Genomic DNA, 45,428 nt, shown 5'->3' with positions numbered 1-45,428 from the left:
AGGCATGGGACACCCCGCTTGTGATAGATGCCCATAGTCTAAGGACCCTAGCGGCTCACTATGTGAGCCTGTACTGAACTTCGTCGCTAATCAGGTAAAACTTTTCCCGACTTGGAATTATTGCCGGGCAAATTCGAGAATGGATTGAGCCTGGCCGTAGGGCGTAACAATCACGCCGGCATCTTTCAGTTCGTCTACCACCTCGCGCTTGGCTCGGCCCCGAGGAGTGAAATCATCAGGACCATGAACCGCGAAAAGAACCTTACCGGGTAACAACTGGCGCTTTCTTAGCGCATTGATGCGTACGACCCATTGGCCGCCGTGATCAATGATGCGCGCGGCGTCGGTATAGCCCAGATTGAGAGGTTTGATTATCTTCTCCGGCTTATCATCCGGCCCGGCGACAAAGGGAAATTGCGCGTGGTATTCGTCGTTACCCACACGGGCGGGGTGAAACCGATCCAGCAGCTTTGCATCGCGCAGCCAGCCGCGCACACCTTTTTCCAAAATGTGTTCCTGATATTCGCGGGTCACGAAATTGCGTTCTACGTAATACGCGTAAAGCTCTTTCAGCTTGGCCTGGGGATCGTCAGCCAAAACAACACGCGAGTCGCTAAAGCGCAGCATGGTTTCCCGTGGTTTAACGATTTCGGTCCACAATGTCAGAGCACCCATTCGATCCAGGTTTTTCATGCGGCGATCCGTACCCATCTGCTTGAGCATGCCGTCGATGCGCTCCAATTCCTCCCGAAGAGTCCGAATTGCCGCTTTATAGACCTTGGGCTCCATCTGCTCGAAAAAATTGGTCACCCGCGCATGGCGGTTGACCAGCAGCTTGAAACCAAAGAAACGCGCATTGGGTGCGAACATGACCACGCCGACGTTGGCAAACTCCCCCGTTTCGATGAAAGGCATGAAGCGGGCAATCGCGTAGTGACAAGCGGTTTTCATGGCGGCAACGACCAAAACGTTTCAGACAAGGCTCGGTTCAATAATTCCTTGATCTGGGCGAACGGAAATTCAACGGGGTCGTCTGTTCGGGATCAATGAACATCCAGGATTCCGGGAGATTATGGCAGGCTTCCTCCCAAATGCCGAGGGCATTTGCGAACCGTGCGGTGTAGACATCGCGGAGCAAGAAATCGCTGAACATTAAGGAAATATCATCGGAGAACACATGGAGTTCGACGAAATCCGCGGCCGAGAATTCTGGGTCAAAGGCCAGGTTATGGTCGATCACCACCAGCGAGCCACCATCCGCCGGGTTCCAAAGCAGGTTGGAATTGCCGCTTAAGGCTGTGAGATTCCGGTCGCCGTTATGCACCCACCAGTCAAAGGCAATGACATCCCGGCGTTGTGCCTCCGGCACTAGACTGCGATGTGCCTCGGTCAACTCCACCGCATTGACTCGACGTGAAGCAAAAACATTCCCCGCCCCCAGGTCACGCAACCATCCGGTCAGGTCCGCCTCGATCAACTCTTCCGGCACATGGGCAATGGCATAGGGCGCGATGGGCAAGCCGAATGCCTCTCCCAGGCGGGCGCACAGCCATTCGGCGATCAGCCCCCGCCGTGTCGCGGAGCGGCCTTTCACGAAATACACCTCGCCATCGTCGCCACGGCAAACGTAAGGCTCCGTCCGGCCCTGCACGGAACGTTCGAGCACCTCGACGATGGTCAGGCTCATGCGGCGACGGTGGCTTGAGCCGGGGCCGACGCGTCACGCAGAACGGCCGCGAACAGACGGCGGCTGTCGACTTCGGTGGCTAAGGCCGAAGAAGTGTTATTGCTCTCCGTTACTACACGAACACAATCAGATGCCGGATTTATGTCCTGTCGAGCCTGCCTGCGTTTCAACTGCCCGCCTCTCCGGCCGATTTAACTTGCTGGTAGACGGCCCGCATCAAGTAGCTCGCGGCAACATTTCGGAAGGCTTCGTCGTTCATCAGCCGGACGAAGATTTCTTCGTTGCCGTCCATCCGCTCGATAAAGAGGTTTTCGAGCTGCTTGTTGAAGACGGGCTCGAAGTTTTCGATGGTGTTGGCCATCACCGCCTGCCGCAGCTTTTCGTTGGCAACGGCGGTTTCACGGACCTGGTCGAAGAAAAGTTGATCGGCCGGCGTGAACTCGGTACCGAAACGTTCATTGAGCTGGTCCACCAAGGTCGAGAGTTGCACATCCTCATCCGCTTGACCGGTGCCCACCTCTGTAGGGCCATAGAGTGCCTCGGGCTCGCCCGCCTTCAGGTCGATGGCCCCTTCGCTGATTTTCTGGAGGCGGTAATACTTCAACTCCACTTCGTCGTCGACTTGAACCGTCCGGTTGTCGGTGGTGCGCGGCAGCTTGTTCAGCAGGAAACGGGCGTAGGTGTAAAGCTTCTCGTGATCGGAATCCTGGTAGGGAATGATTTGCGAAACGAAGCTGTACAGATTGCGGAAACTGACCAACTGGCTCTTGAACAGGTTTTGGTCTTCCTCCCCAAGCTCCTTGAAACGCTCAATTGCCAAATCGAGCAGGCCATTCAATTTCTTGTGCTCAGCGCCGGTAGGATTGAGCCGGTTACGGAACCAAATTTCACACCAGGCACTGACCTCGGCCTCGGTATAGATTTTCCAGCCCGCCAGCGTATGGGAGAGGGTGTTGAGTTGCTGCGGGTCGGTATCTTCGCCCTTGGGGGTGAACTCGTAATAGGGCTTGAAGGCGGCATAGATGTCTTCGGGTTCGTTGACGAAATCCAGAACGAAGGTATCCGTCTTACCGCGCGTGATTCGATTGAGGCGCGATAGTGTCTGCACCGCCTGGATGCCGGACAAGCGCTTGTCGACGTACATGCTGTGTAGCAGGGGCTGGTCAAAGCCCGTCTGGTATTTCTCCGCCACCAGCAGGACTTGGTATTCCTCCGTGTTGAACTTTTCCGGCAGCTCCGATTCCTTGATGCCGCCATTCATGCCCACCTCGGTGAACTTTTTGTCGCCGAATTCCTTAAGCGTAATTTCGCCCGAGAAGGCCACCAGAGATTTAACGTCGGTGTAACCCTTCTCCTTGATGTACTTGTCGAACCCCAGCTTGTAGCGCACCGCGTGTTCACGCGAATTGGTCACCACCATCGCCTTGGCGCGGCCGCCGATCTTGTGGCGGGTGTGCGTGCGGAAGTGCTCGACGATCACCTCCACCTTCTGAGCGATCTCGTAATCGTGAAACTCCACGAAACGCGCCAAGGCACGCGCCGCCTTCCGGCGCGGTACCTCCGGATCGGTCTCGGCCTTCTGGATCAGCCTGTAGTAACGCTTGTAGCAGGTGTAATGCGCCAACACATCGTGGATAAATCCTTCCTCGATGGCCTGCCGCATGCTGTAGTGATGGAACGGCGCCTTCCCGTCCGGCCCCGGCTCGTTGAACACGCACAGCGTCTTGAACTTGGGCGTCGCGGTAAAGGCGAAGAAACTCAAGTTGGACTGCCTGGCGCGCTTGAGCTGTTCGCGCAGCAGCTCCCTCTTGGCCTCCTCGCTCAAACCCTCGTCGTCCATGTCCAGCAGTTGCTCGGCAATGGCCGCTTCGATGCCGTCCTTGTTCAGAATCTTGCGCAGCTCCATCGCGGTTTCGCCGCTTTGCGAGCTGTGAGCCTCGTCCACGATCACGGCAAAGCGCTTGCCGGCCGTCGAGATGGCTACCGATTTGCCGTTGGCCTCCATCGTGCGGATGGCCTGGCTGATGAACGGAAACTTTTGGATAGTCGAGATGATGATGGGCACACCGTCGGCCAATGCCTTGGCGAGCTGCTGGGTGTCTTCGTCGATCTTCTGCACCACGCCGAGTTTGTGCTCGAACTGGAAAATCGTGTCCTGCAACTGCTGGTCCAGCACCCGCCGGTCGGTGATGACCACCACCGAATGGAAAATTTTCTCGTTATGGGCGTCGTGCAGGCAGGACAGGCGGTGGGCCAGCCACGCAATCGAGTTCGACTTCCCCGACCCCGCCGAATGCTGAATCAGATAGTTGTGGCCCGAGCCGTGCGCTCGCGCATGGTCCGTCAGGACGCGCACCGCGTCCAACTGGTGATAGCGCGGAAAAATCATGGTCTCCTTGCGATGCCGCTTGATACCTTTATCGGTAACCACGGTATTTTCCTTCACGTGCAGGTGGAGGAAACGCGCCAGGATGTCCATCAGGCTGTCGCGGGTGAGCACCTTGTTCCATAAGTAGGCGGTGCGCACATCGCCTTCCGCGGGCGGATTGCCCGCGCCGTGGTTGTAGCCGAGGTTGAACGGCAGGAAGAACGTATCCTTGCCTTCCAGCTTGGTGGTCATGAACGCCAGTTCGGTATCGACGGCGAAATGCACCAGGCAACGCTGCTTGAAGGCGAACAAGAGTTCCTTCGGATCGCGCTCGAAGCGGTACTGGTATTTGGCGTTCTCCGCGTTCCAGCGCGTGGCCGACATCGGGTTTTTCAGCTCCAATGTGGCGATCGGCAGGCCGTTCACCGCCAGCACCACGTCGGGGATAGTCCCGCTCCGGGTCTTGATCTGCCGCGCGATGGTCAAGCGGTTATCGCCGTAACGCTCGGTGGCCGAAGGGTCCAGCCCGGTATTGGGCGCGAAGTAGGCCAGGCGCACCGTTTTCCCGACGCATTTGAAGCCCCCCCGCAACACCGCCAGCGCCCCCTTGGCGGCCAGTTCCTTGACCAGGCTGTCCAACAACATCGCCGGCGCCTTGCCCGCATCCAGTCGGGTCAGGCGCGCCCAGATTTTGGGTTGGGTTTTCTGTACAAAGGCTATCGTTTCGCCGGGGAACAGCGCGGCTTCCGGGTCGTACGTGCTCGGGTCGACCTTTTCGTAACCGCCGATTTCGATCAGGGCGTGTTCGATGGCGTTTTCGAAGTCGATTTCTTTGTGCATCGTTTCCCCCGGAATGCTGGATGCTCACAGCCGAGATTTGCCGGCAAACTTACCTTGCATCCTTTCTTATGTAAATAAAACCCGCTTTCCTTACCTTATGAAAAGTTCAAGGTAAGGTTCAAACACATATAAACGGTTGCGGGCCGCGCCGGTCACCTCGCGCAGCACGCCCAGGCGTATAAAATCGCGCAGCAGAGCATTGACGGTGGGGTGCGACAGCCTAAGCTCTTGTTCAAGATAGGCCGCCGTCACCATCGGCTTGCGATACAACACATTCAAGGCTTGCCGGGCGTTGGGGGTTCGTTTCCCGAGCTGCAAGAGTTGCTGCTCAACTTGGTTACGCAGCGCCAGTATTTGCTGAAAGGTGTCCCTACCCTTGGTGGCGGTTTGGGCAACTCCGCTGAGAAAAAAACGCACCCAGTGTATTAGGTCGTTGGATGATCGCACACGCATCAAGGCATCGTAATAACTGGCTCGGTTGCGTTCAAAAAAGTCCGACAAATACAGCGAAGGCTTGCTCAGCAAGCCGTGGCTGATCAGATACAGCGGAATCAGCAAGCGGCCAATACGCCCATTGCCATCCAGGAACGGATGCACCGTCTCAAACTGATAATGGCTGATCGCCGCGCGTATGAGGTGCGGCACGACGATGTATTCGTTGTGCCAGAATTTTTCCAAATCGCTCATCAACTCCGGCACGCTCTCATGATGTGGCGGAACGAAAGTGGCATCGGCCAGGCTGGAACCACCGATCCAGTTCTGGCTGGTGCGGAACTCGCCGGGTTGCCTGTGTTCGCCGCGCACGCCGCGCATCAAGATGGCATGAGTCTGCTTGAGCAGCCGATTCGACAGCGGCAAGCTGTTTAATTCGGCTACGGCGGTGTTCACGGCGTCGATGTAATTTCGCACCTCCCGCCAGTCGTCGCGCTTTTCGGGCCTGATCTGCTCTTCGGGCATCAAGGCTTCGTCAATGCCGGTTTGCGTGCCTTCGATTTTGCTGGAAGTCTGCGCTTCCTTGACCACATGCATTTCGATGAATAGATCAATATCCGGCACGATGAGCGAAAAGGCGTTCAACTCGCCCAGGGCGCGGGTGGCTTGCTCCAGCAAGGCATTGATGCCGGGGTCTTCCCAGCGCCACTCATGATTGACCGGCACCGGCTCGAAACTCTTGTACTGGTAACGCGCCTGCCAGCGGCCGGCTTTGAAACTTTCGAATTTCATGCGGCTTCCTGATTCGGTTGCCAAGCCCGCACGTCGATTTTGCCGGTGACGGCGTTGGTGATTAGGGCGGCGTGGTATTCTTGAAGACGCGAGATGGCCTGTTCGATCTTTGTAGCGAGGGCGTCGATCTCGGCGGTTTCGCGGTCCAAGAAGGTAGTTATTGCAGTTTGCTCCTTGATGGAAGGGCAACTAATTATTAGATTTCCAGCGGTCGTAATATTGAAATGCTGCTGAATTGCCCCACCGGAACCAGACTCGAACTGTGCTTTTGCAGGCTTTGAATTTAAAAAGAAATCGAGAAATTCTGATGTAGCTACCGTTGGTTTTCGAATAATAATCAGATCAATGCAATTTGCGCCATGAAATCGTTTATCAACAATCGCTGTGGTTCCTGGCTGTCCAGATCGGACGGCTACTAAATCGCCCTCGAATATTTTTGACTTCGCATGTAGATCATTCGATTCTGGAGATATAAAAACTAAATCGTCAGTAATTAGTTGATGTTGCTTTACATTAAGGGAGCGTAAAGCTGGAATGCCAGACTCAACATAATATTTAGAAGGCTCCACTACAATCCCAACCGTAATAAACGGTGAAACGAATTTAAGCCGTTTTACTTCCCAATGCGCCGGAATCTCCCCCAACCAAGCTACCCCCGAATCCTTCATCGGCACCAAAGGATCAAGCCCCTTGGTGACGGCATGGCTGATCAGCGCCGTGCGCTTTTCGGCCAGCTTGTCGAGTAAGGCTTGCTTCTTGGCGATCAGGGCATCGATCTGGGCGGTTTTGAAATCGAGGAAGCGGGCAATGGCTTGTTGTTCTTCGAGTTCAGGAAGTAAAAGCGGCAGATTCCCGATAAAATCCCAGTTAGCTCGGGGCATTTTGCTACCGTATGTCGACGAATCTACGATATTGATGAAATCGCGAGAAAGCATGTAATACTTCAGAAATGCGGAGTGAACTTCGGCTTTGCTGCGAATAACAAGCGCTTCACTGGAAATCAACCCTTCCTGTTCAGCCAAATGAACTTTAGCCAGATATGGACGCAGCTTTCCGAAAAGCAGGTCACCAGTCGAAAAAGCCGATGCTAAACCCTCGCTATTGGCAATCTCTCCGAAAATTCTTCGTCCAGTCCAGGATTCGATATGCTCAAGGCCAAGATATGGCAGAGATGATTCTTCAACGCTTACCTTGTCGTTAACTAACTCGGTAGAGAACTTTAGTCTCTTGATTCTCCAGTGGCTGGGAATGTCCTGCAGCCACTTAATGCCAGAGTTTTTTAAATCCCGATATTCCGCATACGTCATCACACCACCTCCCCTAACATCCCCACAATCTCCTTCTCAAGCTGGCTGATTTCCGCCGCGATCACTTCCAGCGGGCGCGGCGGCTGGTATACATAACCGGAGTATCTCGGGTATTTCATGGCACCGCCTCCCGCCAGATCGGCAAGCTTGCCCAGTCGTCCGGAAAATCCATCGCCGCCACCGGCACCGCGTGCGCTTCCAGCAAACCCTTGAGCCGCGCCCGCCAGTGATGCGCCGGGGCAATTAGGTCCATCACGTACAGGAGAATAACCAGCGTGTTGTAAAGCTTGCGCGAGCCGGGTTGACACTGGGCCAGCAGCCCGGCCGGCTTGCTGCGCGGCAGTTCCGGCGTGATGGTGAATTCGCGGTTCCACAGCCGACTGTGATGGGCGCAGGTGTTGCGTACCAGGCAAAGATGATGCAACCAGGATTCCAAAACCCTTTGATCGATGCGGTACACATCGGCAATGGCGCGGCGGGTCGGCATGGGTTTCAAGTTGTTGTAAAGACGTGAGAGTAGGCCAAGCGAAATGACTTCGCACACGGCCCAGACCGGCGGCAGGTCTTCGGCATAGGTGCTTAGCAGATGCCGGATGAAAGTTTCGTCCGAGCGTTTGACCTCATCCCCCAGCTTGTCGAGATTCTGGCGCCAGCGGTCGGCACGTTGGGCCAGGGTCGGATCGAGATGCGCGTGGGGTCCGTGCCGGTGGGCCAATTGATAGGCCCACTGGGCGCGCACCGAGACCTCGACGCGCTCGATGGCGTCCAGAGTCAGAAGCCGCAATTCGCGATCGAAGATGTACAGGTTGAGCACGTCGACAAATCGCGTGCCGGGCAGGAATCGATGACTCCGGTGATCGGCCTCGAACGGCAGCCAGTAGGCGCCGAGCCGGTAGTAGTTGAGATGCTGAAGGTAGAACGCGGCTTGGGCGGGGTCGTCGATTTCCAAGCCTCGGCGTCGCAGCAGCGCGACTTGATCGGCGTAGGTGGTGGCCGGTTTGGCGAAGGGGCGCTTCATCAGGCATCCCCCGGAAAAAAGTAACCCGCCGGTTTGAGGGTACGCTCTCGCGCATAGCCTTGGCGGGTTTTGTTGGAGCGTAATCTACACAAACTGTGAACCGTTTTCAACGTAAACGCGCAATCCAGCAAACGCGTGTTCACGCCGTTACCTCCCTCAACATCCCCACAATCTCCTTCTCAAGCTGGCTGATTTCCGCCGCAATCACCTCCAGCGGGCGCGGCGGCTGATACACGTAGAAATGCCGGGTCAGAGGGATTTCATAGCCGACCTTGGTTTTATCGTGATCTATCCACGCATCCGGAACATGCGGCAGGACTTCGGCCTTGAGGTAGTCCTCGCAGTGGTCGCGCACCAGTTCCAGCAGTTTGTCGTGGCCGGTTTCGTTGTCGTAGCCCAGCGGCAAGGGCAAGGTAATGTCATCGGGCAGGGGTACGATTTCCGTATCGCGCAGTTCGGGATCGGGTTCCGGATTGCCCTTGGCGTCCCGGCAAATGTCGGCCTCCGGGTCGCGTTCCGACAGCGCCGCGAGGATGGCTTTCCTGACCGGCGCGCCAATTTTGATACCCGCCTTTTTCAGTGCGGCATCAAGCACGGCCTCGAACTCGAAGCGGTTGCGGTAGAGCGTTTCGCCATTCATCCGTTCCAGGGCGGCTTTGATGGCCGCCTGGGTTTTCTCGCCCGCGGCGATTTCGGCGCGATAGACGGCGTCATCCTTGCGCTTCTTGCTGCTGGCGAGATTCGCAAAGGCGCTCTGCGCGGAAAGCCGTTCGATGCGTTCGGCGCTGGCCCGGAAGTTGAGCCGCAATGGCCGTTCCACGGTGATCTTGAGAAAGCCGAACTCGCGATTATCGAACACTTTGCTACACACGCGGCGTTCCGGTTTACCGTCGATCAATACTTCGCTTTCGGCGTCATGCTCGTGTTCGGCGTAGAGCCGCACCAGTTCCTTGATGTGGCCGTCGGAGAGTTCGTTGCGCTTGTTGCCCAGGCTCTTGTCCATCTTCTTGAAGTGCCGGGTGCCGTCGATCAGTTGCACCTTGCCTTGGCGATGCTTGGGCTTCTTGTTGGTGACGATCCAGATGTAGGTGTAGATGCCGGTGTTGTAGAACATCTGATCCGGCAGGGCGACGACCGCGTCGAGCAGGTCGTTCTCGATGATCCAGCGGCGGATATTGCTTTCGCCGCTGCCCGCATCGCCTGTGAACAAGGGCGAGCCGTTGAAGACGATGGCGATCTTGGAGCCGTCGCCTCCCACGTTCTTACCATCGACCCAGCGGGGCGGCTGGTGCATCTTGGAGATCATGTGCTGCAAGAAGAGCAGCGAGCCATCATTGATGCGCGGCAATCCGGCCCCGAAGCGGCCAGAAAAGCCCTGGTCTTTGTATTCGTCGCGCACGAAGTCTTCTTCCGGCTTCCACTCCACGCCGAAAGGCGGGTTGGCCAGCATGTAGTGGAATTTCTTGTCCGGGTGGCCGTCATGCGGCACGAAGCCGTTGGTTTTGTTCTTGGCGTCCTTGATCCCCAAGGTGTCGCCGTAGATCAGGTTATCGATCGGCTCGTCCTTGATCAGCAAATCCGAACAGCAGATGGCGTAGGCCTCGGGGTTGTATTCCTGGCCGAATAACTCGATGTGGGCATCGGGATTCTTCTCGGCCATGTATTTTTCGGACTCGGAAAGCATTCCGCCCGTGCCGGCCGTTGGGTCGTAGACGCTACGATAAACACCGGGCTTGAATACGTCCTTTTCGCCGGTGAAGAGCAATTGCACCATCAGGCGAATGACTTCGCGCGGGGTGAAGTGGTCCCCGGCCTCTTCGTTCGCTTGCTCGTTGAACTTGCGCACCAGTTCTTCGAACAGGTAGCCCATCTGCAGATTACTGATGGCCTTGGGCGACAGGTTGATTTCCGCCGAACAGAATTCCTTGATGATCAGGAACAGGCGGTTGGCTTCGTCGAGCTTGGCGATTTCCGTCTCGAACTCGAACTTGTCGAAGATGTCCCGCGCGCGCGGCGAGAAGCCGTGAATATAGGCAATCAGATTGCCCGCGATATTGGGCGCGTCGTCGAGCAGCTTTTTAAAGGTGAACCCGCTGGTGTTGAACAGTTCCTGCTTGCGTCCTTCCGAGGCAATCCGCGACAGGGCCTTATCCAGGGCGGGACCGGTGATGCCTTTCTCTTCAAGGCGCTTCTTCTCCTCAAGCACCTTCTGCTTGTTCTCGGCCAACACCAAATCAAAGCGCCGCAGCACGATCAGCGGCAGCATCACGCGCCGGTACTGCGGCGGACGATACGGGCCGCGCAGCTTGTTGGCGATGTTCCAGATGAATCCGACTAGGTTTTGATGTTGCGTGCTTTGCATGGACAGTTCTTGTAGTTGTTCTTGCGCTGGCATAACCGCTACCCGCGATCAAGCCGCAGTGATGTTCAATGTGGTCAGGTTCCAATATTTGCTGGGCACGCTAACGAGGCTGTCTTGCGTGCCAGCGAGTAGCTTTGGCGTCCAAAAATCTTGAGCCCGAACGTCCTGCATCAGGATGAATGGCGAGCGTAATGATTCGGATTCAGCCCAAAACCGGTGCCTCGGTGATGACGATAGAAGCGAAAAAAGGATGGCTGAAAGTCATCGTTGGTTCCCCCATCCACTCCTCCCTCAAATTTACGCCCAAAACCGATTAGCAGGGAGTTACGAAGCTTTATTCGATTTCAACTTAAACGGCAAAACCTCACCGATTTCGCGGGTGCTGATAAGGTGAATTTTTTGTAACGTATTCTAGCATCCGAAATAATCCAACGCGTTGAGCCATACCGTTACCAAGAATAGGGGGAAACCATGGCCCGGAAATACTCGCCCACTCATCGAGCGCGGGTTATCCGGCGAACATGCCGATCTGCCGGACTTACTGACAGCCACACCGGAAGAGATCGCCGAGCGCCAACGGAACGCTGAACTTGATCTAGCCGCGACCCAGAAGGCGGCGGCGATTCTCCGCAAAGGCGGACCCAAGGCTTACGAAAAAGCCAGGCGAGCGCTGATTCCGGAATCCCGCGACTGGTGGGATGAGCATGTCGAGGAAGAAGAATATCCGGCGACTGCTGACGACCTGGCCGAATTCATCCGTGAGACCTTAAGACCGATCTGCATTCGCATGGTGCAAGAGGTTCGCTTTCAACCTGCAATCAAAGCCCAAACCTTGGGCGAAGGGCTGCAAGCGCATCGCCTGGAGAAGCTCTCCCGCTACGAAACGCATCTGGATCGCAAATTCGAGCGCACCCTGGCCATGCTTTTGAAGCTGAAAGAGCTTCGAAACGGGTAGGACAGCGATCAATTCGAAACGGCCGCAAAATGAAGCGCGACAAGGGTTTGAGCATGTTTCAGAGAAGTCGACGGTGCCAACTTTTTTAATGATTTCGGCAAAATCCGAGAGGAGAAAAGATGGGCGGTATCGGTAGCGGGCGACGCTGGCAAAGCGGGAAGAACACAACAAGCGATTATCGGGCGCTTGATGTGCGGCGACTACAACGGGACAGGCTGCTGAGATCGGGCGAAACCTTCGCCTGGCAATGGACACGCAACGGGCAAGAAGTGGCATCTATCCAGATTAGAGTGGAAACCAACCGCCTAATTTTGATCTACCGGCACCGGAAAAACGACGGCGACTGGCAACCGATGGAATATCCGGTTTATCTGGAATGGACACCCTGCAACTACGGCGGAGGTCGGGCATGGTTTCTTTGTCCCGCCGCGGGATGCGGGCGGCACGTAGCCCTGCTGTACATCGGCCGTGCGGGCATCTTCGCCTGCCGGCACTGCTATCGGCTGGCTTATGCCTCCCAGCGGGAACCCGACGACGATCGAGCGGCACGGCGGGCGGACGCTATCCGGCGGCGGCTAAGATGGCAGCCTGGCATTCTGAACGGCAAAGGCAGCAAACCCAAAGGCATGCACTGGCGGACCTTTTCACGACTGGAAGCTCGGCATGATGCCTTCGTCCATGCATCATTGATGGGAATGGCTACACGCTTACAGCTGATGGATCGTGGACTGGCCGACCTGCGAGATGATCTGACCGATGATGGTTGAATCTGTTTCGCAAAACTGGGATAGCTTTGCGATTGGTTGGGATCAAAGTTGGGATCAAAAAGCAAAAGGCCGGTTTGGTACCGGCCTTTAACTTATCTAAATCCCTGATTTTATTTGGTCGGGGCGAGAGGATTTGAACCTCCGACCACCTGCACCCCATACAGGTGCGCTACCAGACTGCGCTACGCCCCGTGAAGGCGACAATAATACCGCGTTTATGAATTCTAAGCAAAATCCGAGAATCGCCGATCGCGTAGTTGGTTTCAAACCGGCGGTGCGGCTTTATTCAATCCGCTCACCTTGCGGCATGATGGTTATCGGCGTGTTGATGGCGGCCGTAATGATTGATGTCACAGTACAGGGAATCCGGATCGCATCCTTCGCACTCGAGCTGTAAGGTGCAATGACCGATGCCGTAATTGCTCCGGATCATCTCCTTGATTTCATGTTGTATTAACGCGGCCTGGCTGATCAGAACGTCGTCGATGACGATATGCGCCGATAGAAAGCGAAAACTTTTCGAGATGCTCCAAACATGGAGATCATGAACGCCCTTTACGCCTTCGACTTGAAGAAGATCGCGCACCATGGAGCTCATTTCGATATCGCGAGGCGTGCTTTCCAATAAAATGTCGACGGTCTCTCGCAAGATCACCCAAGCGTTCCAGAGGATGAGCAGACCGATCAGGACACTGGCCAAGGGATCGAGCCAATAAAAGCCGGTAAACCAGATTCCGATGCCGGCGAGGACCGCTCCGGCCGTCGAAAATACGTCTCCCAGCAAGTGAATAAAGGCGCTCCTGATGTTTAAATCGTGCTCGGCGCCGTGGCTGACCAACCATGCCGTTACGACATTGACGACGAACGCCGCAGCGCCGACGGCGATCAAGATGTCGGCGGCAACGGGCGGCGGAGACACGAAACGTTCGTAGGCCTCATAAAATATTCCAGCCGAAATCAGGGTCAGCGTCGTGGAATTAATGAGGGCGACAAGAATGCCGACACGATGATAACCAAAGGTTTTGCCGGCATGGGACGGCTGCTCGGCCAAATGAAGCGCATACCATGACAGCACCAATGCAAGAACATCCGTCAGGTTGTGTGCCGCATCGGTCAATAGCGCCAAGCTGTTCGCAATCAGCCCCGCCAGGACTTCAAAGACGACGAACGCGATGGTCAGAGCGGCCGAGAGTCCCAATCGGAATTTTGCACGCCCTCCGATCGTATCGACATGAACATGCGTGTGTCCGCCCGCCACGGCCTGACCTATAACTTAAGCTCGGATGTGCATTGAGGGCAGCGTGTCGCCTTCAGTGCGACTGCCGACAGGCAATAGGGACACTCTTTTGTAGCCGGAGCCGCAGACGGCGCTTCACGCCGCAATTTGTTGATGCTCCGGACCAGCAAGAAAATCGAGAAAGCCACGATCAAAAAACTGATTACCGAATTGAAGAAAACGCCGTAATTGATGGTAACGGCTCCAGCCCGCTTGGCCTCAGCCAGAGACGCGTACGGGCCGGTTGTTGCACCATCCCTGAGTACGACGAAAAGATTCGAAAAATCGACATTCCCTAACAACAAACCAATTGGCGGCATGATGACGTCGTCCACCAACGATTTTACGATGGCACCGAAAGCAGCCCCGATAACGATGCCCACCGCCATATCGACGGCATTGCCACGCATGGCGAATTCTTTGAATTCTTTTAACATCTGGTTATCTTCCTTATGGAACTGGTTACGTCTTGACGCAATCCTAAAATCACCCCGCCGATTGTCGCAAGTCGAATACGCATGTCACAATGCGTTCTACCGTTCCATTCTAACCTGAGTTAGACATCCATTATTTGCTTGCCGCATTTAGACGAGGACACGACAGCTTCGATTCGTCTATCGAGCGGTAAGCGAACACCTCCGGAATCTCCGTATGCAATATCGAAAATTTTTCAATCTGGCCCTAGTAGCCAATCTCGTTTGGCTCTCTCCTTCCAATGCGGACAGCACTATCGAATTCAACGTGGAAGAAGGACAAAAGAGGTCTGTTCAACCGGTTGTCGTCAAAGATGGCCAAATTATGGTCAAAGGCGCCGGCGGCGATCGCAATCTGGACATTTTTTATCAGCGGGCAAATGAACAGCTGGTCTTGATCGACCACAAGAAGCAGCAGTTCACGCCGATAACCGAAGAAAAGATCGATCGGATTGCTCGTCAAACCCAGGATCTTCAACCGGTTCTTCAAGGTTTGGGCGATCAACTCAAGAAACTGTCACCGAAGCAACGAGCTAAATGGGAGGACATGCTGGGAGGGATCTCCATAGACCAGCTCGGTTCCGCCGAAAATCCGGCGAATGACTCGCGCCTCGTAAAGACGGGACGGGCCAAGCAAGTGGCCGGCATCAGCTGCGAACAGCTGGACGTACTGAAGGGGGCGACCAAGCTGGCAGAAGTATGCCTCGCGAATCCATCATCGATGCAGTTATCCACGGATGATTACGCAACGATTCGCTCGCTGCTCGCTTTCACTCAGCGAATAGCCGCAAAAGCACAAGGCTTCGCGAGCCAGTTCGGAATATCGCTACCGCCGATCGAACTCAGCGATTTGGCCGGCGTTCCGGTCGAAATGGTGGACTTTTCCGGCAAGCATCCCACCGTTATGGCTCTGAACCGGATAACCGACTCGATATCCCCCGACGATCGTCCGCAGGTGCCTTCCGGTTATCAGCCGCAAGAGCTTACGCTTTGGCGGTAGCCCATTCGCATTCCGACCGAACGATTCGGCTTTGACCACCGTGGTGGGAATCCGGGTTTGGAGCATTGACCCCGAACCCGGATACGCCTCAACCGCCGTCTGTGGCTAAGATCAATGCGCTTCGCGCATCTTCCAAACCGACGAACTCCTTGCCCGAGTTCACCGCTTTTTGAAGATGCTCCACAGCTGCCGCACGCTCGCCTTTCTTGAGGTAAATCATACCGAGGTGGTATTGGTAAATCGGCACGTCCGGAGATTTCTCGGCGGCTTTCAACTGTAAAGGCAAAGCCTTTTCGTACGCACCCTTTTGGTAATAGATCCAAGCCAGCGTGTCCCAGAACACCGGCTCCTCGGTCTTATCGAACTCCTTCGCAAGCTCGAAAGCCCGATCGAGCTTGTCTTTCCGAGAATGGTCAAGGCTCAGCAAACTGGCAAGATTGTTCCGGGCGAGCATGTTGCCGGGGTTTAGCTTGAGAATGGTTTCGTACTGTTTGATCGCGTTTTCATAGTCCCCGGAAATTTCATAGACCCGCGCCAAGTTCATGAGGACGGTGGGTTCCCCAGGCAGTGCTTCGAGTGCCCGATGATAGGTTTTGAGCGCCAGGTCCCGTCTGCCCGTTTGTTCGTAATAAGCGCCGAGATTTGCATAAGGGAGCAACCAACGGGGGTTGGACTGAATGGCCATGTTCAGAAACTTGACGGCTTCCATTTCTTGCTTTTCGCCCAGGTAATACAATCCCAGCAATTGGTGGGCACCCGCATGTTTCGGATTGTTGCTGAGAACATTGGTGATTCGTTCCACGCCCTTTTCGGCCTGCCTTTTTTCGACATAACTTCCAAAAATCGCTTTCAGAATCTCATAATCGTTTTTGGATTTTCCAAGCGATTCCTCATATTCGGCCAATGCCAAGTCATATTTTTTCTGGCTCTGATAAAGCTTGCCCAAAAGGAAGCCTCCGGTTGGATTTTCCGGAAACTCCGCTTTGATCCGCTTCAAAACCGTCTCCTGCTCCGCAGTCCTCCCGGCTGCCGCCAAAATTTCCGACTTGAGCACCAGCGCATCCAGACTAGCCGAGTGCCGTTTTTGGAACTCGTCGATCTTTTCCAGCGCTAACGAGTAATTCTTTTGCCCCGCCAAAAAGTCGATCAGATTCTTGTATGCCTCGAATTTATCGGGATTCGCCGCCACGGCTTTCTCGAGACTTTCTTGCGCGAGCACCGGCTTACCGTCGAGCGTATGCGCAGCGGCCAACAGCTTGAGTATTTCCCACGAATCGGGCTGATCTTTGAGCAACGAACGAAAGGCCGCGACCGCCTTTTGGCCATCCTTGCGGAATAAGGCAATGCGCCCCCGTAGCAAGAGCCCTTGGCGGTCCCCCGGATTCGCCTCCAGAACTTCATTGATCCATGTAGCGGCCTTGTCGACTTGTCCTTCGGCCAAAGCGAGCAAGGCCAAACGGTTTTTCGCTTTCAAGGCATCCGGAGCATATTTTTTCAAGGCAATGATCTCTCGATAGAGCCGCTCTGCTCTATCGGTTTCCCTGCGTTGCTCGTGAAGCCTCGCCAAGGCGAAGCGCAGGTCCGGTTTTTCTGGATAAGCCTCGATCGCTTCGGCAAGCTCGGTGACCGCCTCGTCGGATTTGCCGGATTTTGCCAAGAATTCCGCAAGCAAGATGTAACGCTGACTGTCGTCGCGGCTGGCCTGAATGGCTTCGCGATAGACCCGCTCCGCGTCGCTCCAGCGTTTTTGTCGAATATAGAATTCGGACAATAGTTTCCGGTGCTCCAGGTTGGCGGGATCGCCGGATATCATCTCTTTATAGATATTTTCGGCCTTTTCGAGCTTTTTCATCTGAGCGGCGAGCTTGGCCAGCCCCGTTTGCAGCGAGGTATCGCCCGGATTTGCGCTTACTCCCTGCTCTAAAACTCTCTCGGCTTCATCGAGGTTGTTCTGTTGACTGTGAAGCATCGCCAAAACGAAAAACGCCTCGGCGCGGGACGGCTGCTCCGCCGTGATGCGGCTGAGTTCGTCGATAGCAGCGGCTTGATCGCCTTTGAGACTCGATAAACCCGCTTTCACCATTCTTGCATCGATATCCTCGGGCTTAACGCTCAAAACGGCACTCAACAGAGCGTCGGCTTTATCGAGCTGCTTGCCCAGCATATAAAGTTTCGCCAGCCTGACTTTGACGTCCAGGTCGTTCGGATCGAGCTCGCCGGCCTTTTGATAGAGGGCGAAGGAATCCCGCCAATTCTTCTGCGCTTCTTCTATTTGCCCCAAATAGAAGTAAGGCTTGGAGACCTTCGGATCGATCTGCAAGACGTTTTTGAACTCGATCTTGGCCTTATCGAAGTTCCGCTCTTCGAGGTATTTTTTGCCTCGCTCCAGATGCTCCGCCTTGCGCTCTTCGGCACCGCCGCACCCGGTCAGAACGTTGATTACACTCAGTGAGAGACCTAAGAAAGCTAATGTCCTGATCAGCATGGATATCGTCCCTAATGTATTTGCGGTTGAAATCAGCTCGATTTCTCGATCTCGAGCACGATACAGCGGACTTCCGGAAATTCGCCAGGTTTCCCCTGGGGCGTGCGGGCGCATCGCCGCTCCGAGAGTCCTGATGACAACAGCTTTGTAACGCGAAAGAGACCGCAGCCATCTCCTTGGCTCCATCTCCTTCCGCAATCTGGATTGTTACGGGCGTGAAAAATGTAATAAGCTGTAGTATTCTCCGACTATACCGTTACATACGGTCATGGTCCATGGGATACGGACCGATTCATCCGTCCGGTCTCTCGTAACATCGTGTAGATGCGCATATGAAAAATGGATTTTTGGCTTTTGCGCTAACCCTTCACTTCGCCTTCTCGGTATCCGCTGCTCAGGCTCCTGCCTCCTTATCGGCCGACTCATCGGCGTCCGTGCCTCCCGATTATATCGTCGGCGCCGGGGATGTTCTGGAGATCTCCGTCTGGAAAGAAGACGGGCTAACGAAGCAGACCTTGGTACGTCCCGATGGCGGAATTACCTTCCCTTTAATCGGTGAGTTGGCAGCGGGAGGTCTGACCGTCCGTCAGATCAAATCCGAAATCGCCAAAAGACTCTCCGATTTCTTTGCCGAGCCGGAAGTCAGTGTCGCTGTCATCAATTTGAACCACAAGATTTATGTGGTTGGCAGAGTCAACAAGCCTGGTGAATTCATTACCCCGAATCAGGTTTCGGTCATGCAGGCGTTGTCGATGGCTGGCGGCCTGACGCCTTTTGCCGACGATGACGATATCAAGATCATACGCCGGATAGGCGAAAAGGAGGTGGCGTTACCCTTCGACTACGATGAAGTCGCCAATGGAAACGCGTTGGAGCAAGACATCCTGCTGCAAAGAGGAGACGTTGTAGTGGTTCCGTGATGTCGCACGAGTTATCCCTGTATCGATCGACGAAATTCCTGACGCTGCCGACTCGTTTGATTGGCTCTGACAGCCATGCATAACGCAAAACCGGTCAACGCCATAAGCAATAAAGGACGAGGAAACCCTCCACTCTACATCACGTGGATCATCGGATTACTTATCGCAACGGACGTCAGTGCAGTGGAATATACCTTCCAAGCGGATGCCAACGTGGAAGAGGAGTACAACACCAATATCTTTCTCACACCCGGCCCACATACCGATGTCTGGGGCACGAAACTCGGCCTGAACACGCAATTCTCGGCCGCTGAAGAAATATGGAAGCTCGACGGAAGTATCCGTCTCGACAATTATTTTTACGATCAAAAGGGCTTGAATACCCTGAATCAATTCGTTTCCTTGACCGGCAGTTATTTCGTCACCGAGCGTAGCCAATTCGCTCTTCGAGGCGATTACATCAGGGATTCGAGCCGAACTTCGTTCATTGAAACCAACGATCTGGTATTCGAGCAAGTCAGGAGAAACAGGCAAACGATTAACCCGTCGTGGACATATTATTTGAGCGAAGACACCCGGCTTGGTCTGAACTATCAATATGACAACACCGAATATCGGAACAACGACAATACCGCCTTTCCTCATTATCAAATCCATTTCGGCTCGGTCGGTGTGGTTCATGAATACAGCGAATACTTAAAGATGAATGGTTCGTTCTCCTACACGAGCTATTCGGCACCGGAAAGCACGACTTTCATCCCAGGAACCTTGGATTTCCAAATATTCCGTGTTCCCGGAACATATGAAAATCGCACTGAAGAAATCATGATCGATTACGCCACGGCCATCGTCGGATTCTCCTATTCCATCGACGAAACATTCGACGTCAGCCTTGCCGCCGGCGGCCAATACAACAAGACCGAAGCCGGCTCCCGAACGATTTTCAGAACTGCGTTCGGTGATCCGATACTCGATGATGGTGAGCACATCAGCAGCAGCTCTTTGACTTATCTGATAGACGCGCGCGCAACCAAGCGCTTCGAAGTGGACGAACTGAACCTCGACTATGCGCACACGGTCAGCCCGAACATTTACGGGAACTTGATCGAGGCTGATACGGTCACGCTAACTGGAAAGCACAAATTTACGCCGACACTGACCGGCTCGGCTCAATTTTCTTACACGGACCGCAAGACAGCCGACCAGCGCAACGTAGAGCTCAATCGCCAACTTTTTCGTGCCAGGAGCGAACTGATCTGGAATTGGAGCGAAAATTGGTCAGCGATCGCGTCGTATCAGTACAGTCGACAGGAGATCGATGTCATCTCGAATATTCCCGAATCACACGCCGCTTATCTGACCATCCGCTATCGATGGGATAAGCTACAGTACTGACCGATAGCGAGGGAATCATGGAAGAAAAAGGACTTCACGACTACATGGCCGGGTTCAAGCGCAGCAAATCCCAATTTGCGGCAATTCTGACCGGCATCTTGTTTCTGACCCTCTTGCTCGCCGTCCTGCTTCCGCCGACTTACCGCTCCACCGCAACGATTCTGATCGAAGAACAGGAAATACCGCCCGAGTTGGTACGCTCGACCATCACGACCTATGCCACGCAGCGGCTGCAAATGATCAGCCAGCGGGTCATGACGCGCAGCAACCTGAACAAAATTATCGAGAAATTCGACCTATACGCCGACGCGCGGCACCGGCTAACGGAAGAGGAAATCATCAAGCGAATGCGTGACGATATAGCACTGGACACGATCAGTGCCGACATTATCGACCCTCGTACCGGCAGGCCGTCTACCGCAACGATTGCCTTCACGCTGGCTTACGATAGCCGCAATCCGGATCTCGCCCAGCGCGTTGCCAACGAAATCACTTCGCTTTACCTGGAGGAAAACCTCAAGACTCGCACTCAAAGGACCGCTGAAACCTCGGATTTCCTCAAGGAAGAAACCAGGCAGATGGGGGATTATGTTTCGGTCTTGGAGAAAAAACTGGCCGACTTCAAGGAGCAGAACCTGAACAGCCTGCCCGAACAGAAACAAATCAATATCGAGCTCATGGATAGAACCGAGCGCGAATTAATGCAGATTGACAATGAAATTCTTTCCCTCGAAGATCGGAAATTCTATCTGGATGGCCAATTGGCCCAAATAAAACCCGATGTTCCGGTCATATCTTCAACCGGAGAGCGCATTCTGAGCCCTCAGGACCGGTTGAAGAGTCTCAAGACGGAGTATTTGGCCATGGTAAGCCGCTATTCTGACAAACACCCCGACGTCGTCAAAGCTCGCTTGGAAATCGCTTCGCTCAAAATGGATGCAGGCGACTCGGACAGCGGGTTGGAAATGGCCAAGCATCTCGCCCAGCTGGACGGTCAGTTAGCGTCGCTCCGGGAAAAATATTCCGAAAATCACCCGGACATCGTCAATTTAAGAAAACAGATTTCCGCATTGGAGGCGGAACTGAGAAAGGCGCAAACGACCCGCGCAGTCCGGGACATTGCAGCCAGCCAGCCCGAAAATCCTGCCTACATTACGCTGCAAGCCCAGCGTGACGGCGCTCTTCAGGATTTGCGGGTTCTGAGACAGCGGCGCGAGGAAGTCAAGGCAAAACTCGGCGCATACGAAAGCCGATTGCTGCAAAGCCCCAAAGTGGAACGGCAATACCTGGAGCTGGTCAGGGATTATGAAAATGCCACCGCCCGTTACCGCGAGCTGAGGGCCAAGGCGATGGAAGCCGAAGTGGCCGAGCAGCTCGAGAAAAAAAGCAAGGGTGAGCGGTTTTCCATTATCGAGCCTCCGCTGTTGCCCGAGAAACCGATCAAACCGAACCGGCCTGCGATTGCTTTTCTTGGCGTGATGCTGGCGATCGCGGGAGGATTCGGTTACGTGCTGCTGATTGAAAACATGGACAAGTCCATACGAGGAGCGAAATTGATAACGGGGCTGGCCGGCGGACCGCCGCTTGCCGTCATCCCCTACTTCGAAACCGATGAGGATATCTCACAGCAGCAGAAAATGAGGAGCGTCGGCATGTTGGCGGGCCTCGGTTTTATCCTGCTGATTTTGGCTCTGGTCCATTGGCTCTGGATACCGCTGGACGTCCTGTGGTTCAGGGGTTTACGCAAGATGGATTCGCTTTTAAGCTGAGCTTCTGAGATTCGGTTGCGCTGCAACCATCACCTGAATCGGCCGCTTTCGACACTGACGACGGATCGGCCGGTTCCCGAAACCAACCTAACCAGGGAAGGATATAACTATGGAAAGCATCGGTAGAGCATTCGGACAACAGCAGCACCAGGATTCCGCAGTGGCCAGCCCACAAATCCCCAAGGCGGATCTGGTTTCATTGGAAAACATCCAGTACACGCAAACCAGAACCGTAACGCTCTCGAGGGAGTTGCTGCGCCGCCAACGCGTTATCGCCGGCTATAGCCCCTGTGCCTTCGTGGACGCGTACAAAATCCTCCGTACCCGGGTCCTACATAAAATGCGCGAACAGGGCTGGAACACCCTGGCGATAACCAGCCCCGGGCCGGGCTGCGGAAAAAGTCTCACCGCCATCAACCTCGCGCTCAGCATCGCCCTCGAGGCTCACCAAACCGCACTGCTGGCCGATGCCAACCTCAGAGATCCCACCATTCATCGTTATCTGGGAATCGACCCGGTCGCGGGCTTAAGCGATCACTTGATGGACAACGTTCCCATATCGAAAATCCTGATCAATCCGAAAGGCATAGGCCGTTTTGTCATTCTGCCGGGGAAACGGCCGATATTTAATTCTTCGGAACTCGTTGCCTCGCCGAAAATGGCACAGCTGGTGAAAGAACTGAAGCAGCGCTATTCGTCGCGATTTGTCATATTCGACCTTCCCCACTTAGGAACGGCGGACGCGTTGTCTTTTACGCCTTATGTCGATGCCGTGGTATTAGTCGTTGAGGAAGGGAAAACGACGCAGGACGAACTCTCCCAAGCCATAGCGGCTCTTCAAGACACCGCGCTGGTCGGTCTGGTCTTGAATAAAGCGGAAAACGGCTCGGTGGAATAGTCGCCGAGACCAAAGCTTACGCCGGACTTTATATCCTTTGCCTTGGCTGGCGAGGGAGAGGAGTTTTTTGCCTAATGCTATTCAAGCAGTTTCTTGACGCTTACGGGTGCCAAAGTCGAATAGCTTCACGGGCCAATATCAACTTGACTTTTCCGGTTCCATTCTCCGGATCGTTAAACCGTTTCCGTCTCGGACGAGTTCGAAATGACTATTCGAATCGGCGGATCTGTGCACATTATTTCCGACCAGTGCGCAGCGATCTTTAAACTCGTCGAGCGATTTTCTCGCGAATATCTCGGATTCATAAGGCCCCATTACGCCTTCCCGCGTCAGAAAGAACCATTCGGTTCTCCCGGTTGTACTATTACGTTCCCAGAAGACACGATCAGCTTTATACATGGCTTTATTTTTCTACTGTCTAGCGTTACCAACAGGTCCAACCACGCGGCAACACCTAATTAGTTAGCAACTGATTCCAGCAGATGCTCGAGACATGGGCTGAAAAAATATAACATAAGCTCTTAACGCTCGTCTTATTATAAAAACGTCCGCATAGACGTGTCGCGGCAGTATTCTGCCAACTCCGAAAGGGCTGGATAGGTGTCTTTCAATTCATATTCCCGCAAGTCATTTACTTCGCCGGAAGGTCAATCGTAGCTCTTTTTCCTGGCGGCTGCGAGGAGCAAGAATACGCTCCGAATTTCCCGCTGACGCCGGAAGAAGCTTCTCGCTTATCCTGGTCCAATATAACAATACCTTTTCGGAGGCAGGTGTTATCAAATCGAGACAAAGAGCTTGTCGGCGGCGGAAAATTAACGGCTTACATCCTTGATACTACACTTTAGCCGTCACGCTCCGCCAAACCTGAGCTAGGGAGTTTTAATCCGCATGAATCGGCTGGTCCGAATTGCTAGAAACCCGTGGATACTAACCGTCACGGCAGCGCTCATGCTTTATGCGCTTGCCGGGTTTTCACTCGTCCCCTATCTCGTGCAGCGTTATGTTCCCGAAATCGCCGCCACACAGCTTAAGCGCGATGCTTCCGTCGGCAAAGTCGCCTTCAATCCGTTCACATTCACTTTCGAAGCCCAGGATTTCAACCTGAATGACTCGAATGGCCAACCCGTCTTTCGATTTGCCCGATTGTTCGTCAACTTCGAATTGGAAAGCATATTTCGGCGTGCGTGGACGCTTGCCGATTTCCGCCTTGAAGCCCCTTCACTGAGAGCAATAGTCGAGCAAGACGGGAAACTCAATCTGGCCAAAATCGCCGAAGCCGCGCCAAAGTCCGAAGAACCCGAAAAGCCCGACGAGCCCCTGCCCCGCCTTCTCGTCAAGCATCTCGCACTGACGAGCGGTTCGGTGGAATACGCCGATTACTCGAAGGACGCCGACCTAACGGAAACTGTGAGTCCGATCGATTTGGAGCTCAATACGCTCACGACCCTGCCGGAGAAAACCGGCACTTACGAACTCGCTTTCAAGCTTCCGGACGGCGGAACTCTCGAATGGCGGGGAAATCTTTCGCTGGAACCGATTCTTTCCGACGGCGACGTACGGCTCGACGCTTTCAACTTGGCGCTCCCCTGGAAATTCCTCCGGGACCGCCTCAATCTGGCCGAACCGTCCGGCCGGGCTGCGCTGTCGGCTCACTATCGGTATAGCCAGAGCCCCGAAAAGACCGATCTGTCGGTGACCAATCTGGGGCTGACGCTGTCAGGGCTCCGCTTCGCCATGCCCGATACGGCCGATCCGATCCTCGCTTTGGAGAAGATCGAAGCCGGTAATGCCAGTTTCGACCTGGCCAGCCGATCGCTTAACGTACCCTCCTTCATCATCCAGAACGGCCAGGTCAACGCATCGGTCGACGCAACCGGGTCGTTGAACTGGCAGAATCTGGTGAAAGAGGACGCGAACGGTACCGCTTCGAATCCGGCCGATCCGCCGCCCGACGCCGAGCCCGCCCCCCCCTGGAAGCTGGCGGTCGAAAATTTCAAGATCGCCGATGTCGGTCTCGCTTATGCCGATGCCAGCCGCCGGTCGCCTTATGTCGTTTCGGTCGACCGGTTCGGTCTCGATCTCAAGGCCACGGCCGAAGTCGGCGCGGGTACGCCCAAAGCAAATCTCGACGGGCTGACGGCCGCTCTGAACGGAATCGCCCTTACCGAACCTGATTCTTCCGATCCCTTGGCCGCTTGGGATCAGTTCGAACTGGCGGAAGGGCAAGTGGACCTCGAAAAGCGCGAGGCGACCATTGGACGGGCCGCACTTAGAGGCGGCAAGGCTCAAGTCGTCCGCGACAAGACCGGTACCATTCATTTGGCCGAACTCTTCGCGCCTAAGTCGGGCGATACCGGCGCGGAAACGCCTGCTGCCGAAGCCCCTGCCGAATCCAAGGGACAGCCGTGGCACTTCGCGCTCAACACATTCACACTGGAGGGATTCGATCTCGGCGTCGTCGACCATAGCTTCTCTTCCGAAGTCGCCTACGATTTCGAGGACATCAATATCGGCCTCAAGAGCATCACCAACGATGGCGAGACACCGGTCGAGTTCGATACCAACCTCAAGGTCAAACAAGGTGGCGCGCTGAAGGCGACCGGCACCGCATCTCCCACGGGCGATCGGGCGGAAGCCAAGATTCAGGTCGACCGGGTAAACCTGAAGGCGCTGCACCCCGTGGTCGCCAAATTCGCTAAGCTCAAGCTCGAAAGCGGCGACTTGTCCACCGCCGTGGACGTGGATTTCACCCGGACTCCGAAAGGCCCGTCGGTCAAGAGCAAAGGCGTCCTCAGCGTCTTCGACCTTCTGTTGATCGAGACCGAAAGCCGAAAGCCTTTTCTGTCATGGAAGAAGCTTTCGGCAAACGAGATCGATTTTTCGCTCGAACCGAACCGTCTTTCGATCCAGGAAGTGCGAGTCGATCAGCCGGGATCGAAGATCACGATATTCGAGGACCGCTCGACGAATCTTGCCGCCATATTCAAGGAACAAAGTCCGAAGACTCCTGCGAAGAAAGCGCCCTCGCCCAAGACAACATCGAAGCAAGATTCGAAAAAACCGTTTCCGGTCACGGTGGAGCGCGTCCGCGTCAACGACGGTGTCGTCGACTTCAGCGATCTGAGCCTGGTCATTCCCTTTTCCACGCTCGTCCACGACTTCGACGGGACGATCACCGATATTTCGACGGCGGCTTCCGGCCGGACGCATCTGGCATTCACCGGGCGCGTCGATCAATTTGGATCGGTCAAGGTCGACGGTGCGCTGAATCCCATGCAGCAAAAAAAGTTCAGCGATATTACGGTGGTCTTCCGTAACGTCTCGATGACCTCTCTCTCGCCTTACAGCGCGACATTCGCCGGACGCAAAATACAATCCGGCAAGCTCGACCTCGATCTCGAGTACAAGATCGAAGACAGCATGCTGAAAAGCGAGAACAAGATCGTTTTGGACAATTTCACCTTGGGTGAACGCATCGAAAGCCCCAATGCCGTTTCCTTGCCGCTGGATCTCGCGGTAGCGGTACTTACCGACAGCCAAGGCCAAATCAACGTCTCGGTCCCCGTGGAAGGCGATGTGGACAGTCCCAAATTCCGCTACGGGAAAGTGGTTTGGGAGGCCTTCGTCACCGTACTGCAAAAAGCCGCAACCGCACCCTTTCGGATGATCGGTTCGGTGTTCGCGGGCGGCGAGGAACACCCCGACACGGTGCTGTTCGAGCCCGGCAGCGATGCCTTGCCGCCTCCGGAGCGGGAAAGGCTCAAAAAGGTCGCCGAAGCAATGGAAAAACGCCCCATGCTCAAGTTGACCATACACGGCCGGTTCGACCCCAAACGGGACGGCGAGGCGCTAAGATCGCTACACGTGCGGCAGGCCGTCGCGGAGAAACTGGATCTGGGTCTTAAACCTGGAGAAGATCCGGGACCTCTGGCGTTCACCAATGCCAAGACCCAGCGCGCTCTGGAAGACCTCACGATCGAGCGAGGAGGCCCCAGGGCGCTGGAAGAGCTTCAGGCCGCTTACGAAAAGAAGACCGGAAGGAAACCTCAGCGAGTCGGCAGAATATTGGCTCTTTTAGGCCGGGGTAGCGAGGACCAGGATTTCTATGAACGCCTGTTCGAGAATTTGGTGAATACCGCCGCCCCAATATCGACGTCCGAGCTCGAAGCTCTGGGAGATCGCCGGGCGAAAGCGATCCAGCAAGAGCTGATCGGCCTCCCCGGAGTCGATCGCACTCGTATCGGCATCGGAAAAGCCGAATCCACGTCGGACAACATCGACGGAAAAGTTCCGGCGCGGCTCGAACTGGGCGCGGTGGGCGGCTAAACGAAAATCGGGTGGAGGCGAGACAAATGAAGATGGCCGACGCCGCGCCTCAGAGACTGTTATGAATCGTCGTAGACGCGATAGCCGCATGGCCCGTGGCGACGCTGATCTGGTTGAGGGCGCTGACCACGTCGCCTGCCGCATATAAGCCCGGCACCGAAGTGCGGAGATGATCGTCGACGATGAGATGGCCTTCCGGGTCGCACTCCGCGCCGACCTGAACGGCCAGATCCGACCGAATCGCCGCGCCCAATGCGGAATACAAGGTATCGAAATTATAGGTCCGGCCGCTCTCCATTCGTATCGCTCCGATTTTTCCCTGCTCGAAGCACACCTCCTCGATAGGTTCTTCGATTACCCGGATTCGAGCGTTTCGCAGAACTTCCCGATCTTCGTCGGTGAGCGCCATATCCTTTCCAAGCGTCAGCAGGGTCAGATCACCGGTGTAGCACTTCAGAAACAGCGCCTCCTTGAGCCCCCCTTTTCCGAACCCGATCACCGCAACTTTTTTGTCGATAACCTCGTAGCCGTCGCAGATCGGACAATGCCTTATGTATCCGCTGCGAATCGCGTCCTTCAGGTTCGGCAGAACCGGCTCGATATCGACCACGCCGGTCGCGAGCAATACCGTCCGCGTCGTGAACCGGTCGTCGCCACAGCTTGCCGCAAACCCGCCTTCGATCTTTTCGATCCGAGTGATCAGACCGGAATCGATGCTCGCGCCGTATCGTACGGCTTGGGCACGAAACCGCATCAGCAGGTCGTTCCCTGAAATTCCGTCCGGGAAGCCCGGATAATTGTGCGAGATCGGAATCAGCGATGCCCGGCTGAAACCGGCATCAACGGTCTTGATCCTGCGGCGGAAGCGCGCGAGATAAATCGACGCCGTGAGGCCCGCGGGCCCCGCTCCTACGATCAGACAATCGAGTGCCGCATCGTCCATATCCGCCTCACGTGTGGTATATCCGCCGGTAGTCCACGCCTCCGAGAGTGAGACTACCAACCGAACTCGGCCGTTCCTTGAGGGCGATTAGAGCGTTTTCATCTCGCTCGTACGGCAAAACAGGCCTGGCAGGAGTCGTTGGCGCCTTCGGCGACGGTAAATTGATTCAAGCATTCGTAGGTCGGCAATCCTTTGCCGACGAAGACGCTCGGCCGGGACGTGGTGTCGGGAAGGGATTCCCGACCTACTCGCGAGTGCCCGTACAGTAGGTATGAAAATGCTCTAGTCGCTTTGTCCCGCCCAGTTCCTCAAACGCGCCGCATCCAGCACTTCGACTGTTTTACCGTGAACCTGGATCATTCCGGCCTGCACCAATTGCTGCAGGATGCGGGAAAAGGTCTCCGGGCGCACCGAAAGGCGCGAAGCCAGCACCTGCTTAGGCGTTTCCCACTGCACGCTGTAGCACGTGCAGTTTTGGTCGGGCGCGGACCTGAGTAGGTATTGTGCGACCCGCATCGTGGCGTTCTGCAGCGTCAGCTCGTCGATTTCTTGCAGCAGTTGGTGAAGGCGCTGGCTCATACGGCCTAGCAGTCGAAAGCAGACGGCGGGCGAAGTCTGCAACACGGTCCGGAAGACTTTCATGTCGAATCCCCAAAGCTCGCTGGGAACAATTGCGCGGGCGCTTACCGGATAAAGATTGCCCTCCATGAACATCACCGCCTCGGCGAAAGACTGGCGGGGCTGAATGAGTTCGATGACCTTCTCCTCGCCCGCCGCCGAAAGACGGTAAAGCTGAATCGTCCCCGTTTCCAAGATATAGAAACGGCTAGCCCGTTGGCCGTGGCTGAAAAGCTCCTCTCCCGCCTCTAGCCAAACCGGAAGCGCGGCGGCGATCACCTGGGTCAATTGAGGTTCTTCCAGCTCGGCGAACAGCAGGTGCCTGTACAGCCAGTCGGGTACGGATTTCTTCATGCAAATCTCCCACGAAAAACCGCTTGATCTAGGTCAAGGAGAAACGAATGGGCGGTCGTTATGTTGTTCACCGTCCGAATCGATTTGACCGTCTATTCAAAGGAAAAAAGCCATGTTTTGTTATCAATGCGAACAAACCACCCGCACCGATTCCGGCAACGGCTGCGCCAGCGCCAAAGGCGTCTGCGGCAAAGATCAAGTCACTGCCGATCTACAAGACCTCTTGATTTACGGGATAAAAGGCATCGCCCAGTATGCCCGCCGCGCGCGTGCTTTCGGCATCTCCGACCGCGAGGCGGACGGGTTCATACTCTATGCCATGTTCACGACGCTGACCAACGTCAACTTCAACCCTGCCCGGTTCATCGCCATGATTCAGGAGGCCGCACGCCTGCGCGACCGAATCAAGGCTCGCTACGAAGAAGCCGCTCGGGATCGAGGCACTGCGCCGGAAGTTCTGGCCGGCCCCGCCGCCTGGCAGCCGGTAGACGACATGGACGGCTTGTTGATGCTGGCAGCATCGGCCGCCGTAACCGCCGGCCGCGAACAAGTGGGCGACGATATTATTGGCCTCAGAGCAATGATTCTTTACGGGCTCAAAGGAGTCGCCGCCTACGCCCACCATGCCCATGTGCTCGGCTACGAAAGCGATGAACTCTATGCCCGCTTCGAGGAAATCCTGGATTTTCTAGCCGGCGAACCCATCGACGCGGAAGCGCTCGTAAACCAGGCGCTAGCCGTCGGCCAGCTGAATCTGAAAGCGCTGGAACTCTTGGACGCCGCCAACACCGGCAGTTTCGGGCATCCCGAACCGGCCAGCGTGCGGATGACGCCGGTCAAAGGCAAGGCGATCCTGGTCAGCGGCCACGACTTGAAAGACCTGGCGGCGCTGCTGGAACAAACCAAGGGCATGGGCATCAACGTCTACACCCACGGCGAACTGCTGCCGGCCCATGCTTATCCCAAGCTGCGCGCTTATCCTCATCTGGTCGGCAACTACGGTGGGGCCTGGCAGGACCAGACCCGCGAATTCGCGGAGTTTCCGGGCGCGATCCTGATGACGTCCAATTGCCTGGTCGAACCCCATCCCCGCTACCGGCAACGCATCTTTACCGCGGGACCCGTGGGTTGGCCCGGCGTACGCCATATCGCCAACGGCGACTTCTCGCCGGTCATTCAAGCGGCCCTGGCTTTCCCCGGTTTTCAGGAAGATGCCCCGGAACAAACCATTACCGTGGGATTCGCCCGCAACACGGTGCTAGGAGTCGCCGACAAAGTCGTGGATGCCGTCAAGACCGGCGCCATCCGCCACTTCTTCCTGATCGGCGGATGCGACGGCGCAGTGCCGGGACGCAATTACTACACCGATCTGGCGGACCACGTACCCGAGGACAGCGTCATTCTCACCTTGGGCTGCGGCAAGTACCGCTTCAACCGGCACGAATTCGGCGCTATCGGCGGCATTCCGCGCCTCTTGGACATCGGTCAGTGCAATGACGCCTATTCCGCCATTCAAATCGCGAGTGCCCTGGCCGGAGCGTTCAACTGCGGCGTGAACGATTTGCCGCTGTCCCTCATGGTGTCCTGGTTCGAACAAAAAGCCGTGGCAGTGCTGCTGACCCTGCTTTCGCTCGGCATTCGGGGCATCCGACTCGGACCGACCCTGCCCGCATTTCTGACGCCTGCGCTCCTGGAGCAGCTATCGGCACGCTTCGACCTGAAACCGATCACTACTGCCGAAGCGGACATCGAGGCAGCGCTTCACCGGGCAGCCTGAACGTTTGAAGAAAGGGCTTATTCCATTCAGCATTCGAATGGACATTAATCGTAGGATGGGTAGAGCGAAGCGAAACCCATCGATGGTGGGTTAGCCCCTCGGCTCCGCGTAACCCACCGATTCGAGGTCGCTCGGTGGGTTACGCCCTCACGGCCTAACCCACCCTACAGCCCGCTCCCATCGATTTGCTCTCAGGGCGATCACGACTTTCCATTGGAGAACCCATGACCAACCACGTCATAACGCTCACCACCCGCGACGGGCAGCAGGTTCGTTTCACCTGCGAAACCGAACAGAATCTTCTCGCCGCCGCCGAGGAGGAAGGCATCGTACTTCCATCCTTGTGCCGGGACGGCGGCTGCGGCGCCTGTCTCTGTACCCGCGTCGACGGCGATTACCATCTGGACAGCTATAATCCGCAGGCGCTGCCCCCGGACGCCGCGGCTCGCGGCGACCTGCTGCTGTGCCGGGCCCATCCGCAAAGCGACCTTTCGCTCGAAGCGCCTTACGATTTCGACCGCATCCGCTTCGAAGCGCTGGCGAGCCGCCCCGCCGAAATCGTCGAGTTGGCGCCCATTGCCGAAAACACCGTACGCCTGCTGCTCCGGCTGCAGCCGGACAGCAGCGGCGGACAGGCCGCGGAATTCGAACCGGGGCAGTACATGAGTCTGGAAATTCCCGATTCCGGCATCAGCCGCGCCTACTCCATCGCCAATACATCCAACTGGACCGGAGAGCTGGAGTTTCTGATCCGGCTGCAGCCGGGCGGAACATTCTCCACCTATCTGGAGCGGGAGGCGAAGACCGGCCAGCGCATCGACGTGCGCGGCCCCAGCGGCCATTTCGTGCTGCAGGCGCAGAGCCTACGGCCTCGCTATTTCGTCGGGGGCGGCACCGGCTTGGCGCCTTTGCTTTCCATGCTGCGCCATATGGCCGAGTTGCAGGAACCGCAACCGGCGCGGCTCTATTTCGGCGTCAATCGCGAAGCCGAATTGTTCTGCCTGGACACGCTTCGGGAACTCACCGAGGCTCTGCCTCGGCTTAAAATCGAGCTTTGCGTGTGGCATCCGGAGCCGTCATGGGCCGGATTTCGCGGCACCCCGGTCGATGCGCTACGGCGCGACCTCGAACAAGGCGGACCGGCGCCGGATCTTTATCTGTGCGGCCCGCCCGCGCTAATCGATGCTGCGGCGGAGACGGCGCGCGCTTTCGGAATCTCCGATGAACACATCTTCAGCGAGAGGTTCTTGCCTTCGAACTGAAGAGCCGGTCCACTCGCGGAATCGACCTTCCCATCGTTCGCGCGAGGCGATATCGATTACTCACTCCCCCAGGTCTAATCGAACGACTGAGCAATGAATCATCAACGGGCCGATCTACCGCTATGCGCCTTCGCCCGCCGCAATAAGATGCCTTCCCTGACCAGTGCGGTTTCGAAGTCCGGGAAATCGCGAGCAGACCCGCCGGCCCTCGCCCAAAGCGCCTGCAATCGCGCTGCCGCGAAGCGGCTCTCGCATTCCCCCTCCGGCAGAAAACCCAGCGCCTCGGCGGCATCTACAGCGAGATCGGATAGAGCCGGTGCCGCCTTGGCCCAGACTCCGCGCAGTTCGCGCAAGAAGATATTGACCGTCGTGGGTCCGATACCCTTCGCCAGAGCGATCAACCTTCGTTCGAGATCCTCCGCGGATTCCGCTTTCGCATGCAGCCTGTTGAGACTTCCCTGATAGTCGTCCAGCAAGGACCGCGACAGGTTTAGGAGCTTGGTGGCGGTCTTAAAGTCATAACGGGTATATCCGCCCGTATCCAATACCGCCACCAATCCGTTCCAGCCGCATTCGATAATGGCTTCGGGAGTCGTCAGCTTCCTCTCCGCGAAAGCCCGGTAAGTGCGCGCCGCCAGCCGTTCGGAAATGCGCGCTCCGAACAAAACGGCCGCAAGAAGCCATCTGAAAAGTTCGCCGTCATCCAGCCCGGCGACATCGATACCCAGTTCGGCGGAAAAGCGGCCGCGGCGAGCGGCAACCAAATCGGCGGGCGACAAATGCTCGGTTTCCGTTTGAGCCAATTCGGTCATGCCTCACCACCTCAGGATGCGCCATTCGCACAATCCAGCAGCGCCAGATACAAGCCTCGGACGACCGCTGCAAAGGACTCGTAATGAAGCCTATCCGGCCGGTCGCCGGCAGTGTGATACCAGGGATTTCGATAAAAGGCCGTGTCCGTCACCATGATCGCCGAATAGCCCTGCCTCCAGAAGGAAAAGTGGTCGCTGAGCGCAACGCCGGGCACGAAGAACGGAGCCGCGAGATGCTCGATCGGAAATTCCGAATTCCGGCGAAATGCACGCACGAGGCGTAGCAAACTGCTCCGAGAATGTCGGTTGGACACGAAGGCGATGAAATTGGCGCGGTCGGGATAAACGTACTTGAGCAGCACCGGATATCGCTGACTATTGGGTGTATCGTAATAGCATCCCAGCATCTCGAGCGAAACCATGAAGCGGATCCGATCGCCCCGCTCCTTGGCGGCTTTGGCGTAAATGAGGCTGCCCATATGGCGTCCCGCGAAAAACGGCGCTTCCTCGTTCACGAAGGCCACAAAGCGGACGGTCTTTTCCGGCTCGGAGCTCATGAACAAGCGCGACAGCTCCAGCAGCGCCGCGACGCCGCTGGCGTTGTCGTCCGCACCGGGACTTCCGAATACGGTGTCGTAATGGGCTCCGATCAAGACGATATCGAGCGGATAACGGGTTCCATGCCGCTCTGCCTCAAGATTGGCGCATTCGATCCCTTTCACCGTATAGGCGAGCCGGTTTACCGGATAACCCTGGGCTTCCCATTGCCCCGCGATGTAGCGCTCGGCGGCATGCAAGGCCTCCGGCAGCATCAGGTTTCGCTCGCCTATTTGATCGGCCAAAGTGTAAACGTGCATTTTCAATGCATCGGCCACCTTTTCCATCGCTTGCCGGCCCCTCATAAGGGTGTCTTATAACGGGTCCACGGGGCTCATACGACACGAAAACCTGAAATCAGGCTTCCCTTATCTGTCAACGAATAAGGGCGTCACGTCCCTCGGCTGCATCGGCCGTTGCCGTTTGCGGCACCTTGTGGAGAAGGACATGCCGCTCGGGAGCCTCTCCAATTCGATTGAAGAAAATTCCAAAAAGTTGCGCACAAAAAAGGCCGCTCGAAGCGGCCTTTTTCGTCTGATTCAAATGCACTTACGGACGGTTATCGGCTGCGCCCTCTTTCTCCGGCAACAGAAGATCCGCGCGGCTGATACCCAACCGATAGGCCAATGCGCTGGCGACGTAGATGGACGAATAGGTCCCCACCGCGATGCCGACAATCAAGGCCAGAGCGAAGTTCCGAAGCACTTCTCCACCCCATATGGCCATCGAAATACAGGCCAGTAAGGTTAGGAAGGAGGTCATCAGGGTACGGCTCAGCGTTTCGTTGATGGACAGGTTGATGACGTCCAAAACCTCGCCGCGCCTGATTTTCCGGAAGTTTTCGCGAATTCTGTCGAATACCACAATGGTGTCGTTGAGCGAATAGCCCAAGATGGCTAGGACGGCGGCCAGTACGCTCAGATCGAAGTCCAACTGCAGAATGGAAAACACGCCCAGGATTACGGTGATATCATGCATGGTGGCCAGAATCGCACCGAACGAAAAGCGATATTCGAAACGCCACGCGACATAGACCAGAATCCCGAGTATCGCCAATAGCAAGGCGACCACGGCGCTTTCGGCGAGGTCTTCGCCCACCTGGGGTCCGACGAATTCGATGCGATGGAGTTCGGCTTGAACCTCCGGATTCTTGCGGAGCGCCTCCATGACTCGCGTCCTCAGATCGGTGCTCGTGATTTCCGCTTGCGGGGCGAGACGGATCAGAACCTCCTTGGACGTTCCGAAATGTTGCACTATCGGATTGGCGAAACCGGCTTCTTTCAGCTGCTGACGCACCTCCTCGAGATTCGCCGGTTCCTGATAACCGACTTCGACAATGGTGCCGCCGGTAAAATCGATGGCGAAGTTCAAGCCTTGCCAGCCAAGTGCGATGATCGACGCGAGGCTGACCACGGCGGACAGGACAACCGCAGGCACGCGCCAGCGCATGAAGTCGATTGCGTAGCCGCGAGTATTAGTATCGGACACTGATCAAATCTCCTGAATTCTTTATATCGGACTCAGATCCACAGTTTGGCGACTCGCCGCTGGCCGTAGACGAAATTGACCAGCATCCGCGTACACATCACCGCGGTGAACATCGACGTCAAAATCCCGATCGTCAAGGTCACGGCGAACCCCTTCACGGGACCAGAGCCGATACTGAACAACATGATCGCCGCAAGAAGCGTCGTGATATTGGAGTCGAAAATGGTGCCGAACGCGCGCTCGAATCCGGCGTAAATACTGGACTGAATGGAATTGCCGTTACGCAGCTCCTCCTTGATGCGCTCGTAAATGAGCACGTTGGCGTCTACTGCCATACCTATGGTCAGGGTGATGCCTGCAATACCCGGCAAGGTCAATGTCGCTTGGAGCAACGACAGAATCGACAAAATCAAAGCGACATTAAAGAGCAAGGTGATATTGGCGATGATCCCGAACACCTTGTAATAGAGGATCATCACAGCAGCAATCAGGGCAAAACCGATGATGAACGAACGGGTACCCTGCTCGATATTTTCCTTACCCAAGCTGGGGCCGACGGTTCGTTCCTCGACGATGTCCACCGGCGCGGCCAAAGCTCCTGCACGCAACAGCAAGGCCAGATTACGCGCCTCTTCGGTACTATCCAGACCGGTAATTTGGAAGCGCTTGCTGAAGCGGTCCCGAATGGTCGCGACGTTGATGACCTCCTCGACCTTTTTCTTGGTGGCCACCTTCCGGCCTTCCACTTCTCTGGTTTCCGTCTTGGTTTCGATATAGACGACCGCCATCGGCTTGCCGATGTTCTCGCGCGTAACATCGGCCATTTTGCGCGCGCCTATGCCGTTCAGTGTCACGAACACGGCCGGAGAACCCGACTGAGAATCGAGCCCGGAGGAAGCATCCACGATCTGATCGCCGGTCACGATGATCTTACGCTGCAGCAAAATGGGCCTGCCGCTTCGATCCTGGTAGAGCCTGGCGCCCAACGGCGTCTTGCCCTCTTCCAGGCCTTGGGCGCTGTGCTCGGTATCCACCAGGCGAAACTCCAGCGTCGCGGTGGCCCCCAGAATCTCCTTGGCGCGGGCGGTATCCTGGACGCCGGGGAGCTGTACCACGATGCGGTCTTCGCCCTGCTGCTGAATCACCGGCTCGGCGACGCCAAGTTCGTTAATGCGATTACGCAAGGTCGTGATGTTTTGCGCCACAGCCAGACGACGGATCTCCCGGCGTTCGGGTTCCGACAATCTGGCGCGCATCACGGTGCCGTCCTCGCCGAGCTCCAAACCGCGAAGTTCTCGCTGCATGACATCCCTGGCCTGGGCCAGCGTTTGGCCGTCCGGGAACTTCACTTCGATGGTCTGGTTACTTCTATCGACGGAGAGATAACGGATTTTGCTTTCGCGCAAAAGTGAACGAATGTCTTCCGCATAACGCTCTTCAGCCTGGCGGACGGCCGCGTCCATATCCACCTGCATCAAAAAGTGCACGCCGCCCCGAAGATCCAATCCCAGATACATGGGTTGGGCGCTGATCGCTCTGAGCCAATCCGGAGTCGACGGCGCGAGGTTGAGTGCTACCGTATAGTTATTTCCCAGCGATCCGGTGAGCAAATCGGCCGCTTTGAGCTGGGTCTCGGTTTCGGTAAAACGCACCAGAAGCCGCTTCTCAGACAATTCCAACGACTTCGGTTGCATCCCGGCGTCGGTCAGCAGTTTTTCGACTTGAACACGAGTAGCTTCGTCCAGCTTAGCGCTCCGCAAAGGCGAAAGCTGAACGGACGGATCCTCGCCGAAAAAATTGGGCAGCGAGTAAATCGTCGCCAACACCAATACGGCGATAATCAGAAGGTTTTTCCAAAGTGGAAAGCGGTTTCGCATGATAGCTGCCTATGAGGCGTGATGCACGGTATAGTGCATCCGCCGTTGAATTAACTTGCTTAGCCGTTTTATTTTTCGGCCTTTTTCTTAGCCTTGTAGGTACCCTTCGGCATCAGTGATGCTATGGCATGGCGCTGAACGTATACGTAGGTGTTATCAGCCACTTCCAACTGAACGAAGTTATCATCCAAATCCGCTACTCTACCCAGCAGCCCGCCATTGGTCACGACTTCGCTCCCTTTGGTCAGCGACTGGATCATTCTTTTTTGCTCTTTCGCCCGTCTTTGCTGCGGGAGAACGAATAAGAAAAAGAAAATCAGCAATATAGCCAGCGGTAGAATAAGACCAGCCAACCCCGGCTCTTGCTGGGCCGGCGCGGCTTGAGCAAATGCGTCGGAAATGAAGAAACTCATATTTGGTCCTTGCTTATCTTTCTTTTAAAACGCGGCATTATTACACAAAACCTCGCCTTTTCCTCGTTGCTCATAAAACCGGGCAACGAATTCACTCAGCCTGTTGTCCTCGATCGCTTGCCTGAGGCCGGCCATAAGCTCCTGGTAATAGTAAAGATTGTGTATGGTATTCAACCGAGACCCTAGAATTTCGCCGCATTTGTCCAAATGGCGGAGATAGGACCGGCTGAAATTTCGGCAGGTGTAGCAACGGCATTCGTCATCCAGCGGGCGGGTATCGTTCTGATAGCAACTGTTGCGGATGCGGATTGCGCCATGACGCGTGAACAGATGACCGTTGCGGGCATTACGTGTCGGCAGAACGCAGTCGAACATATCGATGCCGAGCCGCACCGCCTCGACGATGTCCTCTGGAGTACCGACTCCCATCAAGTAACGGGGTCTATCGGATGGCATGTTCGGCAACAGCGAATTCAAAATGCGCGCCCGGTCTTCCTTGGGTTCGCCCACGGAAAGACCGCCGATGGCATACCCGTCGAATCCGATATTCTTCAAGCCCTCTACCGACTCGAACCGGAGTTCTTCGTAGACGCCGCCTTGAACGATACCGAACAAAGCCGACGGATTACCCTCATGCGCATCTTTGCTCCGTTCGGCCCAGCGGAGCGAAAGACGCATGGAATCGGCGGCTTGCTCGTAACTAGCGGGATAAGGAGTACACTCGTCGAAGATCATCACGATATCCGAACCCAAGTCCCGCTGAACCGCCATCGATTCCTCGGGGCCCAAAAACGTGACGCTGCCATCCACCGGCGAGCGAAACCGGACGCCGGCCTCGGTAATCTTGCGCATAGCACCTAAGCTGAACACCTGAAATCCACCGGAGTCGGTCAGGATCGGGCGATCCCAATGCATGAAATTATGCAGATCGCCGTGGCGGCGGATGACGTCGGTACCAGGGCGGAGCATCAGGTGAAAGGTATTTCCCAGCACGATCTCTGCGCCAAGCTCCTTGAGCTCTTCAGGCGTCATTGCCTTGACGGTGCCGTAGGTGCCGACGGGCATGAATGCCGGAGTCCGCACGTTTCCGCGCGAAAAGATAAGCTCGCCCCGTCGGGCCCTGCCGTCAGTGCTGCTTACGATAAACTCCATCGGATTTTTAGATGTGCAAAAACAAAAGAGGCCTGACTATCTGAAATAGGCAGGCCATCTCGAATCGACGTAATTGGTGCCGATGGTCGGACTTGAACCGACACGACTTGCGTCACCACCCCCTCAAGATGGCGTGTCTACCAATTCCACCACATCGGCTAAACATGGTCTAACAAGGTTGGCTATTTCTCTTGCTCTGCCGGCGGAAGCGTATCGGCGCTATCGGGCAAATCGGCCTTGTCAGTTGCTGGCGGCTCTTCCACTACCGGAGGAAGATCGCGTTGAGACGGGTCCAAACCAGGACCATCAATGATATCAACTTGTTTATTATCCTGTTTATCTGCCAAGTACGCAAGACTCAAACTGGTCACAAAAAACAGTGTAGCCAGCACCGCGGTCGTGCGAGACAAAAACGAAGCTGCGCCCCGTGCACCGAACAGGCTATTAGACGCTCCACCGCCAAAGCCCGCTCCGGCATCGGCGCCCCGGCCTTGCTGAAGAAGCACCAATCCGATGACCGCCAAGGCGACCACGACATGAATAATTGTCAATGCCTGATACATAAAAACTTCACCTAAACCGAATGGCATATCGAGAGAAAGGACTCGGCATCCAAGGACGCTTCGCCAATTAATCCACCGTCCACGTCGGGCATACCGAACAAGGTACGGGCATTTTCGGGCTTTACACTACCGCCATATAGAATCCGGACTGAAGCCGATACTTCGGGTTCCCGCTCCGAAATCTTTCGCCGCAAATATTCGTGTATCTCTTGCACTTGCTCGACTGTCGCGGTTCGCCCGGTCCCGACAGCCCAGACGGGTTCGTAAGCGATCACCGCATTTGCCAGCGATTCAACGCCAGCCATATCAAACACCGCCTCCAACTGCTCGTCTATGACAGTAAATGTATTACCCTGTTCACGCTGCTCCAGAGTCTCACCCACGCATAAGATTGGCGTAAGACCGTGATCGAGCGCTTTTTTATAACGCGCAGCCACCAGTTGATTGGACTCTCCGTACCGCAGTCGCCGCTCCGAATGCCCGACGATAGCCAGGTCACACCCGAACTCACGCAACATGGGCGCGGAGATTTCACCCGTATAGGCGCCTTCGTCCTCATCCGCTACATTTTGCGCGCCAAGCAAAATCGCTTTGTTTTCCAACAGTTCGGCTGCCTCGGGTATGAATACATAAGGCGCACATACACCGACCTCTGCCGGAGCGGTTTCCGAAATGCCGGAAAGAATGTTCGTCAGCAATGTTTTTTTACTTTCTCGAGTGCCGTTCATCTTCCAGTTTCCGACGACCAGAGGACGACGAACCATTGAGCGCTCCTTGTTGTAAAACCGTAGAAGCTTAATGACTCAGAGCCTGTTTTTCAAGCTGAAAGGATCTATATTCGGTCTGCGTGCCTGCGCTTATCAAAAAGTTATAAGAATATTCTAGAGTCTTACTCAACATTCTCGGTCTATTGGATTAAGCTCCCACAACTTTTTACAACCAGCCCAGAATTTCGCTCATAGAAAATTGCTATTCACTGGATGAGACTCTCTGGTGGTTCAGTAAACCGAAAGCCTCAGGTAACATCCCCCGATATTGCCCAATGGACATGGGCAAGAGACGTTTCGCTATTTTTTCTAAAGCCTTTTAGCGCGACATTACAGCTTTTTACCCCAACGCTTAATCTTTATGCTCGAAAAATGCGATTGGATGGAGCCGAGGCATGATCAAACTTGTTGAGCTACGATATTTCGCCTGCCTGCCTATACTTCACCGCCTAATCTGAGCGATCGTGCATCTGCATTTCCATAGCAGAGGTAGTCGTGCATGAACTGCGTTCAAGCGGAAAACGCCCCTCCCGAATGACGAAAGCTATTCTTTCTCTATTTGGCGAATTTGATTGCCGATGCTGAACCTGAGCCGACGCGCACGGGCGCATTCGCTAGTGCCCGCTCCCGCTCGAACACACCAGTTGCCTACCGGCAGCACACCGATAGCCTTTGGCCGTCTCATCTATGAAGGAAGGATCCACGCACGAATTAGCGCAACCCGTATCGGAAGGTGTCCTAAACAAAGCACATGCTCTTTTCGCGTCGGCGACGGAGAAAATCTATGAATTCGGCAACCCTAGCCCCATCTCAATCGCGAGAACAAAAAAGTTTGGTGATCGCCGCGCTGGGCATCGTATTCGGCGATATCGGTACCAGCCCGCTTTATACACTTAAAGAGTGCTTCGGCGGCATTCTGGCGCTAGAACCAACGCCGGCAAATGTCCTCGGCATCTTGTCGCTTATTTTCTGGGCCATTCTGATCGTCATATCGTTGAAGTACGTCATCTTCATCATGCGAGCGGATAACAAAGGCGAAGGCGGTATCATGGCCCTGATATCCCTTGTCCAGCAGAAGGCGGAAATAAGTACCCGCTTCCGATTTTTACTGATCGGGCTCGGATTGATAGGCGCATCGCTATTTTACGGCGATGGGATGATCACGCCGGCCATCTCGGTCTTGAGTGCAGTCGAAGGACTCAAAGTCCTTCAGCCGGAGCTTCATTCCTATGTGGTTCCGATTTCTCTTGCAGTCCTAATAGGGCTTTTCACTTTTCAACGAAAAGGGACCGCGGGCGTCGGTGCGCTATTCGGGCCGATTATGGCAATTTGGTTCTGTAGTCTCGCAGTTTTTGGCACGCTCAGTTTGATAAAAAGTCCAGCCGTTTTAGCTGCCGTGAATCCGGTACATGCCTTTCACTTCTTTGCAGCGCATGGCTGGCCTTCCGTTTTGATCTTGGGAGCGGTGGTGCTGGCCGTTACCGGCGGCGAAGCATTGTATGCGGATATGGGACATTTCGGCCGCGAACCGATTCGCAAGGCATGGTTTCTGTTCGTCCTTCCGTCACTGATGCTGAACTACTTCGGCCAGGGGGCTCTTCTCATCCAAAATCCGTCGGCGGTTCAAAATCCGTTCTATTTCCTTGTTCCTGGCGGGGCGCTGGTTTTCATGATCGGCCTAGCTACGATAGCCACAATTGTCGCTTCCCAAGCGGTAATTTCTGGAACCTTTTCCCTTACGTCTCAAGCGATTCAGTTGGGCTTCTGCCCTAGGCTCGGCATTCAATACACCTCTGAAGAGGAAAAGGGTCAGATCTACATTCCTTGGATCAACTGGGCATTGATGGTCGCTATCATCGGATTGGTTCTAGGGTTTCAGTCTTCATCCAACTTAGCGGCCGCTTACGGCATCGCCGTCACCGGCACGATGGCCATCGATACGATTTTGGCTTTCGTCGTGGTGTACAGCTTATGGAAGTGGAATCCGATCATTAGCGGCATGCTGGCTTTTGGATTCCTTACCGTCGACTTGGCTTTCTTGGTCGCTAATGCAGCGAAAATTTTTGAAGGCGGATGGTTCCCGTTAGTCATCGGGCTTATCGCCTTTACGCTCCTGACGACATGGAAACGCGGCCGCGATCTTCTCCGGGAGAGCCTACGCGAAGACTCGGTACAAGTTGATCAATTCTTAGCCGAAATCGTCAATAATCCTCCGTTGCGCGTCGCCGGCACGGCCGTATTCATGACGAGCAGCCGCGAAGGCATTCCACCCGCGTTGCTGCATAACCTAAAACACAACAAGGTACTGCACGAGACTGTCGTGCTTATGACTGTCACTACCGAAAACGTTCCCCGCGTAGCTCCCGAAAAACGCCGCGAAATCCGCCGCCTCGGCGCAGGCTTTTTTAGAATCAATCTACATTATGGATTCATGGAAGCGGCCAATATCCCACGAGTCCTTAAATCAAGCAGTCGAGATTTTGACATTGATATCTCGGATACGACCTTTTTCCTCAGCCGCGAAACCATTATTCCCAGCACGGTTCCGAAAATGCCGCTTTGGCGCCTGAAGCTGTTCATCGGCATGTCCCGCAATACGAGCAGTGCTGTAAGTTTTTTCCGGATTCCGCCCGATCGCGTCGTTGAACTGGGCGTACAACGCATGCTGTAATTGAGTTTTAAGCATTTTTACTTAAGGAAGTTTATGGACATTCCCCTTTATTTGAAGGCAATCGTGCTTGGTATTTTGGAGGGAGCCACCGAGTTTCTTCCGATCTCCAGTACCGGTCATTTAATCATTGCCAATGATCTATTGTCTTTCACCGGGGAACGGGCGAAAACGTTCGACATATTTATTCAGCTTGGGGCGATTTGTGCCATCGTTTGGCATTACCGGCAGCGCATTACTCGCGTGTCCGGGTCGCTATTCTCGGATCCAGCCGCATTCCGTTTCGCGCTTAATGTCTTGATCGGGTTTCTGCCGGCAGCTCTACTCGGTCTTTTTCTTCACAAAACCATCAAGACTCAGCTCTTCAACCCGATTACCGTAGCCGGGGCGCTGATACTCGGCGGCCTCGTGATTCTGTTGATCGAAAGCCGGCGCCGGACTCATCATGTCGAGCACGTCGACGAGTTGACCTGGCATGTGGCGCTCAAAGTGGGCTTAGCTCAAAGCCTTGCCTTGTTTCCGGGCGTATCTCGAGCGGGCGCGACGATCATGGGTGGGTTGCTGAGCGGCATGTCACGGTCAGTTGCGACGGAGTTCTCGTTCTTTCTCGCTATTCCGACGATGTTCGCCGCCACTTTCTACGACCTGTACAAGAATCTCGACATCATGAGACCTGAAGATCTGGAGATGTTGGCAGCCGGTTTCGTTGCGGCTTTTTTCAGCGCTTGGCTGGTTATTCGAGCGTTGCTGGCATTCGTCGCCCGACACAGTTTCAAAGCGTTTGCCTGGTATCGAATACTGTTCGGCTCATTGGTATTGGTCTATTTTCTGTCGACGACCGGACTCACTGTTTCGCTCTGATTCAACGATTTCATTGCCCGGTTTCCAACCAGATGCACCCCGAATTCCCATTGTCCCCGGACTTAATCTATTTGAATCATGCGGCCGTGGCACCGTGGCCTTTGCGGACGGCCCTGGCGGTAAGCCAGTTCGCAGAGGAAAACGCCCGATACGGTGCGTCCCGTTACTTGGAATGGGTGAAACAAGAAGATTTATTGCGGGAACAGTTGAGGGACTTGCTCAATGCGCCATCCACGGACGATATCGCTTTAGTCAAGAACACTTCCGAGGCCATCTCGCTCGTGGCTTTTGGTCTCGACTGGCAACCCGGCGACAATATCGTCTCCAGCAACGAGGAGTTCCCGTCAAATCGAATTCCGTGGCAAGCACTAAGCGATCGAGGAGTGGAGTTCAAAGAGGCAGATCTAAATGCCGCTCGCACGCCTGAAGATGCCTTGTTTGAGCTAGCCGACGAACACACAAAGCTTATCACCGTCAGTTCTGTTCAATACGCTTCGGGGTTACGCCTCGATATGGACAAAATCGGCCGGTTCTGCCGCGACCAAGGGATTTTATTTTGCATTGACGCCATTCAAAGCTTAGGGGCATTGCGTTTCGACGTACAAAGGTGCCACGCAGATTTTGTCATGGCTGATGGTCATAAGTGGATGTTCGGACCGGAAGGGCTAGGTGTTTTTTATACCTCGCCGCGTGCGAGAGGCTTGCTGGGTCTAATGCAATACGGCTGGCACATGGTTGAGAACGCTGGGGATTACGATAACCGGTCTTGGCTTCCGGCACGGAACGCCCGTCGCTTCGAATGCGGCAGCCCCAATATGCTGGGAATACATGCGCTGTCCGCCAGCCTCTCGCTGATATCGGAAACCGGCATCGAAAGGATTGAAACCTTACTGTTGGAGCGAACCGCTTACTTGGTCGAAACGATCATGAATCACCCGGCACTGGAACTTCTCTCATCCAGCGTTTCCGAACGTCGTTCAGGCATCGTGCTGTTCCGCCACCGATCTATGGAAAACCAACGGCTTTATCAGCACCTGAATCAAAATAGCGTTGTCTGTGCATTACGGGGCGGCGGCATCCGTTTCTCGCCCCATTTCTATACGCCCCTAGATGCGCTCGAACGAGCAGTCGATATCGTGCTACGCGCTTAGGCTCAAGCTCCTGAAAACAACCGATAGAAGTTGTCCGAGCTGAGCTCTGCAACGCGCTCGATAGAAATTCCTTTCAGTTCTGCGACACACTGCGCCACGTGTCTTACATAAAAAGGATAATTCGGTTTTCCACGAAACGGGATCGGAGCAAGGTATGGCGAATCCGTTTCGATCAAGAAACGATCTTCCGGAATCATTCTGGCGACCTCTTGTATCGATTGAGCGTTCCGGAAAGTGACGATCCCCGAGAATGAGATAAAAAACCCCAGATCCAGGACCTGCCGCGCCGTCTCCCAATCCCCGGTAAAACAATGGAACACACCACTGACTTGATCTGCCCCCTCTTCCTTCAGCACCTTGATTGTGTCGTCCTTGGCTTCACGCGAGTGAATAATTAACGGCTTACCAACGATTTTGGCGGCTCGGATGTGTTGCCGAAACCGCTCACGCTGCCAATCCAGGCTGCCCGAACTCCGGTAGTAGTCCAATCCGGTCTCACCGATAGCGACCACCTTGTCATTTTCCGCGAGGACGACAAGCTCTTCGACACTCGGCTCTCTTGAAACCTGCTCGTTAGGATGGACACCAACCGATACTGAGACATCGTCGTATCCATCCACCAAACGGCGCATTTCGGAGTAGCTGTCAAGATCGATGGATACACACAGCATGTGTTCGATCTGCTGCGCTCGCGCTTCTCTCATAAACGAAGCGAATTCACCCTCAAAAGGCGTTAAATCCAGGCGATCAAGATGGCAATGAGAATCTATGAACATAAGGGAAATACTGCGCCCTCTTAAGAAATGGACGAACGTCAACCAAGTTAGCTATCTCTGTTCTCTAGACAGCGCATGTTTGGTCTAGATCCGAGTCTATCTGATACCTGATCAATAGAAAAAAGCCCTCCTTCAGAGAAGGAGGGCTTTTCAGTGCCGACCGTCGGTCGTAAAGCCTTGAGGACGCCGGGACCCGGCGCCCCCTTGGTCTTACATGAAGGACGGGATCAGCGGAGCGTCGATCTGGGTGACCTGACGGCCGCCCGCATCGTCAAAGAA

At 55.3% G+C, this 45,428-nt stretch carries 34 protein-coding genes and 2 tRNA genes; 13 read left to right on the top strand and 23 right to left on the bottom strand.

From position 1 onward, the window contains the following. Positions 1–117: 117 nt before the first annotated feature. The 7 genes from JOD69_RS22170 to JOD69_RS22140 all read right to left on the bottom strand — a co-directional run bounded on the left by JOD69_RS22170 (position 118) and on the right by JOD69_RS22140 (position 10,806). Positions 118–951, bottom strand: coding sequence for a DUF3037 domain-containing protein (locus JOD69_RS22170; protein ID WP_139840959.1), 834 nt, complete (start codon positions 949–951; stop codon positions 118–120). Between the two features lie 37 nt (positions 952–988). Beyond that, a complete protein-coding gene (locus tag JOD69_RS22165; protein WP_086132766.1) occupies positions 989–1,687 on the bottom strand; it encodes a HipA family kinase in 699 nt (232 codons plus the stop codon). A gap of 166 nt (positions 1,688–1,853) precedes the next feature. Beyond that, positions 1,854–4,895: a type I restriction endonuclease gene (locus JOD69_RS22160; protein WP_086132767.1), complete on the bottom strand. Its 3,042-nt coding sequence runs from the start codon at positions 4,893–4,895 to the stop codon at positions 1,854–1,856. 90 nt (positions 4,896–4,985) lie between these two features. After that, on the bottom strand, positions 4,986–6,119 hold the full coding sequence (locus JOD69_RS22155) for a Fic family protein (protein ID WP_086132768.1): 1,134 nt from the start codon (positions 6,117–6,119) through the stop codon (positions 4,986–4,988). Further along, positions 6,116–7,426 carry a restriction endonuclease subunit S gene (locus JOD69_RS22150; RefSeq protein WP_086132769.1) on the bottom strand — a complete coding sequence of 437 codons (1,311 nt, stop codon included), beginning with the start codon at positions 7,424–7,426 and terminating at the stop codon, positions 6,116–6,118. Before JOD69_RS22150 ends, JOD69_RS22155 begins: the two co-directional genes overlap by 4 nt. A gap of 115 nt (positions 7,427–7,541) precedes the next feature. Then, positions 7,542–8,444: an Abi family protein gene (locus tag JOD69_RS22145; RefSeq protein WP_086132770.1), complete on the bottom strand. Its 903-nt coding sequence runs from the start codon at positions 8,442–8,444 to the stop codon at positions 7,542–7,544. Between the two features lie 139 nt (positions 8,445–8,583). Further along, a complete protein-coding gene (locus tag JOD69_RS22140) occupies positions 8,584–10,806 on the bottom strand; it encodes an N-6 DNA methylase (RefSeq protein WP_205780920.1) in 2,223 nt (740 codons plus the stop codon). Positions 10,807–11,242: 436 nt separating this feature from the next. On the opposite strand from JOD69_RS22140, the gene JOD69_RS22135 reads away from it, so the two are divergent. Next, a complete protein-coding gene (locus JOD69_RS22135) occupies positions 11,243–11,761 on the top strand; it encodes a hypothetical protein (RefSeq protein WP_205780921.1) in 519 nt (172 codons plus the stop codon). A gap of 119 nt (positions 11,762–11,880) precedes the next feature. Continuing rightward, the gene (locus JOD69_RS22130) at positions 11,881–12,528 is read left to right on the top strand and encodes a hypothetical protein (protein ID WP_086132772.1); all 648 of its coding nucleotides are present in this window, start codon (positions 11,881–11,883) and stop codon (positions 12,526–12,528) included. A gap of 115 nt (positions 12,529–12,643) precedes the next feature. On the opposite strand, the gene JOD69_RS22125 is transcribed toward JOD69_RS22130, so the two are convergent. The 3 genes from JOD69_RS22125 to mscL all read right to left on the bottom strand — a co-directional run bounded on the left by JOD69_RS22125 (position 12,644) and on the right by mscL (position 14,241). Then, positions 12,644–12,720 (bottom strand) — tRNA-Pro (locus JOD69_RS22125). Positions 12,721–12,823: 103 nt separating this feature from the next. Continuing rightward, entirely contained in the window at positions 12,824–13,786 is a 963-nt protein-coding gene (locus tag JOD69_RS22120) for a cation diffusion facilitator family transporter (protein ID WP_086132773.1), read from the bottom strand. 8 nt (positions 13,787–13,794) lie between these two features. After that, a complete protein-coding gene (mscL, locus tag JOD69_RS22115; RefSeq protein WP_086132774.1) occupies positions 13,795–14,241 on the bottom strand; it encodes a large-conductance mechanosensitive channel protein MscL in 447 nt (148 codons plus the stop codon). A 214-nt stretch (positions 14,242–14,455) separates the two neighbouring features. Here mscL and JOD69_RS22110 point away from each other — a divergent pair, with 214 nt between their 5' ends. Beyond that, positions 14,456–15,277: a hypothetical protein gene (locus JOD69_RS22110; RefSeq protein ID WP_077732219.1), complete on the top strand. Its 822-nt coding sequence runs from the start codon at positions 14,456–14,458 to the stop codon at positions 15,275–15,277. A gap of 88 nt (positions 15,278–15,365) precedes the next feature. On the opposite strand, the gene JOD69_RS22105 is transcribed toward JOD69_RS22110, so the two are convergent. Then, positions 15,366–17,762: a tetratricopeptide repeat protein gene (locus JOD69_RS22105; RefSeq protein ID WP_210024293.1), complete on the bottom strand. Its 2,397-nt coding sequence runs from the start codon at positions 17,760–17,762 to the stop codon at positions 15,366–15,368. A gap of 332 nt (positions 17,763–18,094) precedes the next feature. Between JOD69_RS22105 and JOD69_RS22100 the strand changes: the two genes are divergently transcribed. From JOD69_RS22100 to JOD69_RS22080, 5 genes are all read left to right on the top strand, one after another. Continuing rightward, the gene (locus tag JOD69_RS22100) at positions 18,095–18,682 is read left to right on the top strand and encodes a polysaccharide biosynthesis/export family protein (protein WP_133719016.1); all 588 of its coding nucleotides are present in this window, start codon (positions 18,095–18,097) and stop codon (positions 18,680–18,682) included. A gap of 75 nt (positions 18,683–18,757) precedes the next feature. Further along, positions 18,758–20,077, top strand: coding sequence for a hypothetical protein (locus JOD69_RS22095; RefSeq protein WP_210024292.1), 1,320 nt, complete (start codon positions 18,758–18,760; stop codon positions 20,075–20,077). A gap of 17 nt (positions 20,078–20,094) precedes the next feature. Beyond that, positions 20,095–21,846 carry a GNVR domain-containing protein gene (locus tag JOD69_RS22090; protein ID WP_210024291.1) on the top strand — a complete coding sequence of 584 codons (1,752 nt, stop codon included), beginning with the start codon at positions 20,095–20,097 and terminating at the stop codon, positions 21,844–21,846. A gap of 109 nt (positions 21,847–21,955) precedes the next feature. After that, positions 21,956–22,744: a CpsD/CapB family tyrosine-protein kinase gene (locus tag JOD69_RS22085; RefSeq protein ID WP_077732214.1), complete on the top strand. Its 789-nt coding sequence runs from the start codon at positions 21,956–21,958 to the stop codon at positions 22,742–22,744. A gap of 888 nt (positions 22,745–23,632) precedes the next feature. Next, positions 23,633–27,070 (top strand): DUF748 domain-containing protein, encoded by a 3,438-nt coding sequence (locus JOD69_RS22080; protein ID WP_086132779.1) that lies wholly within the window; start codon positions 23,633–23,635, stop codon positions 27,068–27,070. Positions 27,071–27,119: 49 nt separating this feature from the next. On the opposite strand, the gene JOD69_RS22075 is transcribed toward JOD69_RS22080, so the two are convergent. Both JOD69_RS22075 and JOD69_RS22070 read right to left on the bottom strand, forming a co-directional pair. Continuing rightward, positions 27,120–28,013, bottom strand: coding sequence for an NAD(P)/FAD-dependent oxidoreductase (locus JOD69_RS22075; RefSeq protein ID WP_077732212.1), 894 nt, complete (start codon positions 28,011–28,013; stop codon positions 27,120–27,122). A 282-nt stretch (positions 28,014–28,295) separates the two neighbouring features. Next, positions 28,296–28,985 carry a Crp/Fnr family transcriptional regulator gene (locus tag JOD69_RS22070; RefSeq protein ID WP_086132780.1) on the bottom strand — a complete coding sequence of 230 codons (690 nt, stop codon included), beginning with the start codon at positions 28,983–28,985 and terminating at the stop codon, positions 28,296–28,298. Positions 28,986–29,097: 112 nt separating this feature from the next. Here JOD69_RS22070 and hcp point away from each other — a divergent pair, with 112 nt between their 5' ends. Further along, complete coding sequence (gene hcp, locus JOD69_RS22065; protein WP_086132781.1) at positions 29,098–30,762, top strand: hydroxylamine reductase; 1,665 nt, start codon at positions 29,098–29,100, stop codon at positions 30,760–30,762. Positions 30,763–30,986: 224 nt separating this feature from the next. Continuing rightward, positions 30,987–32,024, top strand: a complete 1,038-nt coding sequence (gene mmoC / locus JOD69_RS22060; protein ID WP_077732208.1) for an aromatic/alkene monooxygenase hydroxylase FAD-binding subunit MmoC — start codon at positions 30,987–30,989, stop codon at positions 32,022–32,024. 101 nt (positions 32,025–32,125) lie between these two features. Here the strand turns inward: mmoC and JOD69_RS22055 are convergent, their stop codons facing one another. The 9 genes from JOD69_RS22055 to tpiA all read right to left on the bottom strand — a co-directional run bounded on the left by JOD69_RS22055 (position 32,126) and on the right by tpiA (position 39,690). After that, positions 32,126–32,836, bottom strand: a complete 711-nt coding sequence (locus tag JOD69_RS22055) for a hypothetical protein (protein ID WP_086132782.1) — start codon at positions 32,834–32,836, stop codon at positions 32,126–32,128. Positions 32,837–32,847: 11 nt separating this feature from the next. Then, on the bottom strand, positions 32,848–33,738 hold the full coding sequence (locus JOD69_RS22050) for a M28 family peptidase (protein ID WP_240502637.1): 891 nt from the start codon (positions 33,736–33,738) through the stop codon (positions 32,848–32,850). A gap of 244 nt (positions 33,739–33,982) precedes the next feature. Next, positions 33,983–34,921 carry a protein translocase subunit SecF gene (gene secF / locus JOD69_RS22045; protein ID WP_240502636.1) on the bottom strand — a complete coding sequence of 313 codons (939 nt, stop codon included), beginning with the start codon at positions 34,919–34,921 and terminating at the stop codon, positions 33,983–33,985. Positions 34,922–34,953: 32 nt separating this feature from the next. Further along, positions 34,954–36,798 carry a protein translocase subunit SecD gene (gene secD, locus JOD69_RS22040; RefSeq protein WP_086132783.1) on the bottom strand — a complete coding sequence of 615 codons (1,845 nt, stop codon included), beginning with the start codon at positions 36,796–36,798 and terminating at the stop codon, positions 34,954–34,956. Positions 36,799–36,866: 68 nt separating this feature from the next. Then, a complete protein-coding gene (yajC, locus tag JOD69_RS22035; protein WP_077732205.1) occupies positions 36,867–37,211 on the bottom strand; it encodes a preprotein translocase subunit YajC in 345 nt (114 codons plus the stop codon). Between the two features lie 24 nt (positions 37,212–37,235). Further along, the gene (gene tgt, locus JOD69_RS22030) at positions 37,236–38,363 is read right to left on the bottom strand and encodes a tRNA guanosine(34) transglycosylase Tgt (RefSeq protein WP_086132784.1); all 1,128 of its coding nucleotides are present in this window, start codon (positions 38,361–38,363) and stop codon (positions 37,236–37,238) included. A gap of 74 nt (positions 38,364–38,437) precedes the next feature. After that, positions 38,438–38,522 (bottom strand) — tRNA-Leu (locus JOD69_RS22025). Between the two features lie 23 nt (positions 38,523–38,545). After that, the gene (secG, locus tag JOD69_RS22020; RefSeq protein WP_077732246.1) at positions 38,546–38,926 is read right to left on the bottom strand and encodes a preprotein translocase subunit SecG; all 381 of its coding nucleotides are present in this window, start codon (positions 38,924–38,926) and stop codon (positions 38,546–38,548) included. 11 nt (positions 38,927–38,937) lie between these two features. Next, entirely contained in the window at positions 38,938–39,690 is a 753-nt protein-coding gene (tpiA, locus tag JOD69_RS22015) for a triose-phosphate isomerase (RefSeq protein ID WP_077732203.1), read from the bottom strand. A gap of 787 nt (positions 39,691–40,477) precedes the next feature. On the opposite strand from tpiA, the gene JOD69_RS22010 reads away from it, so the two are divergent. Genes JOD69_RS22010 through JOD69_RS22000 form a run of 3 tightly spaced genes read left to right on the top strand, consistent with a single transcriptional unit; the run spans position 40,478 to position 44,373 of the window. Then, the gene (locus JOD69_RS22010) at positions 40,478–42,364 is read left to right on the top strand and encodes a potassium transporter Kup (RefSeq protein WP_077732202.1); all 1,887 of its coding nucleotides are present in this window, start codon (positions 40,478–40,480) and stop codon (positions 42,362–42,364) included. A gap of 33 nt (positions 42,365–42,397) precedes the next feature. Then, positions 42,398–43,222, top strand: coding sequence for an undecaprenyl-diphosphate phosphatase (locus tag JOD69_RS22005; protein WP_077732201.1), 825 nt, complete (start codon positions 42,398–42,400; stop codon positions 43,220–43,222). Positions 43,223–43,254: 32 nt separating this feature from the next. After that, on the top strand, positions 43,255–44,373 hold the full coding sequence (locus tag JOD69_RS22000) for an aminotransferase class V-fold PLP-dependent enzyme (RefSeq protein ID WP_086132785.1): 1,119 nt from the start codon (positions 43,255–43,257) through the stop codon (positions 44,371–44,373). A gap of 2 nt (positions 44,374–44,375) precedes the next feature. On the opposite strand, the gene JOD69_RS21995 is transcribed toward JOD69_RS22000, so the two are convergent. After that, on the bottom strand, positions 44,376–45,149 hold the full coding sequence (locus JOD69_RS21995; RefSeq protein ID WP_086132786.1) for a TatD family hydrolase: 774 nt from the start codon (positions 45,147–45,149) through the stop codon (positions 44,376–44,378). Positions 45,150–45,428 lie beyond the last annotated feature (279 nt).

It is taken from the genome of Methylocaldum sp. RMAD-M, from assembly GCF_017832375.1.
Taxonomy (GTDB): domain Bacteria; phylum Pseudomonadota; class Gammaproteobacteria; order Methylococcales; family Methylococcaceae; genus Methylocaldum.
The sequence above is the reverse complement of the archived record's forward strand: the minus strand, read 5'-3'. Positions and strand labels throughout refer to the sequence as shown.

What these genes read in the sequence shown, in the direction of transcription:
- JOD69_RS22170 (WP_139840959.1), bottom strand. Translation starts at nt 951, where the DNA reads ATGAAAACCGCTTGTCACTACGCGATTGCCCGCTTCATGCCTTTCATC.
- JOD69_RS22165 (WP_086132766.1), bottom strand. Translation starts at nt 1,687, where the DNA reads ATGAGCCTGACCATCGTCGAGGTGCTCGAACGTTCCGTGCAGGGCCGG.
- JOD69_RS22160 (WP_086132767.1), bottom strand. Translation starts at nt 4,895, where the DNA reads ATGCACAAAGAAATCGACTTCGAAAACGCCATCGAACACGCCCTGATC.
- JOD69_RS22155 (WP_086132768.1), bottom strand. Translation starts at nt 6,119, where the DNA reads ATGAAATTCGAAAGTTTCAAAGCCGGCCGCTGGCAGGCGCGTTACCAG.
- JOD69_RS22150 (WP_086132769.1), bottom strand. Translation starts at nt 7,426, where the DNA reads ATGACGTATGCGGAATATCGGGATTTAAAAAACTCTGGCATTAAGTGG.
- JOD69_RS22145 (WP_086132770.1), bottom strand. Translation starts at nt 8,444, where the DNA reads ATGAAGCGCCCCTTCGCCAAACCGGCCACCACCTACGCCGATCAAGTC.
- JOD69_RS22140 (WP_205780920.1), bottom strand. Translation starts at nt 10,806, where the DNA reads ATGCAAAGCACGCAACATCAAAACCTAGTCGGATTCATCTGGAACATC.
- JOD69_RS22130 (WP_086132772.1), top strand. Translation starts at nt 11,881, where the DNA reads ATGGGCGGTATCGGTAGCGGGCGACGCTGGCAAAGCGGGAAGAACACA.
- mscL (WP_086132774.1), bottom strand. Translation starts at nt 14,241, where the DNA reads ATGTTAAAAGAATTCAAAGAATTCGCCATGCGTGGCAATGCCGTCGAT.
- JOD69_RS22110 (WP_077732219.1), top strand. Translation starts at nt 14,456, where the DNA reads ATGCAATATCGAAAATTTTTCAATCTGGCCCTAGTAGCCAATCTCGTT.
- JOD69_RS22105 (WP_210024293.1), bottom strand. Translation starts at nt 17,762, where the DNA reads ATGCTGATCAGGACATTAGCTTTCTTAGGTCTCTCACTGAGTGTAATC.
- JOD69_RS22100 (WP_133719016.1), top strand. Translation starts at nt 18,095, where the DNA reads ATGAAAAATGGATTTTTGGCTTTTGCGCTAACCCTTCACTTCGCCTTC.
- JOD69_RS22095 (WP_210024292.1), top strand. Translation starts at nt 18,758, where the DNA reads ATGCATAACGCAAAACCGGTCAACGCCATAAGCAATAAAGGACGAGGA.
- JOD69_RS22090 (WP_210024291.1), top strand. Translation starts at nt 20,095, where the DNA reads ATGGAAGAAAAAGGACTTCACGACTACATGGCCGGGTTCAAGCGCAGC.
- JOD69_RS22085 (WP_077732214.1), top strand. Translation starts at nt 21,956, where the DNA reads ATGGAAAGCATCGGTAGAGCATTCGGACAACAGCAGCACCAGGATTCC.
- JOD69_RS22080 (WP_086132779.1), top strand. Translation starts at nt 23,633, where the DNA reads ATGAATCGGCTGGTCCGAATTGCTAGAAACCCGTGGATACTAACCGTC.
- JOD69_RS22075 (WP_077732212.1), bottom strand. Translation starts at nt 28,013, where the DNA reads ATGGACGATGCGGCACTCGATTGTCTGATCGTAGGAGCGGGGCCCGCG.
- JOD69_RS22070 (WP_086132780.1), bottom strand. Translation starts at nt 28,985, where the DNA reads ATGAAGAAATCCGTACCCGACTGGCTGTACAGGCACCTGCTGTTCGCC.
- hcp (WP_086132781.1), top strand. Translation starts at nt 29,098, where the DNA reads ATGTTTTGTTATCAATGCGAACAAACCACCCGCACCGATTCCGGCAAC.
- mmoC (WP_077732208.1), top strand. Translation starts at nt 30,987, where the DNA reads ATGACCAACCACGTCATAACGCTCACCACCCGCGACGGGCAGCAGGTT.
- JOD69_RS22055 (WP_086132782.1), bottom strand. Translation starts at nt 32,836, where the DNA reads ATGACCGAATTGGCTCAAACGGAAACCGAGCATTTGTCGCCCGCCGAT.
- JOD69_RS22050 (WP_240502637.1), bottom strand. Translation starts at nt 33,738, where the DNA reads ATGAGGGGCCGGCAAGCGATGGAAAAGGTGGCCGATGCATTGAAAATG.
- secD (WP_086132783.1), bottom strand. Translation starts at nt 36,798, where the DNA reads ATGCGAAACCGCTTTCCACTTTGGAAAAACCTTCTGATTATCGCCGTA.
- yajC (WP_077732205.1), bottom strand. Translation starts at nt 37,211, where the DNA reads ATGAGTTTCTTCATTTCCGACGCATTTGCTCAAGCCGCGCCGGCCCAG.
- tgt (WP_086132784.1), bottom strand. Translation starts at nt 38,363, where the DNA reads ATGGAGTTTATCGTAAGCAGCACTGACGGCAGGGCCCGACGGGGCGAG.
- secG (WP_077732246.1), bottom strand. Translation starts at nt 38,926, where the DNA reads ATGTATCAGGCATTGACAATTATTCATGTCGTGGTCGCCTTGGCGGTC.
- tpiA (WP_077732203.1), bottom strand. Translation starts at nt 39,690, where the DNA reads ATGGTTCGTCGTCCTCTGGTCGTCGGAAACTGGAAGATGAACGGCACT.
- JOD69_RS22010 (WP_077732202.1), top strand. Translation starts at nt 40,478, where the DNA reads ATGAATTCGGCAACCCTAGCCCCATCTCAATCGCGAGAACAAAAAAGT.
- JOD69_RS22005 (WP_077732201.1), top strand. Translation starts at nt 42,398, where the DNA reads ATGGACATTCCCCTTTATTTGAAGGCAATCGTGCTTGGTATTTTGGAG.
- JOD69_RS22000 (WP_086132785.1), top strand. Translation starts at nt 43,255, where the DNA reads ATGCACCCCGAATTCCCATTGTCCCCGGACTTAATCTATTTGAATCAT.
- JOD69_RS21995 (WP_086132786.1), bottom strand. Translation starts at nt 45,149, where the DNA reads ATGTTCATAGATTCTCATTGCCATCTTGATCGCCTGGATTTAACGCCT.